The 57671-nt window shown below is 64.8% G+C and carries 50 protein-coding genes and 2 pseudogenes (2 of these 52 cut by a window edge); 29 read left to right on the forward strand and 23 right to left on the reverse strand.

What is annotated here, in order from left to right; all coding sequences use genetic code 11:
* Window positions 1-555: the 3' portion of a MinD/ParA family ATP-binding protein gene (locus CCUG20998_RS27165; RefSeq protein WP_231389799.1), read on the forward strand. Its footprint begins 759 nt before the window's first position; 555 of the gene's 1314 nt are visible here — the last part of the coding sequence; its start codon lies off the left edge, out of view; its stop codon occupies window positions 553-555.
* Between the two features lie 135 nt (window positions 556-690).
* On the opposite strand, the gene CCUG20998_RS27170 is transcribed toward CCUG20998_RS27165, so the two are convergent.
* The gene (locus CCUG20998_RS27170; protein WP_012396937.1) at window positions 691-978 is read right to left on the reverse strand and encodes a WhiB family transcriptional regulator; all 288 of its coding nucleotides are present in this window, start codon (window positions 976-978) and stop codon (window positions 691-693) included.
* A gap of 454 nt (window positions 979-1432) precedes the next feature.
* Between CCUG20998_RS27170 and espM the strand changes: the two genes are divergently transcribed.
* From espM to CCUG20998_RS27250, 16 genes are all read left to right on the forward strand, one after another.
* Window positions 1433-2479: an ESX-1 type VII secretion system transcriptional regulator EspM gene (gene espM, locus CCUG20998_RS27175; protein WP_020731130.1), complete on the forward strand. Its 1047-nt coding sequence runs from the start codon at window positions 1433-1435 to the stop codon at window positions 2477-2479.
* 237 nt (window positions 2480-2716) lie between these two features.
* Complete coding sequence (gene espE, locus CCUG20998_RS27180) at window positions 2717-3970, forward strand: type VII secretion system ESX-1 associated protein EspE (RefSeq protein ID WP_099052736.1); 1254 nt, start codon at window positions 2717-2719, stop codon at window positions 3968-3970.
* A gap of 97 nt (window positions 3971-4067) precedes the next feature.
* Window positions 4068-4379 carry an ESX-1 secretion-associated protein gene (locus CCUG20998_RS27185; protein WP_020731132.1) on the forward strand — a complete coding sequence of 104 codons (312 nt, stop codon included), beginning with the start codon at window positions 4068-4070 and terminating at the stop codon, window positions 4377-4379.
* A 1-nt stretch (window position 4380) separates the two neighbouring features.
* Entirely contained in the window at window positions 4381-5220 is an 840-nt protein-coding gene (locus tag CCUG20998_RS27190) for an ESX secretion-associated protein EspG (RefSeq protein ID WP_020731133.1), read from the forward strand.
* A 40-nt stretch (window positions 5221-5260) separates the two neighbouring features.
* Entirely contained in the window at window positions 5261-5818 is a 558-nt protein-coding gene (locus CCUG20998_RS27195) for a hypothetical protein (protein ID WP_020731134.1), read from the forward strand.
* A gap of 3 nt (window positions 5819-5821) precedes the next feature.
* The gene (gene eccA1, locus CCUG20998_RS27200; protein WP_020731135.1) at window positions 5822-7543 is read left to right on the forward strand and encodes a type VII secretion system ESX-1 AAA family ATPase EccA1; all 1722 of its coding nucleotides are present in this window, start codon (window positions 5822-5824) and stop codon (window positions 7541-7543) included.
* A 3-nt stretch (window positions 7544-7546) separates the two neighbouring features.
* Window positions 7547-8992 carry a type VII secretion protein EccB gene (eccB, locus tag CCUG20998_RS27205; protein WP_020731136.1) on the forward strand — a complete coding sequence of 482 codons (1446 nt, stop codon included), beginning with the start codon at window positions 7547-7549 and terminating at the stop codon, window positions 8990-8992.
* Window positions 8989-11229, forward strand: a complete 2241-nt coding sequence (gene eccCa / locus CCUG20998_RS27210) for a type VII secretion protein EccCa (protein WP_020731137.1) — start codon at window positions 8989-8991, stop codon at window positions 11227-11229. The genes eccB and eccCa overlap by 4 nt, the downstream gene beginning before the upstream one ends.
* 49 nt (window positions 11230-11278) lie before the next feature.
* Window positions 11279-13054: a type VII secretion protein EccCb gene (gene eccCb, locus CCUG20998_RS27215; RefSeq protein ID WP_020731138.1), complete on the forward strand. Its 1776-nt coding sequence runs from the start codon at window positions 11279-11281 to the stop codon at window positions 13052-13054.
* A gap of 135 nt (window positions 13055-13189) precedes the next feature.
* Window positions 13190-13486 carry a PE domain-containing protein gene (locus tag CCUG20998_RS27220; RefSeq protein ID WP_020731139.1) on the forward strand — a complete coding sequence of 99 codons (297 nt, stop codon included), beginning with the start codon at window positions 13190-13192 and terminating at the stop codon, window positions 13484-13486.
* A 44-nt stretch (window positions 13487-13530) separates the two neighbouring features.
* A complete protein-coding gene (locus CCUG20998_RS27225; protein WP_020731140.1) occupies window positions 13531-14634 on the forward strand; it encodes a PPE family protein in 1104 nt (367 codons plus the stop codon).
* A 91-nt stretch (window positions 14635-14725) separates the two neighbouring features.
* On the forward strand, window positions 14726-15028 hold the full coding sequence (gene esxB / locus CCUG20998_RS27230) for a type VII secretion system ESX-1 WXG100 family target CFP-10 (RefSeq protein WP_012392185.1): 303 nt from the start codon (window positions 14726-14728) through the stop codon (window positions 15026-15028).
* A 36-nt stretch (window positions 15029-15064) separates the two neighbouring features.
* On the forward strand, window positions 15065-15352 hold the full coding sequence (locus CCUG20998_RS27235) for a WXG100 family type VII secretion target (protein WP_020731141.1): 288 nt from the start codon (window positions 15065-15067) through the stop codon (window positions 15350-15352).
* Between the two features lie 115 nt (window positions 15353-15467).
* Entirely contained in the window at window positions 15468-18146 is a 2679-nt protein-coding gene (locus tag CCUG20998_RS29400) for a MinD/ParA family ATP-binding protein (protein WP_020731142.1), read from the forward strand.
* Window positions 18143-19678, forward strand: coding sequence for a type VII secretion integral membrane protein EccD (eccD, locus tag CCUG20998_RS27245; RefSeq protein ID WP_036456805.1), 1536 nt, complete (start codon window positions 18143-18145; stop codon window positions 19676-19678). Before CCUG20998_RS29400 ends, eccD begins: the two co-directional genes overlap by 4 nt.
* A gap of 126 nt (window positions 19679-19804) precedes the next feature.
* Complete coding sequence (locus CCUG20998_RS27250) at window positions 19805-20632, forward strand: hypothetical protein (RefSeq protein ID WP_020731144.1); 828 nt, start codon at window positions 19805-19807, stop codon at window positions 20630-20632.
* Here the strand turns inward: CCUG20998_RS27250 and CCUG20998_RS27255 are convergent.
* From CCUG20998_RS27255 to CCUG20998_RS27305, 10 genes and pseudogenes are all read right to left on the reverse strand, one after another.
* Window positions 20618-21277 (reverse strand): EspA/EspE family type VII secretion system effector, encoded by a 660-nt coding sequence (locus tag CCUG20998_RS27255; protein WP_231389800.1) that lies wholly within the window; start codon window positions 21275-21277, stop codon window positions 20618-20620. The genes CCUG20998_RS27250 and CCUG20998_RS27255 overlap by 15 nt on opposite strands.
* A 660-nt stretch (window positions 21278-21937) precedes the next feature.
* Window positions 21938-24277 carry a secretion protein EspK gene (locus CCUG20998_RS28055; RefSeq protein WP_050674659.1) on the reverse strand — a complete coding sequence of 780 codons (2340 nt, stop codon included), beginning with the start codon at window positions 24275-24277 and terminating at the stop codon, window positions 21938-21940.
* 3 nt (window positions 24278-24280) lie between these two features.
* The gene (locus CCUG20998_RS28060; RefSeq protein ID WP_153234315.1) at window positions 24281-24427 is read right to left on the reverse strand and encodes a hypothetical protein; all 147 of its coding nucleotides are present in this window, start codon (window positions 24425-24427) and stop codon (window positions 24281-24283) included.
* Between the two features lie 257 nt (window positions 24428-24684).
* Window positions 24685-25023 carry a YbaB/EbfC family nucleoid-associated protein gene (locus CCUG20998_RS27280; RefSeq protein WP_036456807.1) on the reverse strand — a complete coding sequence of 113 codons (339 nt, stop codon included), beginning with the start codon at window positions 25021-25023 and terminating at the stop codon, window positions 24685-24687.
* A 45-nt stretch (window positions 25024-25068) separates the two neighbouring features.
* The gene (gene espB, locus CCUG20998_RS27285) at window positions 25069-26433 is read right to left on the reverse strand and encodes an EspB family ESX-1 secretion system-associated protein (protein WP_020731149.1); all 1365 of its coding nucleotides are present in this window, start codon (window positions 26431-26433) and stop codon (window positions 25069-25071) included.
* Window positions 26434-26532: 99 nt separating this feature from the next.
* Window positions 26533-27930: a type VII secretion protein EccE gene (gene eccE, locus CCUG20998_RS27290; protein ID WP_036456811.1), complete on the reverse strand. Its 1398-nt coding sequence runs from the start codon at window positions 27928-27930 to the stop codon at window positions 26533-26535.
* Window positions 27927-29267 carry a type VII secretion system ESX-1 serine protease mycosin MycP1 gene (gene mycP1 / locus CCUG20998_RS27295; RefSeq protein WP_020731151.1) on the reverse strand — a complete coding sequence of 447 codons (1341 nt, stop codon included), beginning with the start codon at window positions 29265-29267 and terminating at the stop codon, window positions 27927-27929. Before mycP1 ends, eccE begins: the two co-directional genes overlap by 4 nt.
* A 256-nt stretch (window positions 29268-29523) precedes the next feature.
* A pseudogene (locus CCUG20998_RS27300) lies at window positions 29524-30075 on the reverse strand (type VII secretion AAA-ATPase EccA); the annotation flags it as partial.
* A pseudogene (locus CCUG20998_RS28250) lies at window positions 30073-30177 on the reverse strand (hypothetical protein); the annotation flags it as partial. The pseudogenes CCUG20998_RS27300 and CCUG20998_RS28250, both read right to left, overlap by 3 nt.
* A 3-nt stretch (window positions 30178-30180) precedes the next feature.
* Window positions 30181-31056 carry a transglycosylase SLT domain-containing protein gene (locus CCUG20998_RS27305; RefSeq protein ID WP_020731153.1) on the reverse strand — a complete coding sequence of 292 codons (876 nt, stop codon included), beginning with the start codon at window positions 31054-31056 and terminating at the stop codon, window positions 30181-30183.
* Window positions 31057-31937: 881 nt separating this feature from the next.
* On the opposite strand from CCUG20998_RS27305, the gene CCUG20998_RS27310 reads away from it, so the two are divergent.
* From CCUG20998_RS27310 to CCUG20998_RS27325, 4 genes are all read left to right on the forward strand, one after another.
* Entirely contained in the window at window positions 31938-34277 is a 2340-nt protein-coding gene (locus tag CCUG20998_RS27310) for a putative alpha/beta hydrolase (protein WP_020731154.1), read from the forward strand.
* 10 nt (window positions 34278-34287) lie between these two features.
* Window positions 34288-35136: a hypothetical protein gene (locus tag CCUG20998_RS27315; protein WP_231389801.1), complete on the forward strand. Its 849-nt coding sequence runs from the start codon at window positions 34288-34290 to the stop codon at window positions 35134-35136.
* 317 nt (window positions 35137-35453) lie between these two features.
* Window positions 35454-35648, forward strand: coding sequence for a hypothetical protein (locus CCUG20998_RS27320; RefSeq protein ID WP_240642833.1), 195 nt, complete (start codon window positions 35454-35456; stop codon window positions 35646-35648).
* A gap of 341 nt (window positions 35649-35989) precedes the next feature.
* A complete protein-coding gene (locus tag CCUG20998_RS27325) occupies window positions 35990-36217 on the forward strand; it encodes a hypothetical protein (protein ID WP_240642834.1) in 228 nt (75 codons plus the stop codon).
* Between the two features lie 99 nt (window positions 36218-36316).
* Here CCUG20998_RS27325 and CCUG20998_RS27330 read toward each other — a convergent pair whose 3' ends face one another.
* From CCUG20998_RS27330 to CCUG20998_RS27370, 10 genes are all read right to left on the reverse strand, one after another.
* Window positions 36317-36514 carry a hypothetical protein gene (locus CCUG20998_RS27330; RefSeq protein ID WP_081651126.1) on the reverse strand — a complete coding sequence of 66 codons (198 nt, stop codon included), beginning with the start codon at window positions 36512-36514 and terminating at the stop codon, window positions 36317-36319.
* A 38-nt stretch (window positions 36515-36552) separates the two neighbouring features.
* A complete protein-coding gene (locus tag CCUG20998_RS28865; protein WP_051173409.1) occupies window positions 36553-36771 on the reverse strand; it encodes an ADP-ribosyltransferase domain-containing protein in 219 nt (72 codons plus the stop codon).
* A gap of 947 nt (window positions 36772-37718) precedes the next feature.
* The gene (locus tag CCUG20998_RS29135; protein WP_020731159.1) at window positions 37719-38606 is read right to left on the reverse strand and encodes a hypothetical protein; all 888 of its coding nucleotides are present in this window, start codon (window positions 38604-38606) and stop codon (window positions 37719-37721) included.
* 4 nt (window positions 38607-38610) lie between these two features.
* Window positions 38611-38901, reverse strand: coding sequence for a WXG100 family type VII secretion target (locus tag CCUG20998_RS27340; RefSeq protein ID WP_020731160.1), 291 nt, complete (start codon window positions 38899-38901; stop codon window positions 38611-38613).
* Window positions 38894-39205: a WXG100 family type VII secretion target gene (locus tag CCUG20998_RS27345; protein ID WP_012396964.1), complete on the reverse strand. Its 312-nt coding sequence runs from the start codon at window positions 39203-39205 to the stop codon at window positions 38894-38896. Before CCUG20998_RS27345 ends, CCUG20998_RS27340 begins: the two co-directional genes overlap by 8 nt.
* A 110-nt stretch (window positions 39206-39315) precedes the next feature.
* Window positions 39316-39804 carry a hypothetical protein gene (locus CCUG20998_RS27350; RefSeq protein ID WP_020731161.1) on the reverse strand — a complete coding sequence of 163 codons (489 nt, stop codon included), beginning with the start codon at window positions 39802-39804 and terminating at the stop codon, window positions 39316-39318.
* A gap of 79 nt (window positions 39805-39883) precedes the next feature.
* The gene (locus CCUG20998_RS27355) at window positions 39884-41839 is read right to left on the reverse strand and encodes a putative alpha/beta hydrolase (protein ID WP_172607248.1); all 1956 of its coding nucleotides are present in this window, start codon (window positions 41837-41839) and stop codon (window positions 39884-39886) included.
* A 427-nt stretch (window positions 41840-42266) separates the two neighbouring features.
* A complete protein-coding gene (locus tag CCUG20998_RS27360; RefSeq protein WP_020731163.1) occupies window positions 42267-42581 on the reverse strand; it encodes a DUF2563 family protein in 315 nt (104 codons plus the stop codon).
* A gap of 131 nt (window positions 42582-42712) precedes the next feature.
* On the reverse strand, window positions 42713-43222 hold the full coding sequence (locus CCUG20998_RS27365) for a pullulanase (RefSeq protein ID WP_012396968.1): 510 nt from the start codon (window positions 43220-43222) through the stop codon (window positions 42713-42715).
* A gap of 24 nt (window positions 43223-43246) precedes the next feature.
* The gene (locus CCUG20998_RS27370; protein WP_020731164.1) at window positions 43247-44692 is read right to left on the reverse strand and encodes a CCA tRNA nucleotidyltransferase; all 1446 of its coding nucleotides are present in this window, start codon (window positions 44690-44692) and stop codon (window positions 43247-43249) included.
* A gap of 165 nt (window positions 44693-44857) precedes the next feature.
* Between CCUG20998_RS27370 and CCUG20998_RS27375 the strand changes: the two genes are divergently transcribed.
* The 8 genes from CCUG20998_RS27375 (at window position 44858) to CCUG20998_RS27410 (ending at window position 55905) form a co-directional block, all read left to right on the forward strand.
* Window positions 44858-45604, forward strand: coding sequence for an NUDIX hydrolase (locus CCUG20998_RS27375; protein ID WP_036456816.1), 747 nt, complete (start codon window positions 44858-44860; stop codon window positions 45602-45604).
* Complete coding sequence (locus tag CCUG20998_RS27380) at window positions 45601-47982, forward strand: hypothetical protein (protein ID WP_094361225.1); 2382 nt, start codon at window positions 45601-45603, stop codon at window positions 47980-47982. The genes CCUG20998_RS27375 and CCUG20998_RS27380 overlap by 4 nt, the downstream gene beginning before the upstream one ends.
* A complete protein-coding gene (murJ, locus tag CCUG20998_RS27385) occupies window positions 47979-51641 on the forward strand; it encodes a murein biosynthesis integral membrane protein MurJ (protein ID WP_406682446.1) in 3663 nt (1220 codons plus the stop codon). The genes CCUG20998_RS27380 and murJ overlap by 4 nt, the downstream gene beginning before the upstream one ends.
* A gap of 61 nt (window positions 51642-51702) precedes the next feature.
* Window positions 51703-52290 carry an RNA polymerase sigma factor SigM gene (sigM, locus tag CCUG20998_RS27390; protein WP_020731167.1) on the forward strand — a complete coding sequence of 196 codons (588 nt, stop codon included), beginning with the start codon at window positions 51703-51705 and terminating at the stop codon, window positions 52288-52290.
* Window positions 52291-52365: 75 nt separating this feature from the next.
* The gene (locus CCUG20998_RS27395) at window positions 52366-53115 is read left to right on the forward strand and encodes a hypothetical protein (protein WP_020731168.1); all 750 of its coding nucleotides are present in this window, start codon (window positions 52366-52368) and stop codon (window positions 53113-53115) included.
* 89 nt (window positions 53116-53204) lie between these two features.
* Window positions 53205-54203, forward strand: a complete 999-nt coding sequence (gene trxB / locus CCUG20998_RS27400) for a thioredoxin-disulfide reductase (protein ID WP_020731169.1) — start codon at window positions 53205-53207, stop codon at window positions 54201-54203.
* Window positions 54200-54553: a thioredoxin gene (gene trxA, locus CCUG20998_RS27405; protein ID WP_015357726.1), complete on the forward strand. Its 354-nt coding sequence runs from the start codon at window positions 54200-54202 to the stop codon at window positions 54551-54553. Before trxB ends, trxA begins: the two co-directional genes overlap by 4 nt.
* 131 nt (window positions 54554-54684) lie before the next feature.
* Complete coding sequence (locus CCUG20998_RS27410; RefSeq protein WP_020731170.1) at window positions 54685-55905, forward strand: N-acetylmuramoyl-L-alanine amidase; 1221 nt, start codon at window positions 54685-54687, stop codon at window positions 55903-55905.
* Window positions 55906-55944: 39 nt separating this feature from the next.
* Here the strand turns inward: CCUG20998_RS27410 and CCUG20998_RS27415 are convergent, their stop codons facing one another.
* On the reverse strand, window positions 55945-56676 hold the full coding sequence (locus tag CCUG20998_RS27415; protein ID WP_020731171.1) for a hypothetical protein: 732 nt from the start codon (window positions 56674-56676) through the stop codon (window positions 55945-55947).
* A 470-nt stretch (window positions 56677-57146) separates the two neighbouring features.
* Window positions 57147-57671, reverse strand: the 3' portion of a protein-coding gene (locus CCUG20998_RS27420; RefSeq protein ID WP_020731172.1) for a ParB/RepB/Spo0J family partition protein. It continues 459 nt past the right edge of the window; the window shows 525 of its 984 coding nt (coding positions 460-984); its start codon lies off the right edge, out of view — the gene reads right to left on this strand; its stop codon occupies window positions 57147-57149.

A 57671-nucleotide genomic window follows, 5' to 3' on the forward strand; every position in this document is an offset into this window, starting at 1 on the left:
GCTGCGGGCCTGCACGTTTTGCCCGGCGAGGCGGCCGTCGGTGGTCGCCGGTTACTTGACCCTGCGATTTATCGCGAAGCGGCGCTACGACTCGACCGCCATTTCGCCATCTCGATCATCGACTGCGGCTCCACGATGGACGCGCCCCTAACTCAGGAAGTGTTGCGCGACCTCGATGCGCTTATCGTGGTGTCCTCCCCCTGGGCGGACGGTGCCTCGGCGGCCGCCAAGACAATGGAATGGCTCGCAGACCGCAAACTCAGCGGCTTGCTGCGGCGCAGCGTCGTGGTGCTCAACGATTCGGACGGGCATTCCGACAAGCGCACGCGTTCAGTGCTTGCGCGCGAGTTCGTCGACCATGGACAGCAGGTTGTCGAGGTGCCTTTTGATCCGCATCTGCGCCCCGGCGGTGTTATCGATGTGAGCCATGAGTTGGAGCCGGGAACGCGACTGAAGTTTCTGCAAATCGCCGCAACGATTACCGGGCACTTCGCCGCGCGGTCCGCTGCCGACGAAGACCCCCGTCCCACCGAAAACGTAGCGTCTGAGACCTAGAGCGTCTGGTCCGCTGGATGCTCGAATGCAAAACAGCGCGAGAAATCGTTGAATTTCTCGCGCTGTTTGCCTACGTGGCAATTCACCCCGGCGTCGCCGCAGACCCCTCGCAGCAGCGGCGGACGCGGCCGGGCATCATGCCGATTGGGCGGTGATCCGCTCGCGCGCCGGGAAACCGTTGCGCTCTGCCAGCGACCGAAGTTGGCCCAACGCGAACGCCCGCGCCCGGCCTGCTTCCGGAATCACAACACCCGCCCAAAGTCCCTCCGCACCCGGCGACTCAACCGCGTCCCGCGCACACGCCCACCGACGCGGGCATGCGCGACACAGCGTCTTGGCCTCCTCGTCGGGCGTTGTCGTCCAACGATCGGGGTCCTGTGTGCAAACGCCCAGCGGAATCTCGTACAGAGCAGTTGCAGTCATATCTAAGCGTTCCTCCATAAAGCAAAAGCGTTGCAGGTTTGTAACCTCTGCCTGAGGATCGTATAGCACTAACCGTTGCAGTGCAACAGTTCCTGATGCGGGGCTACGCACCCACCTGCTACAACTTCGCTGCGAGCTGGGCCATGATAAGCATCCAAGCTGGCATAACCAGCGGTAATTACCTGTCAATCGGCTGGGCGACACGGCGCTCCACCAGCCCAGAAGCCCACCCTTCCGGACAGAAACTGTTCCACTGCGCAATGCTTCGGGGTAGGATCAAACGTAGCGGTGGTCCGGTTTAACCAGACTACGGTCGCCTCAGAACCCCGCTGGCTGTCGTTCAAGAAACGTAGCGAAGGCATACCAATGGAAGGGTGCAACGGTTAGGATGTTGGTCAGCGGAACGCGCGCCTTGCCACCCGCCTCAGTAGCCGCGAGCGAGGAATCGACGTACATGCCCGACGCCGAATCGACTGCTCGGCCGGCCCGTCAACGACCCGTCGGCCGCGGCACGCTGACCAACGCACGACTGGATGATCCCGTGTTATCGCAGACACATGTGCGAGCGGTTTCCGATGGTGGGCAGCGGCGGATCGTCACCAACAGCCCAAACGGTATGTTCGTCGACGGAACACGGAAAAGTTCTGTGGCTGTCAACGACAAGACCATTGTCCGGTTCGGCGATCCCACTGGAGGCAAGGCGTTGACGTTCGAAGTCGTCAGGCCCTCGAATTCGCCTGAAGAAGACAGCCGTGAACAGCGACCGGCCGAGCAATCGGACTCTCAGACCAACGATTCTGATCCCGGTGTGGCTCGCGCCGGGGCCGCCGCCGCGGCACGACGCCGAGAGCTCGACATCAGTCAGCGCAGCCTGGCAGCCGACGGGATCATCAACGCCGGCGCACTGATCGCGTTCGAGAAGGGCCGCAGCTGGCCACGCGAACGCACCCGCGCCAAGCTGGAAGAAGTCCTGCAGTGGCCCGCGGGAACCATCGCGCGGATACGCCAGGGCGAGCCCGTTACGCCAGAGCCCGCTCCCGAAGCCAGCGTGGAGGCGCCGACCTCCGACGGCCCAGCGTCGCTGATTGCGCAGGCGGTTGCCGCCGCGGTCGACACCTGCAGCCTCGCGATCGCGGCATTGCCCGCACCCGAGGAACCTGACTTCACCGAGCGGGCCGCACCGATCCTTGCTGATTTGCGCCAGCTCGAGGGCATCGCCGTCCAGGCGACCCGCATCAGCCGCATCACACCGGAGCTGATCAAGGCGCTTGGTGCTGTTCGGCGATATCACGACAAATTGATGACGCTCAGCGCAACCGCACCAGGAGCCACACTGGCGCAGCGTTTGTATGCCGCCCGGCGGCGGGCGAATCTGTCCACTTCGGAAACCGCGCAAGCCGCCGGAGTGACCGAAGAATTGATCGTCCGCGCGGAAGCCGAGGAAGCTTTGCATGCCGAAGCCGCCGAGGCTATTGAAGCGCTCATCCGTCAAATCAATTGAGGTTGGTGCCCAGTGGCAACTCACCTTGAATCGCTCGAGTCCGAACGACCGGGGACCTTCGCGTTACCCCGGTATTCGAGCATGCGGATCTTGGTGCTGTGCGCGCGAAAATGCCCGCACTACCAAGAAATTCGTGCGTCGACCACGGTCGGAGCACTGCTAAGCTCAATGTACAGACCAAAGGTGCACACAAAAAGACAGTGCACGAAACAGCGAGTGTAAGGAATTCCGCGAATGGTGCCAAAGGGAAGCGGTCTTTGCAAGACAACAAGCAATTTCATTTGGGGTCAGTTGCTTTTACTTGGAGAAGGCATCCCCGACCCGGGCGATATCTTCAACACCGGTTCGACGCTCTTCAAAGGAATCGCCGACAAGATGGGTCTGGCAATTCCGGGCACCAACTGGCTCGGCCAGGCGGCGGACGCCTATTTGAACCAGAACATCGCTCAAGAACTTCGCGCGAAGGTGATGGGTGACGTCGACTATCTGACCGGCAACCTGATTTCGAATCAGGCCGAGTATGTGTCGAACACCCGCGACGTGCTGCGCGCGATGAAGAAGATGATCGACGGCGTCTACAAGGTCTGCAAAGGCCTCGAAAAGGTGCCGATACTCGGCTGGTTGTGGTCGTGGGAGCTCGCCCTGCCGATGTCGGGCATTGCGATGGCCACCGTCGGCGGCGCGCTGCTTTACCTGACCATCATGACGTTGATGAACCTGACCAACCTGAAGGGCCTGCTCGGCAGGTTGGTCGAAATGTTGGCCAGCCTGCCATCGCTGATAGGCGGCCTGCTCCCGAACATCCCGGGCATCATCGACGGCCTGTGGCCGCCCAAGTTGCCCGACCTTCCCATCCCGGGTCTGCCGAACATCCCGGGCCTGCCCGAGTTCACCTGGCCTCCCAAGATCGACATTCCGAACTGGAACTTGCCGATCCCGGGGCTCCCCGGTTTCGAGTTCCCGCCGACCTCGGGTATCCCCGGTATCGACTTCCCGTTCCCCAACATCCCGGGCTTGCCCAGCTTCCCCAGCCTTCCTGGGTTGCCGAGCATCCCGGACCTGTTCCCCGGCTTGCCCGGCCTGGGTGACCTGTTCTCCGGGATCGGCAATTGGGGCAAGTTGCCCACCTGGACAGATTTGGCGGCCCTACCCGACTTCTTGGGTGGCTTTGCCGGGCTGCCCACCCTGAGCTTCTCCAACCTGCTCGGCTTCGCCCAATTGCCCAACGTCAGTTCGCTGACCGCGACGATGGGCCAGCTGCAACACCTGGTCTCGGCCGCTGGCGGACCTGGCCAACTGGGCAGCATGGCGGGCCAGCAGGCCAGCATGATCTCGTCGCAGGCTTCCCAAGGCGGTCAACAGGCCACCCTAGTGAGCGACAAGAAGGAAGACGACGAAGACGGTGCGGCCGCGGGCAGCGCCGGTGCGGAACGTGCTCCCATCGACGGGGGAAACAACACCAGGCAAGGCAACGAGGGGACCCTCCTCTAGTCCGGGTAACCGGTGGCGGCTCACTGGCCTACCAAAGCCATAGCGAGCCAAAGCCATAGCGAGTAGAAAGTTAGACGTAGAGGAAAGGTCTACCCCCATGACAGGACTACTGAACGTCGTACCTTCATTCTTGAAGGTGCTGGCGGGCATGCACAACGAGATCGTCGGCGAACTCAAATCGGCGACCAACGTCGTGAGTGGAATCGGCTCGCGGGTGCAGGTGACCCACGGCTCATTCACCTCGAATTTCAACGACACGCTGGTCGAGTTCGAAACCACCCGCAACAGCGCCGGGACAGGCCTGCAGGGCGTCACGGGCAAGTTGGCCAACAATCTGATCTCGGCCGCTGGCGCCTATCTGAACTCCGACGAAGGGCTCGCTGGCATCATCGACAAGATTTTTGGCTGATATGGCCGGTCCGCTCGCTACCGGTCGCGCGGGCACCGGTGACGATGTCGTCGGAGTCGAGGTAACCATCGACGGCATGCTGGTGATCGCGGACCGGTTACACCTGGTCGATTTCCCTGTCACGCTTGGGATCCGGCCGAACATCCCGCAAGAGGATCTGCGAGAGATCGTCTGGGACCAGGTGGCGCGCGACCTTACTGCGCAGGGCGTGTTGGATCACAATGGCCAACCGCATCCGGCGGTTGCGGCGATGGTCGACACGCTCAGCAGGGCGGACCGCACCTTGGAAGGCCGCTGGTGGCGCCGCGACGTTGGCGGTGTGATGGTGCGGTTCGTGGTATGCCGCAAGGGCGAAAGACATGTCATCGCAGCTCGCGATGGCGACATGTTGGTACTGCAGCTGGTGGCTCCGCGGGTCGGCCTGGCAGGCATGGTGACTGCCGTGCTGGGCACCGCGGAACCCGCCAATGTCGAACCGCTGACCGGCATTGCCAGCGAACTGGGTGAGTGCACCAACGCCGCACAGCTGACCCGATATGGGCTCACGCCGACCACCGCCCGCCTCTACACCGAGATCGTCACCAACCCGAAGAGCTGGGTGGAAATCGTCGCCAGCGAACGCCATCCGGGCGGCACTACCACCCACACCAAGGCCGCCGCGGGGGTCCTGGATTCAGCACATGGCAGGCTTGTCTCGCTTCCCCGTCAAGTCGGCGGGGAACTGTACGGCAGCTTCCTCCCCGGTACCGCGCAGAATCTCCAGCGGGCGCTTGACAGCCTGCTCGAACTGCTTCCGTCAGGCTCGTGGTTGGATCGCGCCGACGCCACCACCCGAGGTTGACTTAATCCTCTCCGTTACGAGTTCAGAAAGGGACGCCACAGTGGACCTGCCCGGGAACGACGACTACAACCAAGATCTCGGCGCCCTAGATTTCTCCGGCGGCGGTACGTCTGAGGACTCTGGACTCGGTGCACTCGACGAGTACGCGCCCCCCGAGCCCCAGGAAACCGAGCAAGCCGGAGCCGACCTGGATGCACTTCACGGGCTGACCGAGAAGGAGGAAGAGCCCGACATCGCGATGTTCACCGTGACCAACCCGCAAGGGAGCGTGTCGGTCACGACCATGATGGGTGGCATCGTCCAGCGAGTTACGGTGACCGACAAGGCTGCGAACATGTCGGAATCCGCTCTGGCCGAAGAGATCTTTGTCATCGCTGATCTGGCCCGCCAAAAGGCGCGCGCCGCACAACACACGTTCATGGTGGAAGCCATGGCCAGCGAACTGAGCGACGAGACCGAAGAAGAAGGTGCGCTGTTGCGCGAGTTCGTCGGTATGACACTCAACTTGCCGACGCCGGAAGAAGCAGAAGCGGCCGAAGCCGAGGTATTCGCCACCCGCTACGAGGTCGACTACACCTCTCGTTACAACGAACGGTGATACATGACTGATCGCCTGGCCGGTTTGTTCGAAAGTGCCGTCAGCATGCTTCCGCTGTCGGAGTCAAGGTCCATGGACCTATTCACCGAGATCACAAACTATGACGAATCAGCGTGCGATGCTTGGGTCGGCCGGATCCGGTGTGGCGATGTCGACCGGGTGACTTTGTTCCGTGCCTGGTACTCGCGGCGCAACTTCGGTCAGCTGGCTGGCACGGCGCAGATCTCGATGAGCACCCTCAACGCAAGGGTCCCCATAGGTGGTTTGTACGGAGACATCACCTACCCCGTTACCTCGCCCCTGGCCATCACCATGGGCTTCGCCGCATCCGAAGCGGCGCAGGGCAACTACGCGGACGCGATGGAGGCCATCGAGGCTGGCGCGGTCACCGGTTCGGAGCATCTGGTGTCGTGGCTCAAGGCGGTCATCTTCGGCGCGGCCGAGCGCTGGACCGACGTTATCGATGAAGTCAAGGGTGCCGGGAAGTGGCCGGACAAGTTCTTGGCGGGGGCCGCCAGCGTCGCCCATGGGGTTGCGGCGGCCAGCCTTGGCCTGTTCACCGAAGCCGAGCGCAGACTGACCGAAGCCAATGACTCACCGGCCGGCGAAGCCTGCGCGCAGGCCATCGCGTGGTATCTGGCCATGGCGCGGCGCGGCGCGGGCAACGAGGAAGCCGCGGTGGCACTGCTGGAGTGGTTGCAGACCACGCATCCGGCTCCGAAAGTCTCTGCTGCGTTGAAGGATCCGTCCTACCGGCTCAAGACAACCAACGCCGAGCAGATTGCGTCCCGCTCGGATCCATGGGATCCGACCAGCGTCGTGACCGACAATTCCGGTCGCGAAAAGCTGTTGGCCGAAGCCCAAGAAGAACTCGACCGCCAAATCGGATTGTCCCGGGTAAAAAGCCAGCTCGAGCGGTACCGCGCGGCAACCATGATGGCTCGCATCCGCGAAGCTAAAGGCATGAAAGTTGCACAGCCCAGCAAGCACATGATCTTTACCGGGCCCCCTGGCACCGGGAAGACCACGATCGCGCGGGTGGTCGCCAACATGCTGGCCGGGCTCGGCGTCATCACTGAACCCAAGCTGGTCGAGACGTCGCGTAAAGACTTCGTTGCCGAGTACGAGGGCCAGTCAGCAGTCAAGACCGCCAAGACGATCGATCAGGCTCTAGGTGGCGTGCTGTTCATCGACGAGGCCTATGCGCTCGTGCAGGAGCGCGACGGACGCACCGACCCGTTCGGCCAGGAAGCGATGGATACTCTGCTAGCCCGGATGGAGAACGACCGCGATCGCTTGGTGGTCATCATCGCCGGTTACAGCTCCGACATCGATCGGCTGCTGGAAACCAACGAGGGGCTACGCTCGCGATTTGCCACCCGTATCGAATTCGACACCTACAGCCCGGAAGAGCTCCTCGAGATCGCGAAAGTCATTGCGGCTGGCAATGACTCGACGCTGAGCACGGCTGCCGCGGATGAACTCCTGCAGGCGGCCAAAACGCTGCACGAACGCACGTTGCGCGGCCGTCCCGCTCTCGACATCGCCGGCAACGGCCGATATGCGCGACAATTGGTTGAGGCCTCTGAGCAGTACCGTGACATGCGGCTGGCACAGGGCCTCGACATCGAGGCCCTCGATGTGGACAGACTGCAAGAGATCGACGGCGCGGACATGGCCGAGGCAATCGCCACGGTGCATGCACACCTCAATATGAGAGAGTGAAACATGGGGCTTCGCCTGACCACCAAGGTTCAGGTAAGCGGCTGGCGCTTCCTGCTTCGCCGAGTCGAGCATGCCATCGTGCGGCGCGACACCCGCATGTTCGATGATCCGCTGCAGTTCTACAGCCGCTCGATAGCGCTGGGCATCGTTGTCGCCGTGTTGATCCTGGCCGGTGCCGGCCTGCTGGCCTACTTCAAACCAGCTGGAAAACTCGGTGGCAGCAACCTGCTGACCGACCGCGCGACCAACCAGCTCTATGTACTGCTGTCCGGGCAGTTGCACCCTGTCTACAACCTGACCTCGGCGCGCCTCGTGTTGGGCAGCCCTGCCACCCCCGTCACCGTCAAGTCCTCCGAATTGAGCCAGTTGCCCTTGGGCCAAACCATCGGAATCCCCGGCGCCCCCTACGCCACCCCGGTTTCCGGGGACACTACTTCAACCTGGACCCTTTGCGACACCGTCAGCCGGGCGGGTACCGCTTCCGCCTCGGTCGAGACATCGCTGCTCGTGATGCCGCTGCGGATCGATGCGGCGATCGATCCGATCGAGCCCAACGAGGCGATGCTGGCGGACTATCACGGCCAGACCTGGATCGTCACTTCAAAGGGACGCCACTCGATCGACCTCAACGATCGTGCGCTCACATCGGCGGTGGGCATCCCCATCACCGCCCAGACGGTCCCCATTTCCGAGGGAATGTTTAATGCGCTTCCGGCCAGGGGCCCCTGGCAATTGCCACCCATCCCCGCCGCCGGAGAGCCAAACACCCTCGGGCTTCCGGAAGATTTGGTAATCGGATCGGTGTTTCAAATCCACACCGACAAGGGACCGCAATATTACGTAGTGCTGACCGACGGCATCGCCGCGGTAAATGGCACCACTGCCGCGGCACTGCGCGCCACTCAGTCTCATGGGCTGGTGGCGCCGCCCGCGGTGGTGCCCAGCCTGGTCGTCAGGATCCCCGAACGGGTTTACGCATCACCGCTGCCCGACGAGACCCTCAACCTCATGTCCCGGCCCGACGACCCAGTCTTGTGCTGGGAATGGGAACGTAGCGCTGGGGACCAGGCCCCCAACACAACGGTTCTCACCGGACGCCACTTGCCCATCCCGCCCTCGGCCATGAAGACCGGCCTCAAACAGATCCAGGGCAGGTCAACCGTCTATATCGACGGCGGGAAATTTATTCAGTTGCAGTCACCCGATCCCCGATACGGCGAATCGATGTACTACATCGACCCGGAAGGGGTGCGCTACGGGGTGCCCGACGCCGACGCGGCCAAGGCGCTGGGCCTGGGCATGCCGAAGACCGCACCGTGGGAGATCGTTCGCCTCCTGGTGGACGGTCCGGTGTTATCAAAAGACGCCGCTCTGCTCGAGCACGAAACGTTGCCCTCCGACCCCAATCCCCGAAAAGTTCCAGCTGGGACACCCGGAGCACCTCAATGACGACAAAGAAATTCACCCCAACCATCACCCGTGGCCCCCGACTCACCCCGGGCGAGATCAGCCTCACCCCACCCGAGGATCTCGGCATCGACATCCCGCCGTCGGGCGTGCAGAAAATCCTGCCCTACGTCATGGGCGGCGCGATGCTGGGCATGATCGTGATCATGGTGGCCGGCGGCACCAGACAGCTATCGCCATACATGCTGATGATGCCCCTGATGATGATCGTGATGATGGTGGGCACACTCGCCGGGGGCAGCGGCGGCGGCAGCAAGAAGGTGCCCGAGATCAATGCCGACCGCAAGGAGTACTTGCGGTATCTCGCCGGCCTGCGCGGCCGCGTAACGACGTCGGCCACCTCCCAGGTTTCGTTCTTCGGCTACCACGCGCCCCATCCCGACGATCTTCTCTCCATCGTCGGCACCCAGCGGCAGTGGTCAAGGCCGGCCAACAGCGACTTCTATGCGGCAGCCCGCATCGGGATCGGCGACCAGCCGGCGGTGGACCGGCTATTGAAGCCGGCGGTCGGCGGCGAGCTGGCGGCCAGCACCGCGGCCCCCCAGCCCTATCTCGAGCCGGTAAGCCACATGTGGGTGGTCAAGTTCCTGCGTACCCACGGGCTGATCCACGACTGTCCGAAACTCGTGCAGCTGCGCAGTTTCCCAACGATCGCGATCGGTGGTGATCGACCGGGAGCCGATCGACTGCTGACCGCGATGATCTGCCACCTGGCGGTCTTCCATCCGCCCGACCTGTTGCAGATCCGCGTCCTCACCGAGGACCCCGAGGATCCCGACTGGTCCTGGTTGAAATGGCTGCCACACGTCCAGCACCAGACCGAAACCGACGGGGCCGGGCCGGTCCGGATGATCTCCACGCGCCCGGACGGCCTCGCCGACCTGGCCGCCCGGGGACCCCACGCGCCCGACACCCTCCCCACCGGTCCCTACGTCGTGGTCCTCGATCTGACCGGCGGCAAGGCGGGCTTCCCGCCAGACGGCAGGGCCGGGGTAACGGTAATCACGCTGGGCAACCATCGCGGGTCTGCCTACCGCATCAGAGTGGCCGAGAACGGCACCGCTGACGACCGGCTGCCTGGGCAGCAGTTCCGGCTGGTGACCTCGGCCGCCGACGGCATGACGCCGCAGGAGGCCACCCGCCTCGCCCGCAAGCTGGCCGGATGGTCGATCACCGGAACCATCCTCGACAAGACCCAACGCATCCAGAAGAAGGTAGCGACCGAATTCCATCAGTTGGTCAACGCCAAGAGCGTTGAGGACATCACCCCGGGCCGTTGGCGGATGTACACCGACACTGATCGAGACCGGCTCAAGATTCCGTTCGGTCACGAACTCAAGACCGGCAATGTCATGTACCTGGACATCAAGGAGGGTGCGGAGTTCGGCGGCGGGCCGCACGGCATGCTCATCGGCACCACCGGTTCAGGCAAGTCCGAGTTCCTGCGCACCATGATCTTGTCGTTGGTGGCGATGACCCACCCCGATCAGGTGAACCTGCTGCTCACCGACTTCAAGGGTGGCTCGACATTTCTTGGGATGGAGAAGCTCCCGCACACCGCGGCTGTCATCACCAACATGGCCGAGGAAGCCGAACTCGTCAGCCGGATGGGTGAGGTGCTGACCGGCGAACTGGACCGCCGCCAGTCGATCCTGCGTCAGGCGGGGATGAAGGTCGGCGCGGCCGGCGCGCTGTCCGGCGTGGCCGAGTACGAGAAGTACCGCGAACGCGGCGCCGACCTTCCGCCGCTGCCGACACTTTTCGTTGTGGTGGACGAGTTTGCCGAACTACTGCAGAGTCACCCGGATTTCATCGGCCTGTTCGACCGAATTTGCCGAGTCGGGCGATCATTGCGGGTGCACCTGCTACTGGCCACCCAGTCACTACAAACCGGCGGTGTCCGCATCGACAAGCTCGAACCCAACCTGACGTATCGCATCGCGTTGCGTACCACGAGCTCTCATGAATCCAAAGCGGTGATCGGAACGCCGGAAGCCCAGTACATCACCAACAAGGAAAGCGGTGTCGGCTTTCTCCGGGTCGGTATGGAGGACCCCATCAAGTTCAGCACGCTCTATATCAGTGGGCCATACGTTCCGCCGGCGACCGCTGAAACCAACGGCGATGGCAGCGGACCCAGCACCCAATTCGCCAAGCGAGCCTTGCAGATCCGTGAGTTCACCGCTGCTCCGGTCCTCGAGGAAGCGCTGACACCATGATCCACGCCGGCGGTGCTGCAGCACGAAGCAACGAAAGGGAGCGGCGCTCATGACTGCCGAACCTGAAGTACGGACGTTGCGTGAGGTCATCCTTGACCAGCTCAGTACCGTCGAGTCACGCGCCTACAAGATGTGGTTGCCACCACTGGTTGATCCGACCCCGCTCGACGAGCTGATCGCCCGCGATCGGCGACAACCCCTTCGCTTCGCGCTGGGAATCATGGACGAACCACGCCGTCACCTGCAGGACGTCTGGGGCGTCGATGTATCGGGCGCCGGCGGAAACATCGGTATTGGCGGTGCACCCCAGACCGGCAAGTCGACACTGCTGCAGACGATGGTCATGTCGGCCGCCGCCACGCACTCGCCGCGCAAGGTCCAGTTCTATTGCATCGACCTCGGTGGTGGCGGCCTGATCTATCTGGAGAACCTGCCCCACGTGGGCGGAGTCGCGGGCCGGTCCGAACCCGACAAAGTCCACCGGGTGGTCGCGGAGATGCAGGCCGTGATGCGACAACGGGAAGCCACCTTCAAGGAACACCGGGTCGGCTCGATCGCGATGTATCGCCAGCTGCGTGACGACCCCAACCAGCCTGTCGCCTCCGACCCCTATGGCGATGTATTCCTGATCATCGATGGATGGCCCGCCTTCGTCAGTGAGTTTCCCGACCTCGAAGGGCAGGTCCAAGATCTGGCCGCACAGGGACTGTCCTTTGGTGTGCACACGATCCTGTCCACACCGCGTTGGACGGAGTTGAAATCACGTGTCCGCGACTACCTGGGCACCAAGATCGAATTCCGGCTCGGCGACGTCAACGAAACCCAGATCGACCGCATCACCCGGGAGATCCCGGCGAACCGCCCGGGTCGGGCGGTGTCGATGGAAAAGCATCACCTGATGATCGGGGTGCCCCGGCTCGACGGCGTACACAGCGCCGACAATCTGGTGGAGGCGATTACGGCGGGCGTAGCGCAGATCGCAGCCCAGCACACGGACCAGGCACCTCCGGTGCGAACCCTGCCGGAACGCATCCACCTCCACGAACTGGACCCCAACCCTCCCGGGCCCGAATCCGACTACCGCACCCGCTGGGAGATTCCGATCGGATTGCGCGAATCCGACATGGAAGTGGCCTACAGCCATATGCACTCCAACCCGCACCTGCTCATCTTCGGTGCCGCCAAGTCGGGCAAGACCACCATTGCCCACGCGATCGCACGCGCCATCTGCGCTCGAAACAGTCCCGACCAGGTGCGGTTCATGCTCGCCGACTATCGCTCTGGACTCCTCGATGCGGTGCCCGACACACACCTGCTCTCGGCCGGCGCCATCAACCGCAACAGCGCGACGCTGGACGAGGCCGTCAAAGCCCTGGCCGCCAACTTGAAGAATCGGCTGCCTCCAGCCGATCTCACGACGTCTCAACTGCGCTCGCGTTCGTGGTGGAGCGGATTCGATGTTGTGCTGCTCGTCGACGACTGGCACATGATTGTCGGTGCTGCCGGGGGCATGCCCCCGATGGCGCCACTTGCGCCCTTATTGCCGGCGGCGACCGATATCGGCTTGCACATCATTGTGACCTGCCAGATGAGCCAGGCCTACAAGGCGACCATGGACAAGTTCGTCGGTGCCGCATTCGGTTCGGGCGCTCCAACAATGTTCCTTTCCGGCGACAAGCAGGAATTCCCCTCCAGCGAGTTCAAGGTCAAGCGGCGCCCCCCCGGCCAGGCGTTTCTGGTCTCGCCCGATGGCAAAGAGGTCATCCAGGCCCCTTACATCGAGCCGCCAGAAGAAGTGTTCGCAGCACCCCCAAGCCCCGGTTAGGATTATTTCATTGCCAGCGACGCATCACCCGAGCTGATGGAAATCAAGCCCAGGAGGCGATCACCGGCAGGCCGTTTCGGCGACAACCAAATGAGGATTTGTCCGAAGCGCAAATAAGGGAGAAGAAGCAGGCAAATGGAACAAAAGTCACACGGCGCGGCGATCGCCGACATCGGCACACTATTGAGCGGCAACGCTCGCATTGGTGTGACCTCCGATGCGGCAGCGTTGGCGTCGGTGACCGGGGTGGTTCCAGCTGGAGCAGACGAGGTGTCGACGCAAGCGGCGGCAGCCTTCGCCGCCGAGGGCGCCCAGTTGCTGGCTTCGAGCTCGGCGGCTCAGTGGGAGATCCACCGAGCCGGCGAATCGCCCCACCGTATCGCCCCTAACCCTGCAGAAGTCAGCGACGGCGCAGCCAGCGTCATCGTGTAGAAAATCAGTCACCAGACACGGCGCAACAAGAAGGAGTGATCACCATGCTGTGGCACGCAATGCCACCGGAGCTGAATACCGCTCGCCTGATGGCCGGAGCGGGCCCGGCCCCGATGCTGGCCGCGGCCGCCGGATGGGAGGCTCTGGCAGCCGCCTTGGACGCTCAGGCCGTCGAATTGACCGCGCGCTTGAACTCGCTCGGCGAAGCGTGGACCGGAGGCGGCAGCGAGAAAGCCCTGGCGGCCGCCCTGCCGATGGTGACCTGGTTGCAGACCGCCTCGACCCAGGCCAAGACGCGCGGCCTACAAGCCGGTGCGCAGGCCGCCGCATACATGCAGGCCATGGCCACAACGCCTTCGCTACCCGAGATCTTTGCCAACCACATCACCAACGTGATCCTCAACGCGACCAACTTCTTCGGCATCAACACGGTTCCCATCGCCTTCAACGAGATGGATTACTTCGTCCGCATGTGGAACCAGGCGGCGCTGGCGATGGATGTCTACCAGGCCGAGACGACGGCCAACACGCTGTTCGAACAGCTCGAGCCGATGACGTCGATCCTCGATCCCGCCACTGCACAGAGCATGCCGACTTCGTCGACTCCGCTGCTGGACATGGCGTCACAGGTCACCGGCATACCGAGCAGTGAGCTTCAGCAGACCGCCACGCAGGTCGCCGAGGCGAGTGGCCCCATGCAGCAGCTGGCACAACCGGCGCAGCAGATGACGTCGGCGTTCAGCAACACCGGCAGCTCGGGCAACGGCGCGGACGAAGAAGGCTTCCGGATGGGCCTGCTCGGGGCCGGCGCGCTGTCCAATCACCCGCTGGCGGGTGGGTCAGGCCCGAGCACCGGCGCGGGCCTGCTGCGCGGTGAATCGCTACCCGGCGCCGGCGGGACCCTAACCCGCACGCCACTGATCAGCGAACTCGTCGAAAAGCCGATGGGTCCGTCAGTGCAGCCGGCTGCGGCTGCCGGATCGTCGGCAAGCAGTGGCGCCGCCCCGGTGGGCGCCGGCGGAATGGGGGCAGGAGCTGGCGCCGGTGCTGGCGGTTCGTCGCGGCCAGGCATGGCCGCCCCGGCGACGCTGACCCAGGAGCGGGACGAGGCCGACGAAGACGACTGGGATGACGAGGACGACTGGTGAGCGTCGTCAACACGAACAGACTTCCCGGCCACCCGGGCCGGAAGACTTGCCAACAATTTGGCGAGGAAAGAAAGAGAGAAAGTAGTCCAGCATGGCAGAGATGAAGACCGATGCCGCTACCCTCGCGCAGGAGGCAGGTAATTTCGAGCGGATCTCCGGTGACCTGAAGACCCAGATCGACCAGGTTGAGTCGACCGCCGGTTCGCTGCAGGCCCAGTGGCGCGGTGCGGCTGGTACCGCCGCTCAGGCTGCGGTGGTCCGTTTCCAGGAAGCCGCCAACAAGCAGAAGGCCGAACTCGACGAGATTTCGACGAACATCCGTCAGGCCGGTGTCCAGTACTCCCGGGCCGACGACGAGCAGCAGCAGGCGCTGTCCTCGCAAATGGGCTTCTGATTCCCCTAAAACGACAAAGAAACGGAGCAATACGACATGACAGAACAGCAGTGGAATTTCGCCGGCATTGAGGCCGCATCCAGCGCAATTCAGGGAAATGTCACCAGCATTCATTCCCTTCTGGATGAGGGCAAGCAGTCGCTGACCAAGCTGTCCGCAGCCTGGGGCGGTAGCGGTTCGGAGGCCTACCGGGGTGTGCAGCAGAAGTGGGACTCCACCGCGCAGGAGCTCAACAACTCGCTGCAGAACCTGGCTCGCACCATCAGCGAGGCCGGTCAGGCAATGTCCTCCACCGAGGGCAACGTCACGGGGATGTTTGCTTAATCCCCCCTCTCGTTCGCGTAGAATACCGAAGCACGAGATCGGGGCGAGTTTCAACCTTTCGGAATCTCGCCCCTTCTCGTGCTTCGTTTTATTGGCGAACTTCTGAGAGGTTCCTATGCCGGCGGACTACGACGAGCTATTTCGGCCCGCCGAGGGTTCCGGACCTCCAGATGATGAAACTGGGCAAACATTCTTTGATCCTGGTACCGCGTATCCGCCGCCCGTAAAACCCAACGGCGACGGGAAGTCGGCGCCTAAGGACTGGCCGCGCGCATTTCCGCCGGCCGAAGAAGCGTCGCCGTCAGACTCGGCAGAGCCGACAGCTGGCCCCGCCAAGTCGCCGTTGCCCCCCATGCCCATCGGCGGGCCTGCGCCGACACCCCCAGAACCACCACCGGCCCCCCCGGAGCTACCACCGGCACCCCCGGAACCGCCACCGGCTCGTCCGGAGGCACCTCCGCAAGCGCCGACAGCCGAGGCTGAACCTCCGGACGAGGCAATACCCGTTAGCGGGCCCCCGCCTGGCAGCAAGTCGCCGCTGCCTCCGATGCCTATCGGTGGGCCGCCACCGGCATCTCCGGAGCTACCTGCGGCTCCACCGGAACCGACGGCGCCAGCAGTGCCACCGCAGCCGCCGGAGGCTGCTGCACAACCGCCGCAGGCCGTCGAGGAACAGGCCCACGCAACCGCCGAACCCCCAGCGGCACCAAAACCGCCGCGTCCCCCCATGCCCATCGGCGGGCCCCCACCCACACCCCCGGCCGCACCGGAACCACAACAGGGCGCGCCGCAACCACACCAGGACATAGAAGAAGAACCGAAACCGGCGGCCGCCGAAGCCCCAGCGGCACCACCGAAATCACCGCTACCGCCCATGCCGGTCAGCGGACCGCCACCGGAGCCGCCCGAACTGCCGCCGGCTCCACCGGAACCGACGGCCGCAGCAGTGCCACCGCAGCCGCCGGACGCTGCTGCACAACCGCCGCAGGCCGGCGAGGAACGGGCCCACGCAACCGCCGAACCCCCAGCGGCACCAAAACCGCCGCGTCCCCCCATGCCCATCGGCGGGCCCCCACCCACACCGGAACCACAGCATGGCGCGCCGCAACCACACCAGGACATAGAAGAAGAACCGAAACCGGCGGCCGCCGAAGCCCCAGCGGCACCACCGAAATCACCGCGGCCTCCCATGCCGGTCAACGGGCCGGCACCCACCCGGCCCGAGCCACCGCTACCACCGGGCCCCCCGCGTCGCCGCGCTCAACCGCCAGCGGCGCCACCGAACCAGCCCGGGCAACCGAAGCCCATCAGCGGACACCCGCCGCCCCCACCGAGGCCAGCGGCGTTCGCACCCCCAGCACGCGGCGCCACGCCAAACCGGCATGAATCGGCCGAACCTCCGCCACCGCGCCGGGTCCGGATCGGTGGCCCGCCTCAGCCTCCAGGGCCACCAGAGGCTGAATCCGAGGCTCCTCGGCACTCGCGGCATGCCCGAAGGACGCATCGCTATCGGCCCGAGCCCGAAACCGATGACCTCGACACGGCGGTACGACCGCTTCCGACACGCGAGCCGATGAGGCGAAACGGACCCGCGGCGGACGAAAGCTCAACCGCGTCCTTCGCGTGGCTGCAGCAGAGCCAACCGACGCTCGATCGGCCGTCCGGACCCATGCCCGCCGCCCCTGGGGCCCCCGTCGAATCCGCGCCGGGTCGCGCTGATGGTCGTAGGGCCAGGCGGCGCGCCGAATCCCGGACTTCGGCCGCTTCGACACCATCTCCGCTGGTACCAACCAGGGCACAACCGCCGGGCCCCACCAGGGCTCAGCCGCCGCGCACCGCCGCCCCGGCTCAACCCGCTACTGAGCCCCTGCCGGACGCCGGCGCCCCGGCCAAGCAGCCAGGGAAGCCGAATAAGCCGGTGCCACAACGGGGTTGGCGGCGGTGGGTTCACGCGGTCACGCGGATAAACTTCGGCCTTTCTCCCGATGAGAAGTATGAATTGGACCTGCGCACGCGGATCGGTCGAAAGCCCCGCGGCTCGTATCAGATCGCGATCTTGGGCCTCAAGGGCGGCGCCGGGAAGACGACCACGACGGTCACTCTTGGCACCACACTGACGCACGTGCGCGGGGATCGGATCCTGGTGCTCGACGCCGATCCGGGCGCCGGAAATCTCGCCGAACGTTCGGGACGTTCGTCGCCATCATCGATTGCCGATCTGCTGGCGGATCCGCGGCTGTCGCACTACAACGATGTCCGCGCACACACCAGCGTCAATGCCGCCAATCTCGAAATTCTCCCCACCGCGGAATACACCTCCGCGCAACGCGGGCTCAGCGGCGAAGACTTGCGATCGGCCGTCGATACCGTGTCGAAGTTCTACAACCTGGTCCTGGCCGATTGCGGGGCAGGGCTATTCGATCCGGTGACACTGGGTGTGCTCGATACCGCCTCAGCGATCGTGATCTTGACTAACGTTTCCATCGACAGTGCGCGCCAAGCCGCAATCGCACTGGACTGGTTGCGCAAACACGGTTACCAGGATTTGGCGAGCCGCGCATGCGTAGCGATAAACCATGTCGCCGTTGGCGAAACCAACGTGTCGGAACAGCAGTTGGTCCGGGACTTTGAACAGCAGCTCCAACCCGGGCGCGTAGTGGTCTTGCCATGGGACCGGCACATCGCGGCCGGCACCGAAATTCATCTCGACCAGCTTGGCCCCGTCTACCGACGACGGGTTCTCGAGCTGGCCGCGGCTCTGTCCGACGATTTTGAAAGGGCTGGACGTCGTTGAGCGCACCTGCAGTTGCCGCCCCCTCCGCCGCCACGGGAACCACCCCACCCAAGCCGGCAACCACTCGGGTCACCGTCCTTACCGGCAGACGGATGACAGATCTGGTGCTGCCCGCGGCGGCACCCATGGAGAGCTATGTCGACGAAACCGTCGCGATCTTGGCCGATCTGCTCGAAGACACTCCCGCGGATGTGCTGGCCGGCTTCGACTTCGAAGCTCAGGGCGTTTGGACGTTCGCTCGGCCCGGATTCCCGCCGCTGAAGCTCGACCAGTCCCTCGATGAGGCCGGCGTTGTCGACGGATCGCTACTGACCTTGGTCTTGGCCAGTCGCACGGAGCGGTATCGGCCCCTCGTCGAGGACGTTATCGACGCGATCGCGGTACTCGACGAGTCGCCCGAGTTCAACCGCACCGCTCTAGAACGCTTCATCGCCGTGGCGATCCCCGTCTTCGCCCTGCCCATCACGGCGGTTGCCATGCGGGCCTGGTGGCAAACCGGGCGCAGCGTGTTCTGGCCGCTGGTGATCGGCCTGATTGGGCTCGCCGCCTTGGCGAGTTCCTTCGTAGCAAAGCGGTTTTACCAAAACTCGCGGCTCGCCGAGAGCTTGCTGGTCACGTCGTACGGGGTCATCGCCGCGGCGGCAGCGATTGCCGTTCCGCTGCCACGCGGGTTCCATTCGCTGGGGGCGCCCCAGCTCGCCGCCGCCGCCACGGCGGTGTTGTTCGTCACCTTGATGACGCGCGGCGGGCCTTACAAGCGTCACGACATCGCGGCGTTTGTCGTGATTACATCGATCGCGGTCATTTCGGCGGCGGTCGCCTTCGGATACGGGTATCAGGAATGGGTGCCGGCCGGGGCGATTGCGTTCGGGTTGTTCGTCGTGACGAACGCGGCCAAGCTCACTGTCGCCGTCGCGCGGATCGCGCTACCGCCCATCCCCGTTCCCGGAGAGACCGTGGACAACGAGGAATTGCTCGATCCCATCACGGCCCAAGACGCGACCAACGAAGAGACACCAACCTGGCAAGCCATCATCGCCTCCGCGCCGGCGTCGGCAGCCCGGCTCACTGAGCGCAGCAAATTGGCTAAGCAGCTGCTCGTCGGCTACGTCACCGCGGGAACGCTGATTCTTGCGGTGGGTTCGATAGCCGTGGTGGTACACGGGCACTTCTTCATACACAGCCTGATTGTGGCGGGTCTGATCACGGTGATCTGTTCGTTCCGATCGCGGCTGTACGCGGATCCGTGGTGCGCATGGGCGCTGCTGGCGGCGACCGTCGCCATACCGACCGGGCTTGCCGTGAAGCTGAGCCTTTGGTACCCGCACTATGCCTGGCTGTTGTTGACCATCTACCTCGCCGCGGCCGTCATTACGCTCATCTCGGTCGGGGCGATGAACCAGGTACGTCGCGTTTCGCCGGTCATGAAACGGGCGCTGGAATTGTTCGATGGCGCGATGATCGCATCAATCGCCCCGCTGCTGCTCTGGATTACCGGTGTCTATGACCTGGTCCGCAATATCCGATTCTGAGTCACCGGCGGGCTACGTCCGGGCGGTCGTGGTAGCGGATCGGCCCGCACCGAAATTGGCGCAATCGGGCTTGTTCCAGGTCGGGTAAAATTTGCTGAATCCACTACGTACAGGAGGGATTCTGCGATGGCTGAGCCTCTGGCCGTCGATCCCGCCCGTCTGATTGCTGCGGGAAGCAAGCTCGCCGAGCTGGTTTTTCCGGCGCCACCAGCGCCGATAGCAGCAACTGGAGGGGATCCGGTTTCGGCTGCAATCAACGACACAATGCCTGGCATCGAGTCCTTGGTGTCCGATGGGATGCCCGGTGTAACCGCCGCCTTGAAACGAACCGCTTCCAGCATGTCGACTGCCGCGGACATCTACGCCAAAGCCGACCAAGCCCTTGGCGATGCACTGACGCAGTACCAATTCGGCGGCGACGGCCAAGCGCTGGGCGCAAGCGGTGCAAACGCTGTGGCACAGAGCCAGACCGTGCAGTCGTTGGCCGCGCCCGCCGCCGGGCTATTGGGCGCGCCCGTGGCGCAAGCATTGGCCGCGCCCGCGACCGGGCTGCTGGGTGCACCCGCGGCCGCGGCGACACAGATCGGCGAGGCGGTCAGCGCTCAGGCGGAAGCCCTCTCGCCCCGTGTGGCCGCCACAATTCCCCAGCTGGTGCAACTGGCCCCGCAGGCCGGTCAGATGGCGCAGCAGGCCTCACCGATCGCGCAGACCATCAGTCAGTCGGCCCAACAGGGGTCCTCGCAGGGCGGCGCAGCGCCGGCACAACTCGTCTCGGACACCAAACCCGACGAAGACGCGGAGCTGGCTGACGAGACCAAAGAGGGCGAAGAAGACGCCGCGGCAGCGGCCGGTGCAGAAGGCGCCGCGGCCGGCCACGCCACACTGGTGAGCGCTCCCGTCGAAAGCACCGGCGGTGGCGAGACGTCGACGGGTTCGGTCTCAGCTCCGATCTGATAATTCGGCGTAAGCCGCGCCCCGATCGGGTGTACGGCGGATACGCGCGGTGTCACCGGCGACATCCAACCTCGGCCGGGCGCCAAATGGGAGCGTGCCCACATCGGGCGCCGTCATACCGGCCAACCCGGGGATCGCGTCCGACCGTGCCGACCGTGCCGACCGTGCCGCCAACATTTCGGTCGCTCGCTGTGTCGCCGCCCGCAGGCTGCTGGCGTTCGAGGAGGTCTTGTTCGCCAACCCGATCAGGGTGGCGGCGGCGGCAACCTGCACAACACCGCATGCGGCGACCGCAATGTGGAAGGACGGGAGCTGGCCCTCGGGCCCCCCTAGTTCCAGGCCAGCACAAACCACCAGCACACCCAGGACTACCGCGATCAGTACCGACAGCCGCTCGCGGGCTTGCTTGACGGCATCGGCTTGGGCGGACACCAGCCCGGCGGTCAGCCGGTCCAGGTCGGCCATCAGCGTGGCGTGCCGCGACTGTGCGAGGTTCTGAACCCAATAGGCCTGCGCCGCATTGCCCCGCCAACCGCCGTCCGGATCAAGGGCGGCGACCTGGGCGCCGACGTCGTCGAACAACGACCCACTGCTCGCCAAGCGATCACCCTGCTCGGGTGGCGAATCTCCAAGCCATCCCCACATGACACCAAGGATGGTCAGGGTCGACGCGCAAACAACGGTTCCTCGGCATAGCTCGTGGGGATTATCGGCCGCCCCCGCTTCCGCTTCTCGCTCAATCTCCCCTACGTCCGATTCGAATCCGTCAAATTGGGTCTCCCATGCGTCCGATTCGAATCCGTCAGGTTCAAACAATCCTGCGTCCGGCTCTAAGTGGGCGAGCAAATCTTCAAAGATTCGGTTATAGGTCGCCGCTTCATCCGGGTGCATGAGACGAAGATTCCTTTCGAGCTATCGTTGTGCCGCCCAGCACGGCTGTCCCGCATCGTCATGTCGAAAACGCTGCTAGGTCGGCTGCACGCCTGTCCGCACGCCGACGCACTCGAGAGCGAACATCGGGTGTTCGCATCTGCTCTGCCGCGCCGAACCGCCCCGTAAGGCACCAGCAATTATCGCCACCGAATTCGCCGGATCTCACACGAAATTCAGGCCTGGATATTTCAGAATCAACTTCTGATATAAATCAGAACTAACTTCTGAAATTGATGGCAGAAGAATCGTGTATGAATTTCGGAATCAACTATAACTTACTTTCGAAAACGCACTGGCAGCGGCCTTGTTCAGGCACGCGCGCAGCGGTGTCGTCTCCACTCGGTCCTGGCGGGGGATCGGATCACTCCGAATTCAGGACGCGTCCGCCAAAGCGTTGGCAAGCAGCCCGGCGACATAACGCCAGTACAGCCAGTCGGCGACCGCGGGCCGCTGGGCTTCAGCGTCTGCCGCGCTGTATGCCTGGTGCAGCGCGATCTCCTGGCAATGTTCGGCATAGGCGCGGAATGCACGCAGGTGCGCGACCTCGCGTCCGGTGGCGTTACTCGTCATCGGCTTCATCAGGTCGAACCAGAACATGTGCCGCTCGTCGTCTGGCGGATTGGCGTCGGCCGGCGCCGGCGGCAGCAACTCCAGCAGCCGCAGATCTTCGGTCTCTGCCAGCTGGGCCGCCGCCGAGGGGTCTACCACCTCGAGCCGCGGACGTCCGGTCATCTTGCCGCTCTCCGGAATGTCGTCGGCTTCCAGGATGATCTTGGCCGCGCCCGCGTCCGAGTTGGCCAATTGTTCGGCCGTCCCGATCACCGCGCGCAGCTTCAAGTCGTGAAACGCCGCCCAACCCTGCACGGCCAACACCGGGTAGGTGGCGAACCGGGCCTGCTCATCGGCCGGGATCGCATGGTCAGCGCTGGCCATGTAGACCTTGTGCGGTAGCTCGACATTCTCGGGTATGTAGGCCAGCCCATAACTGTTGGCCACCACGATGTCGCCGTCGGTGGTCACCGCGGTGATCCAGAAGAACCCGTAGTCGCCCTTGTTGTAGGTGTCGGGCGCGTTCAACGCGGCCGCGATGCGTCGCGCCAACCGCAAGGGGTCCTTCTTTTGACTGCGACGAGACGCCGAAGCGATGGCATCGCGCGCGGCCCGCGCCGCCGAGACCGGAACCATCGGCGATGGCGTAACGGCATCGGGCGCTTCGGACTTTTCTTTTCCGTCCGGCTTGGGTCGCTCCGGAGCCGGACGGGTCGGCGATGCGGTGCGAGCCGCCGCCGGGCGCGGCGCGGCCGTATTGGGGCCCCGGCCGCCCGACTCCACCGGTGCGCGCCCCGAGGCGGCACGCGAGCCGGCACCCGAGGCCGCTGACTGGCTTGTGCTCGAACTCGCTCCGGCCGAGGACAGGCCCGAGCTTGATCCTGCGGACACTCCTCGACCGCCGCCCGGCATCGCGCTGGCGGCAGGTGCGGCCGCGGCCCCTCCCGACGAGTCGTCGCCGTGCGCAGGGCCCGAAGGTCCCGACGGCTGGGTTGACGGTGCCGTGGACGTCTCCGTTGCCGCTGCCGGCTTCACGTGAGCCGGGTCGGTTGACGGCTGCCCCGGCGTGGACGGCGACCCCGGCTGCGATGGCGCGGGCTGCGGACTCGCGCCCGGGTCGGTGGGCCCCGGCTGCGGACCGGGCCCCGGAGCTGGCGCGGGCTGCGGTGCCGGCGCTGGGGCAGGTCCCGGGGCGGGCGCAGGGGCCGGCGCTGGTGCCGGCGCTGGGGCCGGCGCTGGGGCAGGGGTTGGCTCGACCGGCAAGACCGGGGTGTCGGGCTTCCCTGGCTTCGGCTTGCCCGGGGTGACCGGCGTCACCGGCTTGCCCGGGGTGATCGGAGTACCTGGGGTGATCGGAGTACCCGGGATACCCGGGATACCCGGGGTCCCCGGGATACCCGGGATACCCGGGGTCCCCGGGGTAACCGGGTGCGTTGGCCCGCCGGGTGTCGGAACCACCGGAGCACCCGGCTTCGGGTTCACCGGCGTGCCCGGTCCGCCCGGGGTAACCGGCTTGTGCGGGTTGACCGGCGTGGGTTCGAACGGCTTCGGTCCCGGTGGCCTCGGGGCTGGCTGACCTGGCGTCGGCACGGTCACCGACGGAATGCCCGGGGCCGGAGGCGTCACCTGGTGCAGCAGATCCTTGAGCGCATTGTGCGGCGGCTTCCAGTTTCTGGATGCCAGAACCTGCTCAGCGGCTTCGGCCACCAGACCCGAGTTGGCCTCGTGAGCTGAGCGGATCAGGGATGCGATCGCCGCCTTGCGCTCCTCGGGGTCAAGGTCGGCGTTGCCCTCCAGAACCCGTATTTCGCGATGAGCACCGTCCACGTTGTTGTCAATGTTTGCCTTCGCCTCGGCGATCAACCCAGCCACATGCTGGTGCCAGGTAATAACCGTGGCGAGATAGTCCTGCAGCGTGCTCATTTGCTCGAGATTGCCGCCCAGCGCACCGTTGGCCGCACTGGCGGCACCACCGGACCAGACACCACCGTCGAAGACCTCGACCTGCTGGTGCCGGCAGGCGTCCATCACATCGGTAAACAGGTGCAGGACCCGGTTGTACTCGCGAGCCCGGTCGTAGTGGATGTCCTCGTCAGCGTCGGGCCACCCACCCGCCTCGAGCATCCGCCCGGCGTACTCCCCCGTCGGCCTCGGAATACCCATTGCCTACTCTCCTCCCCGCAGCATCCAGGCCGCAGCGACCAGACCTGTCAGGTAGGTACCCGCAGTGGATCGTTGGACCGGCGCGCACACCGCACCGCCGTTGCGCTGGCTTGCGGGCCGCGTCAGCTGGTCAGTGGTACCGGACGTCATGGTTAACCAGCCTAACCGAGGTTAAGACCAGCTAGATGCGCCAATTTGGGGATCGGGACGGGCCGACGGAAATAACACCACAGCACGGCAGACCGCCGTATCGGAGAGATTTCGCGCAGGGTTGAGCCGCGCGCAGAACGACGCAGACGCCGCGACACGAGGCACCACGGCGGTGGCGTCAATGGTCCGCTAGCGCGAACCAACAGCCGCTGACAGGCGCGCCGAGGGGACTGTTTCCACCCCGGCGCAGGGACGGATCAGACCATCCCGTTGTTCATTGTTTGAGACATTGAGGACAACACCGCGGTCAGCTTTTCTCCCGCCGCGTCGTTGTATTTGGATGCGGCGGCCTGGGCGTTCTTCAACGCCTGGTTGACCCGCGCACTAACGACCTCCGCACCAACTTCCTTCAGCAGGCCGTCGTCGATGCGCACAGCGGTGAGCCACTGGTGCCCATTGATCGTCACCTCGACCGTCTCGGTGTCGTCTTTGCCACGGAAATTGCCGGTATTCATTTGGTTCAGCGTTCCGTCCAAGGCCGACTGGAACCGTGCCGCCAACGCCAACACCTGCGCGACTTGGGGGTCCATCTCCATGCTGGTCACCTTGACTCCTTACTGTCCTGACGACTGTCCTGACGGCTACTTGTTGTCCTGACGGCGGCGGTTACCGATTACGGCCTCGGTCCACTCGCGGTCCTCGGTGTAGAGCGCTTCCTCGTCTTGTTGAGCGCCCTTGGACTTGGCGCCGCCCTGGCCCTGGCCAGCGCCGCCCATCGGCATTCCCATGCCGCCTCCGGCCATTCCGCGACCTGCGGCGCCACCACCCTGGCCGGCACCGGCGACGTCCCCTGCCGCGGCCGGTCGCACGGACTCGCCGCCGGCCAGGGCCGCATCACCCATCGGCATCCCGCCGAGACCACCACCGCCGCCGCCCAAAGACATCGGTTTGACACCGAGGCCCTTGGACAGGTTGGACGCCGCCTCGCGACCCGCCGAGGTGAGCTCGGCGGTGTTGACGTCGGGTGTGCCGCCCGCTCCACCGGTGGGCGGAATCATCGGGGGCGTCATTCCCGAGGCCAGCCCGGTGGAACCGTCGCCGGGCGGCATCAAGAAGCCCGGGATCAGGCCCTGCGGTTGCGCGGGTGGCGGCGGGTCGATCTTGATCGCCGCCGGAGGCTTCGGCGGATTCACCGGCTCCAGATCAGCCTTGGTGTTGTATTCGCTCAACACCTTCTCCGAGGTCTCTTGATACTCGGCGTAGAGCTTGATGGCTTGCTCTTGATAGTCCGGGTCTTTCGCCAGTCTCTCGAGTTCGACGATGTCGGCCAGGGTGGGGTGCCCCCGCCTGGCCCACAGCTGCAGTTGCGCCATGAAATTGGCCTGCTTGGCCAGCGATGCACTCAGCTTGGCCATGTGGAGTATCCACTCCTTCTGCTGGTCCATCGAGGCCTCGCAGGCGGTAGCGGCGTCACCCTCCCAGTTCTCGAAGATCCGGAACCGCTTGATGTCGCGTTGCAGGGCCAGGTTGAAGTTGTTCCACCCGTCGGCGAAGTTGACCAACGACGTGCCCTGGTCACCGGATTCGAGCTTCGTCGCCGCGGTCTTGAGGTCGGTGAAGTCTGATTCCCCCGCGGCCGCCACCTTCGGGGTTTCCTCCAGTGAATCGGTCTGGCCGGCGCCGGCGCCGCCCGCAGATTGGGCTTCGACCTCGCCATTGCCGTCGTTATCGAGCGCGGTTGCGGACTCGTCCTCGACCTCGCCATAAGCCGCGGCGGCGTTACGCAGCGACGTCGCCAGACGTTGCCGCTCCCGCTCGCCTGCCTGCAGATATAGGCGGACGTTGTCGGCGGAGACCGCCAGTTGTTCGGCCGCGTTGGTGGCTGCCGTGAGGCCGCACGGTGCCTGGGGCACATCAGTGGGCGGAGTCGCCATCGGCGCCTCCACCTCGTTGGCCCTGTTCAAGATTTCCTGCTGATCCACCGTGACGGTCTGCGGCTGGCTCATGTCGGATCGTCCTCCTTAGTGCTCCATGCCATTATCGTCGCTGAAACGACCGCTTGCTGCACCAAAAAATTTCGCCGCCCTCTTCCAGCCCACTTCGACCTACTTGGGCAGGGCCATCTGGAAGCGACTTTCCTCAGGTGGAGAGACCCGCCGGATCGGCAACTTGCGGTGTCGCGGGGTGCCGACCAAGTTGTGACGCAGGATCACCCGATCGATACCGGGGTGTGCGCCCAGATAGGTCGTCGCGTTCGGCCACACCACCTTGGCCTCCGCACCGACATGGGCACCGATAAGCCCGGCGAATTGTTCGAAGTGTGGTCCCACGGTGACGACGCCCCCCGCAGCCGCCGAACGCACCGCGAACTGGGTGAAGGTCTGGGCGTCCCCCAGGTTGACGGTCGCATCCACGTCATCGAACGGCATGTACACCGGGCAGCGGTTCACGGTCTCGCCGATTAACACGCCCGCTGATCCGATTGGCAGTTGGCAGTGGTGATTGGCAACCAGGGTCTGCCCTTCCAACGCCGGCCGCTGACCGCCGAACAGGCGCGAGAAGCCCCGGGGAGTCTTGGGCTTTCCCACTGTGGTCAGCAACACCGTGGACCGCGGCGGCATCCCGGGAGCGATCCGGACCCTGGTAATGGTGTGGTCCGCTCGTGCGGACCACCACAAATCCGGGCCGCCGGGTGCTGTGTAGGCGGCGGTGTAGCTGTCGTGGCCCTTGATCATCGACCATTTCTCCCGCACATAACCGATGTCGGTGGCGTGGTCGTAGTCGTCGAAGCTGCGCCCGCATACCGCGTCGACGCCGTTGCTGGCCAGGCCATCGGCGATGCGAGTCGCCGACGCCACCAGATACCGAGCCAAACCGGCGAGGCCGGCCTCGCGGCGCTGCGCAGACTTGCGGGTTTGTTCCGGGTCGGCTCGCAGCATGATCCAGGTCCGCCGGCTTGCGGGAGCCGGATCGGCGCCGATCACCCGCTGGTAAAGGCTCACCACCTCTTCGGAGGCAGTGTTGCCAACGCGGTAGCCCGCCGAGACCACATCTGCTTCCAGGTCCGGGCAATGCACCGACAGCAGGTCCTCGAGCAGCCGGGTGTCCAGCACGTCGTCGGTGTGGGCCTTGCCGTCGACGATGACCGTCGGGGTAAACGGGCGGGGTTTGAGTTCGATCACCGCAATCAACCGGTCGCGTCGCCAACGCACCGCGACGTGATCCCCCGGCTTCACGGTGGCACCAACCACCGGCTCGGACGGGACATCCGGCGGTCGCCGACGCCGACGCAACCAGGCGAACACGGTAGCCACCCACCCGGTGACCCGACGACCGGCGAAAGTCACCGTCGCCACGATGACGCCCAGCGCTACCAGGGCGATGCCCACCCACCAGTAGCGCAGGTGCAGGAACATCATGATGCAGGGCGGCGCCAGCACCGCAACGACAAGTGTGTGACCGGTGCTGACCCGGAACCGTATTGAACTGAAGGGGTTCCTCATCGGCGCCTCAACGCCCGGGCGGCCAACGTGCCCAATCCGAGCACCAGCGTCAGCCCCAGTAGCGACACCGCCACCATGGTGATCGGGCGGTGATCCGGGCCGGGTTCGATGCGTGGGGGCGGTAGTCGTCTGACGCTGGGGGGCACCGACGCCGGGCCCGGCGGGATGTCCCACGTCAGCGCCGCGACGGCATTGACCACCCCGGAGCCGACGAGATTGTCGATACCGCCTCCGGGATGTCTCGCGGTGGCCGTGATCCGGTTCATCACCTGCACCGGCGTCAGTTCCGGAAACCGTTGCCGGACCAGCGCGGCCAGACCCGAGACATAAGCCGCCGCAAACGAGGTGCCGGCGATCGGGACGGGTCCTTCTCGACCTTGCAGGGCGTTGACCGGTTCGCCGTGATCACCGAGCGCGATGATGTTCTCCGCGGGTGCCGCTACCCCCACCCACGGTCCGTGCATGGAAAACGAACTCGGTACCCCGTTCTGGCCGATGCCCCCGACAGTCAGCACCAAGGGCGCATACCAAGCCGGTGTGACCACGGTCTGCACCTTGTTCCAGCCCCGGGGATCATTGGGTGTCGACGCGTCGGGCATCGGATTCTGCGAGCAGTCGCCGCCGGTGTTACCCGCGGCGACCACGACCACGGCGTTCTTGGCGTTGACCGCATAGTCGATGGCCGCGCCCAGACTTATTTCGTCGATCGGCCTGCTCACCTTGTAACACGCCGCCTCGCTGATGTTGATCACTCCCGCCCCGAGGTTGGCCGCATGCACCACCGCACGGGCAAGACTGCGGATGGACCCGGCCGCCGGCGTCGCGTTGGGATCATTGGGGTTGGGTTGGGAGCCAACCGGTTCGAAGGCCTCCGATGTCTGGCGCAACGAAAGCAGTCGCACGTCGGGGGCAACCCCGACGAAACCGTCAGTCGGTGCGGGGCGCCCGCCGATAATCGAGGCCGTGAGCGTGCCGTGCGCATCACAGTCCGACAGTCCGTCGCCCGCCTGATCGACGAAGTCCCCGCCCGGCTCGGCCGGGACCCGTGGTGAGGCATCCACGCCGGTATCGATCACCGCCACCGTGACGCCGGCCCCGGTCGCAAACTTGTGGGCCTCTCCGACACCCATATAGGCGTTACTCCACGGCGGATCGTGAAAGCTGGAATCGGGCAGCGTCGTGGGGCTGGTACAGAGCACTCTCTGCTCGGTGGGTTGGTCGGGACCGGTTACATCCGGCGGTACCGCGCCGGGATCAATCGAGGGAGGATCGATTGCCAAAGCCGGCGGTGCGGTCAGCAACGCCAGCGCGACCATCGTCAGCAAGGTCCGGTGCACCCCGGAATCACTCCGTTCTCTAGCCGCAGTGAAGCTCTGGCACGCTCGTGTCAGTCGTGCCTGCATTTTAGACGTAACGGGCGCGTAAACGACGCTATTCAACCCGGTGCCAGCCTGTCCATCCTGAACTGTGACCAAGCGGCGTCGGCAACTGGCTCCGCACGCCGTGCCGTGCCGGCCTGGGCGTCGCTCAAAGCTGCACGAACACATGCCATTCCACGCGCCCGGGCTTACCCTCGCCAACCGGCGCGACCCGTCACCAAACGATGGCGGCCATGTCACGGTTGTCCGCGCACACGCTGCGCACCGCCGCTTCGACATCACCAGCGGCGATCATCTGAAGATCCTCGACGGACACCGCTCGCCCCGCTCGCTTCTGGGCGACCACTCGAGTGTCCCGATATCCCTCGGCGCGCTCGATGACGTTGCGCGCGAACCGCCCGTTCTGCATGGCATCGATCCCGTGTTGCCCACCCGGGGTGGTGTAGTTGCGGATGGTGGTGGCCGCATCCAAAAAGGTCTCGCGCGCCGCCTCATCGAGCAGGCTGGCGCGCGGCGCGGCATAGCGCTGCCCGATCTCGACGATTTCCGTGGGCGAATAGGACTCAAAGCGCAGCTTGCGATTGAATCGGCCGGCCAAACCCGGATTCACGCTGAGGAATTCGTCGACCTGATCCTCATAGCCCGCACCGATGAAACAGAAATCGAATCGGTGGGTCTCCAACTTGACCAGGAGCTGGTTGACCGCCTCCATGCCAATCATGTCCGGTGTTCCGTCCTGGTGACGTTCCACCAGTGAGTAAAACTCGTGTTTCATCCGCACCGAGAAGCGGGTGGTCGCCGCACGCAGCCTGCGGTTGTAGAAGAGGTGCCCGGAGTTTTGGTCCCGGTTGGACAAACTCAATGGCATTGCTCAGTACCCCCTTGGGGAACGACGTGGATCGGCTTGCTGGATCCGATCAGCCAGGTTCGATGCATCAGCGGCAACCCCGTAGCGGCCCTGCGCGTAGTTGATGAACGCGCATGCCTGGGCCACCAGGTTGGTGATGTTGGTCGAGGTGCCCGGCTGGTGGTAGGCCGCGAAGGTCGGTGCGATGAACTGCCACGCACCCCTACTCGGCGTGCCCTGAGACGCGTTAGCGTCCCAGTCGTTCACCGCGCTGGCGTTGTAGCCCGACTCTCGGCGGGCCACCAAATCCATCCCGCGTGTCCAGCGCGCTCGTGCTGCAGGGTCGTGAATACCCTTGATATCGAGGGCTTTACGGATCGCCGCCAACACAGCGGGCCGGCCGGTGGGTGGAACGTGATGATGCTGTCGCCTAGCGGCTGCCTGTAGGTACCGCAGCCGGCGCAGCCGCAACACCAGTTGTCGCGCCCGTGCACGCGACCGCACGATGTGGCGGCGCTGGGCTCGCAGTCTTGCCGCCATGCGGACCATCGCTTCGCGCCGGCCAAGCGGCGTATCGGCCGCGAGCGCGCTATCGGCGTGGGCTGCCTGCAGGATGGCGCGCGTGGCCCTTCTCGCATGCGCGTGATCGGCCTGGGCTATCGACATGATCTGTGCGAATTCCCGGTCGGTGTCGATGGACCGTCGTACGGCCTGGACGACGGCGTGCGATCGCGCTGCGGCCCGGTCGGGAAGCCGGTTCCCTCCTGTCTGCGATACGGAGTCGGCCAGTGCCTGAAGCTGCGGCTCGTGGCGGCTTCTTTCGTCGACTAAGCGACCGGCGAACAGCCCGTGCCCGCGGGACAAGGTCGCCAGCGTCTGAAGGATCAGCGGATCAGTCAAGAATTCCTCCGCCGCCGTGCCGAAACCGGCCCACGTCTGTCAGCAGACCACTCCGCCTGGAAACAAACACCCAAGCCACTACTCCCGTACCTCCGGGTCAGCGAAACGTGGCGCACCATGGGCGCGGACACCGTCGCCCGCCCATCGCAGGGTAGCTGCAGCGCATTTGCGCGCGCATTTCGATTGACCGGGCCACCATCGGTAATGGCGACACCCGTGACGAGATTACTTCGGCTCGGAGGAGCCGACTAGTCACCTAACCACACGGTTGTCGACGACTGACCAGGTTCCTAAGAGGTCGCCGGCGACACGTGAGAAAGGTCATTTCGCGGAACGCACGTCTTCCTGGGTGCGCTGCCGCGGGGTGGGGGGACCATCCCGCGCGTTGCTCCCAACTGGGCAAGCATGAACTCATGCCGGCACGCACCTTCCGATATCTGGGCGTAGTCGGCTTCATGAATCGGCCAGAAACGATGTCCGCCGAGCTACTGTCACTAGTCCTCGGCGGCTACCAACTAATGAATGCGTTCAACGTTGCGCGAATTCGCATCCGTCTATTTGGATGCTCTCGGATGCCCGGGGACGGACCTCATAAGGCAATGCACCCTGCCCTTCATCGGATGACCATCGCCACCGCGGTGCATCGAAGGCTCGACAAGTGGGGCGCAAACGGGCGGTCAGCGCTGAGAGTGAATTGACGCGCCGACGCACGGTAGTAATGTTGCCGCCGATCGACAAGGGGTGAAGGGCCGTTCGTAGCATGATGTCGTGCCAGGAAGCAGGTGCGCTTGGCTACAACGTCACATTGCAGGGACGTAGCTGCTGGAAAGCGCGTTGGACAACACCGCGAACGCAGCTGGTAGCACTCGTCGGATAGCCCAGTGCACCTTCGACATATAAGCCAGGCTGCGCTGATTACCTTCGCTGGCGGCGATCCGTGGAAGATCAACGCCACCCTGCAAAGCGGGCGACCGGCGCAGATTTCCGATCTTGCACAGGCGTTTCACGATGCGGGGCAATCCACGGCCGAGGCCGACACCGCCTTCCGTCAGGCCCGCGAGCGCTTCGAGAAATCCTGGACCCACGAAAACGGCGAGAATCCGATCAACGACTCGGCCGAGGTACGGCGCACCGTCACCACGCTGGGCGTGCAAGCGGCTCAGCTGCCGAAGATCGCCGCCGACCTGCAAAATGTCGCGGCCACCCTGGCCGAGGCGCAGCGCTCAGGCAAATCAGCTCTCGCCGCGCTCGAGGACGAACTACATCGTATTGACGATCAGCTCGACGAAGCCCTTCAGCTGGAGCGGGATCCGAACCTGACCCGAGTGGAACGTGACCTGCTCGAGGAGTACATCACCGGTTGTGAGCAAGAGGCCATCGACAAGACCAGAGCCGCGATAGGCGACCTCGAACGCATCCGTGACGATTACTCGGGCAAACTTCAGCAGGCCGAGTCCAACTTGCACACCGACGGCTACGACACCACATTGGTAGCCGGCCTCGACGGTCATACTCCCGAGACTCCGCAGCCGGCCGAAGAGGATGTGCACAAGGCCCTGGCCGGCGACAAAGCCGCTGCCGCCCGGGTAGCGGCGGTGCTGGATTCGATCACCGCCGACCAGCGAGCGGGCAATCTACCACTGACGCCAGAACAGGCGTCCGTGTTGAGTCAGATGCAGGCGCAGCAACACGGCATGTCGATCGACGATCTCAAGACGGCCGAAGAACGCCTCGACGACCAACGACATGTCATCGGCGATTCCTGGCAGTTGATGAGCACGCCGACGATCTCCTTCCCCAAGACGCCATTGAACCCTGGTGCCAAGGAAGGGTCGGAAACGGTGCAAGGTGGGTTCGCGCAACTGCCCGAAAGCGTGCAACGGACACTGACCGCACCTGAGATCCTGTTTGCCGACCAGACCAGGACGATCGCCGACATCGTCAAAGACGGCAACCCCATGCTGCAGCACAACACACCACTGGACCAGAACCTGCTGCACAAGGGCGCGCAAATCATGAGCTCGTTTGATTGGACCCGCAACACCTTCGACCCGACGGTCGAGGCCGTTTTCTGGGCAGCCGGGCGAGACCATGGTGCCGTCAACTGGATGGTCAACGACCTTGGCATGTGCGACGCCGCCAGCGGAGACTTCATGCTGAACATCACCCACCATCCGTGGGCAGACGACGGTGCCGCCGCAGGATCATTGTTCAGTTGGACACAAAACGCCACCGGGCCGGAAGCCCGAATCGCCGGCCAGACCGCCCAAACCTATGCCGCATACCTCGGGCAGAACTCCCACGAGTTGCTCGACCTGCCGGGACATCAAACTCTCGGTCAGATGAACCCGAATTTGGTGCAGGACTTCGCCAAAGGCCTGGCGCCCTACGTCGCCAACATCGCCGGTGACAGCAATGATGTGTCGCAGTACTTTCACACCCCGGACGCGAACCAGGACGTGGAGACGATACTGCCTGTTGCAAAAGGCATTTTCTCTGTCATTAGCACCGACAAGGATGCCTCCGATATCTTCAACGGGGCCGCGATGCGGCAGATCATGCAAGACCAAAACGACTACGCCGCAGCGGTTGCCAACCACACGCCGGGAGCAGTCGCCCACGATGCCGATTTGCAGCAGGCAGCGACCTTGAAGGCCCTGGTCGACTGCGGCGTCAACAACGCGGCCCACGCCCAGGGGCTCAACGGGGATCAGCTGGCAGCCGAGGCCTACGCGCGTAAGCAGTCGGCGTATGGCTCAGTCGTCAAAGGGCTCAGCACCGGAGCCGGGATCGCGGGCGGTGCGCTGCCACCGCCCTTCAACATCGTGGGCAAGCTTTCCGGTCCGGGTGTGTCCATGGCTGGGAATGCGTTGCAGCAGGACATTATCGGTGCCCCGCCGACAGCCATGACAACATCGGAGATCGTGGCGAACATGCCAGACAGCGTCGCCTATTCCCAAGTGCTCAACGGGCTGATCGCAAACCACGCCCCGATTAGCGGACTGGACAGCGACTTCTTTGTGCACACGGTTCCCGGCGACCCGAGTAGTCCGCTGCGGATAGCGACGTACGACGAATATCGGCGTATCAGTGGGGGCGGGAATACCTTCGAGTACAACCAGAAGCTGAGGGATGCGGTGCAGGGAGCGCTGGGTGATGGAACCGTGATTCCGCATATGCAGAACCACTACAACGACGTGGTCCAAATACCCAACCCCTAGGAACAGGCAGATGAAGCTCAGACGGTGGCGGCTCCGGCTCGCGATGGCGTGCGGGATGCTGCTGGTTGCATTGTTGGGCGGCTGCGGGCCGGCGCCCAGCCCCCAGCCATCCACACCGCCAGCGAAGCTGCCCTGGACGGGAATGCTGGCCGATGTGCGCTCGGTATGGAGTGCCGACCCGGGCATCGATCTACTCACCGCACCGGCCGTCACGGTCCGCGCCTACCTCGAGTCGATCTATCTGGCGGACTACGGCGGTGACATCGCCTATGCGTACCCGGGATTCGCCCAGGCGGTGCCACCGAATGCTCCGGAAGGCCACCCGCACAGCACCCGCGATCGCTGGCCGGACACCCAACACCCCATCGGTATCCCCGTCGTGGGTACCCGCGGCTATCACATCCTGCGGGTTGATGAGATAGATCGGCAGGTGACCGCGGTGGTGTGTGTGTGGGCCTACACCACAGCGCTCGATCTAGGCCACGGGAAGTATGGCTGGATGCACGAGACGGCATTCACGGCTCCTTCTAGCGGGATTGGGATGCAATGGGTGTCGATGACCGCCCCACAAGGTGGCACGGGATCACCCCTGCCGGTGCAGAAAGGAACCGCCCCAGCACCGGTCGATGATGTCTTCGGCGCCTGGCGAATCGACGGCGCCCTCATCATCGACGCCTCTCCAACCCGAATCACCGAGTTTCCGGAGTGGCCAACGAGGCCAGCCGACGCCCAGTCCTGTGTCGAAAAGGCACCAGATCCTCTAGAGCGCCGGCTATTTCTCAGCAACGGCGTACATCCCCGTTCAGACTTTCCCACCCTGCCACCATTTCCCGGCTGGCCCGCAGCAGGAGCACTGTGATCAGCAATGCAATTCCCAAGTGCTCAACTGGCTAGTCACCAACCACGCCCCGGCTCGCGGATTAGGGAAACGGTTCTATGCCACAGGGTTTCTTGGCTATCTGGGCAGTCCACTACAGATCCCCATATATGACAAATGCCATGGCATCAGAGGAGAGTGGAACTAGTTCTGAGTGATAGCTGAGGACACCACAACACAATAAGAGCAGCGGCGTGCTCTCCGGCAGGCAAATCTTCCGCAATCGAAGGGCCTCCGCACGCCCCTCGTACAACCCGCTCTCAGCGGCGCCCGACAGCACCTGAGAGGGACCCGCCGTGATGCTTGAGAATGCAGCGGTCAATCCGGCGCTCAACACCAGACATCGCGATGCTGCTCGCGAGCTAGCGAGTGCGTACCTAACGGACACTGCCAAGAGCAGTGATGACGTCGTCAGTCAGGCCGAGTTTCAGGCGGCGCTCGACGATGTCATCGCCAACGATGCTGTTATGAAAAAGGCATTCGGTGGTGACTGACCTCCCGCCCGGCAACTGGACGGCGGCACTCATCGGCGCATGGTGGCCGGCCTCATCGACGACCCTGCGTGTTGGCGCCCAACATTGGTCCGTGTGGATGATGCGGAAGCAAGAGCTGGCGCACCTTTCTCAAGTGTCGCCGGCGATCTCTTAGCTACCTGGGTCAGCCGTCGACAACCGTGGGGTTAGTGTGACTAGTCGGCTCTTCCGAGTCGAAGTAATCTCGTCACCGTGTCGTCATTACCGATGGTGGCCCGGTCAATCGAAATGCGCGCGCAAATTCGCTGCAGCTACCCTGCGATGGGCGGGCGACGGTGTTGGCAAGATGTATCAAGCGAGTGATGGAATCTGTAGTGAGTAGAAAAATCGCCGGAAAAATCTTCTCTACGCCGGAAGAGGCAGGTGTAACTCCACCGACAGAAGAGGAGTTGGCGCGCGCCAGAAAGATGCTCGACGACTTCCAGAAAAAGGTAAACGCGGCGGCACCTGAAGATCGGGTAACTGATGTTTCACCCAAGTTTTGGGACGATACTTCCGGTACCGAATATCAAAGCCCACAGCAGCGCTAGCTCGGGACTGCCCGGTTCTGGGGAGCGTGTCAAGCGATCGGCTCAGTCGTGAAGTGGGTATATGAAACCGAGATCGCGGCATTTCTTTCTGATGTCAATTTACGGACCAGAAGTACCGTCCCAAAACTTGGGCGATACTTCTGTCAGTTTATCCGGCGACACTTCATCCATTTTCGCCTGAAACTCATTGAAAATTTGTCGCGCGCGTGCAATCTCTTCCTCCGTCGGTGGGGTGAACCCCGACTGCTTTGCTTCCTCAGCTGTATAGAAGGTCTTGCCAGCAAATTCTCGACTCACCGATAACTCCATCCACCTGTCATCGTCCATGGAAATTTCTAACGCTCCAACATATCTATTATTGCCCTGCCCGTTAACGGATCGACCGTTTTATCGAGCACATAGAATACCGTGCCGGTGGGAAATAGGACTTCCCGTTCATTTGGGAACATCGAAAAAGCGGACACATCACGTCCCGTCTTCGACATGATTCTCATCTCTACCTTTCCCGCGAAAGCCGACGACTGCGCCACCTCGGGGTCGATTGTGGTACTCATGAACGCCTTCTCTTCGATGCTTAGCCACCGGAAGGGTTGGGTCGCGCGGCAGGTTCGGAGGCATCTCCTCCACAGCCGCTATGTGAAATGTCGCCTGCGCGGGTCTGCCTGCCGATGCATATGAGCTGCTTCGAGTCACCTCCATGACAAGTCCTTTCTCGACCGGCGTTGAGTGCGCCCGGGAAGGGACCTGTTCACCACGCTGGGCATCTGCCGGCAACTCCTTCTCGCCACGTGCAGCAGCAACAAGCGCCCGCGCTTCCCCTAGTTGAGCTCCTGCTGGTTTGACGGGTTCACCGGTAGCCGGCTTGTCGACTGGGGGTGCCTTAGATTCGGTCGGGCTGTGCGGCAGCCCGTGGCCATCTGATGGGCGGAGAGGTTTGGGCTGTGGTGCGGCTGCGGGCTGCTTCGCTTCTTGCTGCGGCATGGTTGATGGCGGTGTGTGTTCAGCGGCACTAGCGTCCGGCCGCTTCAGCGGGTTGGGTTCACCCATCTCGTTGGGTCGCAGCCGCGCCTTGAGGCCCTGTAGGCCATCGGCGAGATCACGGCCTTTGCTCGCGGCCTTGGAAATTGGTCCGCCAGGCAGAAATAGATTTGCCAGGTCGAACTCCGACTTCCCTAGCGCCTCACCGGGACTTCGGGACCAGTCATCCCAATGAGTTACCTCCTTACCGAGCTGCTTCCACGATTCCCAGACCGAAGGTGCGTGGTCGTCACCCAGACCAACCAACGGCGCCATCCCTTGGGCCATACTCCCGACATCGCGGGCATAGCCCAGAGGGTCCAGCAATGCCCGGATCTGGTTATAGGTCAGGGCGGTCTCTGCCAGGCCTCAGGCTGCCTCGCCAAGACCCTTCAAACGTTGACCACCGAAGTCGACGATCGCGCCTACCGGGTTGCCATGCAGAAACTGATCCAATTCCTTAGCCGCATGTCGGGCCATCGTGTCAAGCACGGTGTTCGGCCTGGACCAGTGCGGCGTTGAATTGTGCACTTAGCGCGTTTGCCTCGGCGGCGAAATGATCTACCACTGCGGCGATGTCATGGGCGATCCGCTCAATCTCGTCTTCGTCCTCGCCGGTCAGAACCTCCCACACTTCTTTTATCCCGGTCAGCGGGTCGCAGATGCGGGCCAGCAAGTCCAGGATCGCCGCGTGCACCTCGTCGATCTGGTCCGCATACCTGTCGAGTTGAGCGGCGATCGTCTGACATTGCCCCACAACGGAGATCGTGCTGACGTAGGCATCAGGAAACGCTCGCTCGATGAGTCCTGACTCTGGAAGCTGCTGCGAACGGATTGCGCCCAGTGGACCCGCCGTCAGCTGGGTCTCTACCAGCGCGAACTTGGTGCCCTCCGCTGTCCACTCCGAAGCTGCTGTGCGCAACTTGCTCGAGTTGCCCGTCGGCCAGATCCTTCCTATGTATGGGGCTACCCATCCCCAACCCGCCGGTGCGCTGTCAGCAGTCCCGACCGCCGACGGTGCGGAGGCCGCGACAATGCAGCTGGTCAACGTCGGCGCGGGGAGCGCGGCCGCCCGCCGCGTTACGTCCGACATCGCCTCAGCCAGCGAATAGTTGTGGGCCGACATGCGGACGCCGTCTCCGATGCTGCCCAACCCATTTCGGGTAGCCGCCATGGCCGAGAAGACCTTGGCCGCTGCCCTGTCATAGCCACGCCCAACCACCGCGCCGACCGGATCGTCCCCGGCCATCCCGGCACAACCCGCCAGCACAGCGGACAACGATGCGATCACCGGTTCCCGCCCCTCGCCGGCAGCGACCACCGCGGCGCCAGCGCCATCGAGGGCCGCGGGATCCACGGCCAGCGGCGCCATCAGCTCATGACCACATGCGCTGATTCGCTGACATGACCGCGGTGTAGTTGGTGTGCGCGCTGTGTCCCGCGGACCGCAACTGAGCAAGCGCTTCGCGCATCATCGCTTCGCCACCGGCCCAATGCCGATGCGCCTCGGCATGGGCTGCCGCGCCCTCGCCCGTCCATGTCACGTGCAATCTGGTTACCAGGGATTCGATTTCAGCAATCATGGCTTCCGCGTGACGACCAAACTCCGCCATCCGCGCTACCGCATCGGACAGCGAGGCGGGATCCACCCGGAAGGGATCAGCCATGGCCCAACTCACGTAGAGCCCGCGCCGACGCCGCCTCGTTGGCTTGATAGCCCGCGCCCGCTTGGCCTACCGACTCCGCCAGCATCGACAGCCCCAACTGCACCTCTCCGGCACCGCGGCGCCACAATTCCCATGCCGAGGCAAATGCACTCCCCGACGCGCCGCGCCACCCGCCCAACATGTCGCCAACCTGTCCTTCGAGCTCAGCCAGTTCGCCTTGAAGATGTTCGGCAGCACCACGCAGCGATTCCGCGAAGCCAAGCATCGCAGCGGCATTCGCACTTAGCGTGCCGTCAGCATCCATGTCGGCAACCTAGCCACCCGGAGGCGCGTCCGCAATTCACTTGGCCGCCCCGCCCTGGGCCCACCCAGCGCACCTGGACAGCCATGTCCAACTCAATGCCACATGGCTTGTTACTTTCCGCGGAGCTGCTCGTCAATGCGGGAGCCCATCGTCGTGCCCTCGAGGCGATGGTTGGTCATATTGCGGCATTCGCCGTAGAGCTGGATGCTGCCCTTCCCGCTAGCGGAGCTTTGGGTCAGCACCGCCACCACCCCGTTCTTGTTCAGGACGCGGCCAAAGGAGTGCCAATCAGGCGGAGGGCCATCACTCCAGCCGTGAGCAACCATGTCGGTCGCGATCTGTTGAAAGACCGTATTCGGTTCGGCTGCAGCGGGATAGCCCCCGATGTCGTCAGTGGGCCACGCGAAACTCATGGAGACCAGGCCGCGATATGGCGGATCGCCTTGGTCATTGCATGACGAGAAGTCGAAGCGTCCGGTTGGATCCTGCAGGCCTGCAAAGCTGGCGATCTGTTTGGCCGGTTCGATGACTTGATCGCGGGCCTGTTGGTCCGACAGCGGATGAGCCGGCTGATCGATCTCGGGACGGTGCGGTCTCATCAGTGAACATCCTCCCAAGACGAGCACAGCCATCGCCACCCCGATATGCCGCAGTGCAGTGCGGGATCGGGCGCGGTGATCAGCGCGGCGGTTGGTAAGCGGGATAGTGGTGGTCATCATGGACGGTGTCTCGTGGACGGTCGCTTTCTGGATCGATGTATGCCGGAACGCCGGGGACCCGGAACGGTCCGACGTGCGGCTGCCGCCGCCCCTCGGCAATCAGGTCGTCGCTCGCAAGTCGGTCTGGATGGCCGCTGGCGATATCGGTAATGCTGCGCAGCGACTCGCTGCCCATCACGTAGTAATGCGAATGGTCGTGTCGGTCCATCGTTGCTGAGCCAGGTACTTCCGCGTGAAAGCGGACTGATCCAAAGCCGTCGCCGGCCGGATCACGACCCAAGCCGGCATCCAACGGAATCGGCACCCCATACTCCCTGAGTTTGCCTTTGAGTAATTCGCCAGGTACACCGCTGGATTCGCCGATCCAGCTGACCGGGTCCGTAGAGGCCGACCCGACGTAGACCCGTCCTCCGTCGAGATGGAAGTCGGCTGCACTGCGCGCGAGATCGGTTCCAGGACATCCTATGAGGATTGCGTCGTTCGCGTGCATGCCGCTGCCGGCAAACGCATCGGCTACCGTGGTCGATCCGTAGGAGTGTCCAATTACGGTGACATGTTGGGGCGTCAGGCTGTTGTGGGTGACCCAAAGCCCGTTCACATCGTTGGCCAGCAGTGCACCGCCGCTGCGCGCGAGCCCCGGCTCTGTGACTCTCACGTCGGAAAATCCGTTGGGGGCGTCATATCCCATCCAGGCGATCACCGCTGTGTAGTGGTGCTCAGGGTCTGCGGCGAGGGCCTGATCATAAAGGTTGGTCGCATCGTCGTGGTCTGACATCCAGCCCTGCGCCACGCTGCTGCCGGTTCCCGGCACGATCACGGCGGTATTGCGTGCATAGTCCGGGTTGCCAATGGCGATCGCCGCTTTGCCCTCGCCGTTGAAGGCCAACGGGTCGTATGCCCACAGCATGACGGGCCTCGGGTCATCGGTCGCGTGCTCCCGGTCATAGATGAGACCGTCGCGGGTCCTGATGGCATTTCGATAGCGCGTGACATCCGAGCCCGAAAGCCCATACTTCTGCGGGTTGTTCACGATGTCGTCAGCCGAGACGCCGCGTTGCATTGCCACGCTTTCCACCCGGGTGATGTCGTCGTCCATCACGGCCTGGTTCACCAAATCACGAGTGATGGCGTTGATGCCGTTGAGATTGCCCAGTTCTGGTGGATGTTCGTCGATCAATCGCCCTCGCTGTTGCGGACTCAACGAATCCCACCACTTCTTGACCTCCTCGGCACTCGCGGTAGGCGCCGGGATCGCAATCACCTCAGCGGGTTCGGCCGGAGACTGCGGGGCGTCCAAGGCCTGGATAGCCGCCGGATCGAAGCCGTCGGCGCTCAGACTGGTCAGGGCTTGGTGCAGCAGGCCCGCGTATCCCGCTCGTATCGAATGCAATTGACTCACTGACGATTGCGTGTCGCCGACGGCTTGATCTTCAAGTGCGCAAACAAGCGCCTCGAGGGCCAGCCTGTCCGCGGTTGTCAGTTGGGCGCCGTGTTCCAGCGCCAGCACCTCGCCAATTTCACTGTCGATGTCGCACAGCTGCGCCTCCAGGCCCACAATCTGGCCAGTCGCTGACCGCTGCGCCCCGGCCAGACCGCCGGCAATGTTGTCCAATTGGAGCCCGATTTCCGGCAGCCTGGCAGCCTGCGATCTCAACGAAGTGGTCAGCCCCTGGACCTGGGGCGAATCGTTGATCGGGTGAGCGCCGTTCTCCCGATTCCAGGACGTCTCGAAACGGCGTCGTGCTTGCTCGAAGGCCGTGTCCGCCTCGGTGGTCGATCTGCCCGCATCGTGAAATGCCGTTGCTAGGTCTGATATCTGGGCCGGGCGACCAAGCTGCAGACTCTGATTGATCGCCCACGGGTCACCGCCGGCCTCGGCAATCAGAAGCGGGATGCTTATGTACCGGAGTTGCATCGCACCGTCCACAGCGTCGTGGCGTGACTCGAGCCTCTTGAGGTGGTTGATGCGCGCGGCGTGCGACGTGCGCTGAGTCGCGCCCGCTGCGACGGCAAATCGAGGACGATACCCGGCATCAGCGCTCGACACCCGAACTGAGGCGCACTACTTTGGATATGCCCGTGCGTCCGGCGGCATCCATCGCTCTCCAGCAAACCGGTGTCGATCAACATCGTGAACCCTCCCGCGCCGGCAGCAAGATTACTACCGAGAAATCGCCGGTCAAGTCACCTTGCAGACGCACCGGACTTTCGCTATTTCAGCGGCGGCCGACCCGCCCCCGGCCCTTACGCCACTCATTGCCATAGTCCGTAAAGGGTTTGTCCCAGAACGGATATCGTCCCTGGACGGCGGATCTGCAGGTCGTTCGCGATGCTCGGGATACTTATGTACCCGCACTCCACCGCACCGCTTGCAGCGCTTCGGCGTTGTGCTCATCCATGGCGGTGAATCCCTTGGCGGCCAAGTGTGCGTTGCTGCCGACCGCCGTCAGTGCTTCCTGATGGGCCTGCAGGTTCCGCACGTGTTGCGCATGCGCCGAGTGCACGGAGTTGTGAAACGCATCGGCGGCGGCGAAGTCGCCGAACATTCCTGACATGAGCGGCCCCAGCGCGAGACGATCGGCGCCTTCTTGGGCGTGTCCCCCGGCTCGGTGAGATTCGTTTCCCCCCAGGTGCAGCAGTCCGGTGTCAACAAACATGGCCAGCCTTGTCTCGTCCAAGTCGCCCGGCAACGCCCTGTCGCGGTCCCCGAAGCGTCGCCGTCCCTCTCATCCTGGCCGCCACGCTAGTGACGCCCACCTTTGGTGGTCAATTCACCTTGATCAAGGCCTCACAATGCGCTGGCACCATCGGCGGTCCCATCACCGTCGGAATCGGTGATCCGCACATCCCATTGGCCGTCGCCATCGGTATCGACGTATCCGGTGATCCCCTCCTCTTCCGGACACAGCGCCCGGTCGGCAACCCCGTTGCCGTCGGCATCTATCAGCTGATCGTCGGCTTGCCCGCGCCCGTCGAAGTCGACCAAGGGTCCACCGGTGTGCTCGACACCATCGAGACCGAACCAACGCAGTTGCCCGCCGCGCTCAGCGCCGACCGCCCACGTCCCCGAGCCGTCGTCGGTAAACACGGCTTCGGGGGTGCCGTCGTTGTCGAAGTCGAAGATGCCATGGTCGGCCATGCCGTCACCGTCGAAGTCCGCCAATGCGTCATCGCGCATGCCGTCGCCGTCGAGGTCCAGCCCGATGGCGTCAAGCCGCCCGTCACCGTCCAAGTCGAGATCGGGCGGGCGCTGCCAGATGGCCGCCGTTCCGTCCTCGCCACCGATGCAGTAGTCCACTCCTACTTGGACGCCACGCCTCCGCTAGGGGTTCCCCCGCGATTGCCACCAGGACAGCAGTTCGGCCTTGGCTTCCTCGATGGTCAACGGTCCACGCTCGAGCCGCAGCTCTTTGAGATAGCGCCACGCCTCACCGACTTGAGGGCCGGCCGGAATGTCGAGCAGCGTCATGATCTGGTTGCCATCCAGATCGGGTCGCACCCGGTCCAGGTCCTCCTGGGCGGCCAGTTCGGTGATCCGCTCCTCGAGCCGGTCATAGCTGGCTTGCAGCCGCGCGGCCCGACGCTTGTTGCGCGTGGTGCAGTCGGCGCGCACCAGCTTGTGTAGTCGCGCCAGCAGCGGTCCCGCATCGGTGACATAGCGCCGCACCGCCGAGTCCGTCCACTTCCCATCGCCGTAGCCGTGGAATCGCAGATGCAGATACACCAGCTGCGAGACGTCGTCGACCATCTGCTTGGAGTACTTGAGGGCGCGCATCCGTTTGCGCACCATCTTGGCGCCCACCACCTCGTGGTGGTGGAAACTCACACCGCCGTTGGCCTCGTGGCGTCGGGTGGTCGGCTTGCCGATGTCATGCAGCAGCGCCGCCCACCGCAGCACCAGGTCCGGTCCGTCGTCTTCCAGTTCGATCGCTTGGCGCAGCACGGTCAGCGAGTGCTGGTAGACGTCCTTGTGCTGGTGGTGTTCGTCGATGGCCATCTGCATGCCACCGATCTCGGGGAGCACCACCTCGCCCATTCCGGTGTGCACCATCAGGTCGATGCCGGCCACCGGATTCTCGCCCAGCAGTAGCTTGTCCAGCTCAGCGGCGACCCGTTCGGCGCTGATGCGTGCCAATTGCGGGGCCATTTCTTCGATCGCGTCCCGCACCCGCGGTGCCACGGCGAAGCCGAGCTGGGAGACGAACCTCGCGGCTCGCAGCATTCGCAGCGGGTCGTCACCGAAGGACACCGAAGGCGCGGCCGGCGTGTCGAGCACCTTGTCGCGCAGCACCGACAAACCGCTCAACGGATCGAGGAACTCGCCCGGGCCACTGGCCGTGATCCGCACGGCCATCGCATTCACGGTGAAATCGCGGCGCACCAGGTCGTCTTCGAGGCGCTCGCCGAAACGGACCTCGGGGTGCCGTGAAACCTGGTCGTAGCTGTCGGCCCGGAAGGTCGTGATCTCCAGGCGGTAGTCGTTCTTGGCGATGCCAATCGTCCCGAATTCGATGCCCGTGTCCCACACGGCATCGGCCCAGGGGCGCACGATCTTCAGTATCTGTTGCGGGCGGGCGTCGGTGGTGAAGTCCAGGTCGGGGGACTTCAACCGGCCCAGCAGGGCATCCCGAACCGAACCACCGACCAGATACAAGTCGTGACCCGCATCGGCGAACGCCGATCCGAGTTCACCAAGCACGGCGGCGTGCCGATTGAGGGCTACCGCGGCGGCGGTCAGCAGGTCGGCATCCTGGACGGTTTCAGGCACGTTCGATCAGCCTAGTCACCAGACTCCACCGCGCGACCAGACGGCCGGTAACGGGTGCCCACCGCCCCCGGATCCGGCACCGAAATCGGGCCGCGAGGCCGCCGATGCGGCCGGCGACGGCGAGTGCGTCCTGAAGACCCGCTCCCGCCAGCTAATATCGCTTGGGTGTCGGAGGGCGAACAAGCCAAACCACGTCGACGCCGAGGCCGGCGTCGCGGACGTGGCGCTGCACGCTCAGCCGAGAATCATACGGACAACGCCGAGTCCACCAACCCGAACCCGGCGCCCACCAAGGGCCGCAGACCCCGCCTCCCCCGTCGCGGCCGTCCGGACCGGTTGCGGACCGTGCACGAAACATCGGCCGGTGGCCTGGTCATCGACGGTATCGACGGACCGCGCGACGAGCAGGTCGCGGCGCTGATCGGCCGGATAGACCGGCGCGGACGCATGCTGTGGTCACTGCCCAAGGGCCACATCGAGATGGGTGAAACCGCCGAACAGACCGCGATCCGCGAGGTCGCCGAGGAAACCGGCATTAGCGGCGGCGTGCTCGCCGCGCTGGGTCGCATCGACTATTGGTTCGTCACCGACGGCCGGCGTGTGCACAAGACCGTGCACCACTACTTGATGCGGTTCTTGGGCGGAGAACTCTCCGACAATGATCTTGAGGTCACCGAGGTCGCGTGGGTGCCGATTCCGGAACTCCCGTCGCGGCTGGCCTACGCCGATGAACGGCGGCTGGCCGAAGTCGCCGACGAGTTGATCGACAAGCTGCAGACCGACGGTCCCACCGCGCTCCCGCCGTTGCCGCCCAGCGCGCCGCGCCGACGGCCCCAAACTCACTCACGCACTCGTCACGCAGCCGAAGGATCCCCACCCGGACGCAAGAACGGTCACGGACCGGGGCCGTGACCGCGTTGCGACTCCCTTGGTCCGGGATGTGGCGCCTCGCCGCCGTGATCGGCATCGTTGCCGGGTTCGCGGTAGTGCTTACTGCGCCCGCCGCGCCCCGCGCATCGGCGGGCGAGCCCGGTGCGACGCCGTTCGTGCAGGTCCGAATCGATCAAGTGACCCCAGACCTGGTCACCACCACAAGCGACCCGGTAATCACGGTCAGCGGCATGGTGACCAACATCGGCGACCGCCCGGTTCGCGATGTCATGGTCCGGCTAGAACACGCCGCCGCGGTCACGTCGTCGTCGGCGCTACGGACGTCGCTGGACGGCAGCACGGACCAGTACCAGCCGGCCGCGGACTTCCTCACGGTGTCCTCGGAACTGCGGCGGGGCCAACAAGTCGGCTTCACCCTGTCGGCGCCGTTGCGCTCGCTGACCAAACCATCGCTGTCCATCGATGGTCCCGGAATCTTCCCGGTGCTGGTCAACGTCAACGGGACGCCCGACTACGGTGCGCCGGCCCGTCTGGACAACGCGCGCTTCCTGCTGCCCGTCGTCGGGGTGCCCCCCGATCGTGACGCCGACTTCGACGCTCCCGTCACGCCCGAGACCGACAAGCCGGTTTGGATCACCATGCTGTGGCCATTGGCCGATCGGCCTCGATTGGCCCCCGGCGTTCCCGGCGGGACCATTCCGGTACGGCTGATCGATGACGACCTGGCCAACTCGCTGGCCAGCGGGGGCAGGCTGGATACCCTGCTCTCCGCCGCCGAACTGGCCACCAGCCGCGACGTCGACCCGGAGGGCACCGTCACCCGCTCTATCTGTCTGGCCGTGGACCCCGACCTGCTCGTCACCGTCAACGCGATGACCGCGGGCTACGTCGTATCCGATTCCCCTGACGGCCCCGCTCAATTGCCCGGCACCCCGACACATCCGGGGACCGGCCAGGCGGCCGCAAACATCTGGCTGGACCGCCTGCGCACGCTGGCCCGGCGGACATGCGTGGTGACACTGCCTTACGCCCAGGCCGACCTGGACGCCTTGCAGCGCGTCAACGATCCCCGGTTGAGCAACATTGCCGTCATCAGCGCCGCCGACATCGTCGATCGGATCCTCGACGTCAAGTCGGTACGGGGCGCGGCGGTACTGCCGGACGGACCGCTGACCAGCCGCGCGGTCGACCTCCTCAACGCCGACGGCGGAATGGTCACCATCGCGGCCGCCGACTTCTCCGCGCACGTCGCCGCCGAAGGCGGCCGGGCCACCGCCGATACCGCACCCCGACGGTTGTCGGCTGAGGTGGTCGCCGCCCCGTTCGACCCGGCCGTCGGCGCCGCCCTGGCGGCCGCGGGGAGTAACCCGACCGTTCCCACCTACCTGGACTCCTCGCTGTCGGTACACATCGCCCACGACTCGCCAACCGCACGCCGCCAAGACGCCCTGGGTGCCATGTTGTGGCGCAGCTTGTGGGGGGAGGCGGCACCACGCACCCAGATCCTGGTCCCGCCCACCACCTGGGACCTGCACAGCGATGACGCACAGCTGATCCTGACCGCATTGGCCACCACCATTCACTCCGGCCTGGCGGTGCCGCGGCCGCTGTCGGCCCTGATCTCCGAGGCGGCGGCGCACACCGAGCCGCCGGAGCCGCCCGGTCCCTACCCTTCGGCACGGGGCCGATTCGACGATGACGTCACCGCCCAGATCTCCGATCAGAGTGGTCGCCTGTGGAAACTGACGTCGGCCATGACCACCGACGACCGCACCGGACTGACCGGGGCGCAGTACACCGCACCACTTCGCGAGGACATGCTGCGCGCTTTGAGCCAGTCGGTACCGCCCGATACCCGCAACGGCTTGGCTCAGCAACGGCTGGCGGTGGTCGGCAACACGATCAACGACTTCTTTGGTGCGGTCACCATCGTCAATCCGGGTGGCTCCTACACCCTGGCCACCGAACACAGCCCCCTGCCCCTGGCCCTGCACAACGGCTTGGCGGTGCCCATCCGAGTCAGGCTTCAGGTCGACGCGCCGCCCGGCATGACGGTCACCGATCTCGGTGAGATCGAGCTGCCGCCGGGGTACCTGCCCATTCGGGTACCGATCGAAGTGAATTTCACCCAGCGCGTCGCTATCGACGTGACGCTCAAGACTCCCGACGGCATGGCGCTCGGCGAACCCGTGCGGTTGTCCGTGCATTCCAACGCCTACGGCAAGGTGCTGTTCGCGATCACGCTGACGGCCGCCGCTGTGCTGGTGGCGCTGGCGGGACGGCGGCTTTGGCATCGCTTCCGCGGTCAGCCCGACCGTGCCGACCTGGACCGGCCCGATCCTCCCGCCGCCCGGCACGCCGCGTCCGACCATCGGGTCGATGAAGAGCACCGAGTATGAAACCGGCTCCGCGGCGAATCCCACCAGCGCCGCAGGAAAGCCCTCCGGCGCGACCGCCCGCACCACGGGGTCCGGTTTCAGCGCCGGACCCTCGACGGCTTCCCGAGCGGCTCCCGGTGCCCTACGGCCAGGCGGCTGCGGGGCCACCGAAGCGCGCTGAACTCTCCGATGCCGCGCTGGTATCGCGGTCGTGGGGCATGGCCTTGGCGACGTTGGTCAGCCGGATCACGGGTTTCGCCAGGATTGTGCTGCTGGCCGCCATTTTGGGCGCGGCGCTGTCGAGTTCCTTCTCGGTGGCCAATCAGCTGCCGAACCTGGTCGCCGCGCTAGTGCTGGAGGCGACGTTCACCGCGATCTTCGTGCCGGTCCTGGCTCGCGCCGAGCAGGACGATCCCGACGGTGGGGCCGCCTTCGTGCGCCGGCTCGTGACGTTGACAACCACGCTGCTGATCGTGGCAACCACGCTGTCGGTGCTGGCCGCGCCACTGCTGGTGCGGTTGATGCTGGGCCGCGACCCACAGGTCAACGAGCCGTTGACCACCGCCTTTGCCTACCTGCTGCTGCCTCAGGTGCTGGTCTATGGGCTGTCGTCGGTGTTCATGGCGATCCTGAACACTCGAAACGTGTTCGGGCCGCCGGCCTGGGCGCCCGTCATCAACAACGTCGTCGCCATCGCGACCTTGTTGGTGTACCTGGCAGTCCCCGGCGAGCTGGCCGTCGATCCGGTCAAGATGGGCAATGCCAAGCTGCTCGTGCTTGGTGTCGGCACCACGCTAGGCGTGTTCGCGCAGGCCGCGGTGCTGCTGGTCGCGATTGGGCGCCAGCACATCAGCCTGCGGCCGCTGTGGGGAATCGATGACCGGCTCAAGCGGTTCGGCGCCATGGCCGCCGCCATGGTGCTGTATGTGCTGGTCAGCCAGCTCGGGCTGATTGTCGGCAACCAGATCGCCAGCGGGGCCGCGGCTTCGGGGCCGGCCATCTACAACTACACCTGGCTGGTGCTAATGCTGCCGTTCGGCATGATCGGGGTAACCGTGCTGACGGTGGTGATGCCGCGGCTGAGTCGCAACGCCGCCGCCGAGGACATCCCGGCCGTGCTCGCCGACCTGTCGCTGGCCACCCGTCTGACGATGATCACCCTCATCCCCACGGTCGCATTCATGACCGTGGGCGGGTCGGCAATGGGAAGCGCGCTGTTCGCCTACGGAAACTTCGGCAAGGTCGACGCCGGATATCTGGGCGCGGCGATCGCACTGTCGGCCTTCACGCTGATCCCCTATGCGCTGGTGCTGCTGGGACTGCGGGTGTTCTACGCCCGCGAGCAACCCTGGACTCCGATCCTGATCATCATCATCATCACCAGCGTCAAGATCGGCGCCTCGGTGTTGGCGCCGCACCTCACCAATGACCCCGACATGGTCGCCGGTTATCTGGGACTGGCCAACGGGCTCGGATTCCTGGCCGGCGCGATCGTCGGCTACTACCTGCTGCGACGTGCGCTGCGCCCCGGTGGCGGCCAACTGGTCGGCACCCGTGAGGTGCACACCATCCTGGTGACCATCGCCGCGTCGCTGCTGGCCGGACTGCTGGCCTATGTGGTGGATCGGCTTGCCGGGCTAGGCCAGTTGACCGTGTTCGATGGCGGAATCGGTTCGCTGCTGCGGCTACTCATCCTGGGCGTGATCATGGCGCCCATCGTGATTGCGGTGCTGCTCGCCGGGCAGGTGCCCGAGGCACAGGCGGCTCTCAACGTGGTCCGCAACCGGATCGGAACGCGCCTTGGCAAACCGGGTCCACGCAGCGTAGCTGTGCTGGATCCATCGTCTGGCGATCACGACGTCACGTACCCTGAGCAAAGGAAGTCGTCCCTGCCGGGGGAAAATGTGGTCCAGGAGCCGATCCGGCGCAAACCCCCGGTGATCAGGGCCGGGATAGCGAAAGGACCGTCGGTGACCGACCGCCCATCGGATAGCACCGCCTCATCGAGTTCCGCGTCGGATATCGATCTGCCGCGGCCAGTCGCCGACGATTTTCAACCCGACATTCCGGCCGGCCCAGACCGGGGCCGTGGCGCGAGTCAACGCCCCTCGGATCAGTCCAACGGCGATTCCGTCGGATACACCCGCGGACCCATTCCGTTCGACGCTCCACGCGAGCGCAGTGCGGAACCCTCGACGCCGCAAGACGATGTCAATCTGGTCCCGGGTGCCCGCATCGCCAACGGCCGCTACCGGCTGCTCGTCTTCCACGGCGGTATCCCGCCGTTGCAGTTCTGGCAGGCACTCGATACCGCCCTGGATCGACAGGTGGCGCTGACCTTCGTCGACCCGGATGGCACCCTGCCCGAAGATGTCCTGCAGGAGATTCTGGCCCGCACCCTGCGACTGAGCCGGATCGACAAGCCGGGCGTCGCCCGGGTGCTTGACGTACTGCACACCGCCTCCGGCGGGCTGGTGGTGTCGGAGTGGATTCGCGGCGGCTCGCTACAGGAAGTCGCCGACACGGCACCCTCGCCGGTCGGGGCGATCCGGGCCATGCAGTCGCTCGCGGCGGCCGCCGACGCCGCCCATCGGGCCGGCGTCGCCCTGTCGCTGGACCACCCGGGCCGGGTCCGGGTCAGCATCGAAGGTGATGTGGTGCTCGCCTACCCGGCGACCATGCCCGACGCCAATCCGCAGGACGACATCCGAGGCATCGGCGCCGCGCTGTATGCCTTGCTGGTCAACCGGTGGCCGCTGCCGGAGGCTGGGGCAGACAGTGGGTTTGCGCCGGCCGAACGCGATGCGTCCGGCAATCCCGTTGAGCCCGCCGCCGTCGATCGCGACATCCCGTTCCAGATCTCGGCGGTCACCGTCCGATCGGTTCAAGAGGACGGCGGGATACGCAGCGCCTCAACACTTTTGAACCTGCTACAGCAGGCGACCGCGGTGGCCGACCGGACCGAGGTGCTGGGCCCGATCGAACCACCCGCGCCGCCCGCACCCGCCCGCTCCCCCGCACCCACGGGTGCAACCTTTGGGCGCCGCCGCCGCAACCTGCTGATCGGGATCGGCGCGGGCGCCGCGATTCTGCTAGTAGCGCTGCTGGTGTTGGCCTCGGTGCTCAACAAGATGTTCGGAAACGTCGGCGGCGGCCTCGACCGGGACCAGCTCGGCCTCAACGCCCCCACCGCGTCCACCTCTGCGGCCGCCAGTTCGGCGCCGGCGGGCAGCGTCGTTAAACCCACCAAGGCCACCGTCTTCTCACCGGCTGGCGAAGCCGATAACCCGGGCCAAGCCGACATGGCCATCAATGGCGATTCCACCACGTCCTGGGAGACCGACACCTACAACGACCCGGTTCCGTTCCCGGGCTTCAAGAATGGTGTCGGGTTGATGCTGCAACTTCCGCAGCCCACCGTGGTCGGCTCGGTCACCCTCGACGTTCCCAGCACCGGCACCAAGGTGGAGATTCGTTCGTCACCAACTCCCAACCCGTCGAAGCTGGATGACACCACCGTGCTCACCTCGGCTACCGCACTCAAGCCGGGTTCGAACACCATCGCGGTCAATGCCTCCTCCCCCACCTCCAACCTGCTGGTGTGGATTTCAACGCTGGGCACCACGGACGGCAAGAGCCGCTCCGCCATCTCCGGGCTCACGATCCGGGCCGCCTCCTAACGCAGCGCACCGCGCGTCGGGGTGAAGTGCTCGACGGCCCGGCATTGGTTAATGTCCGCCCGTGGCTTTCGGGGGCAAGCGGCAACGCAGGGACACCGCGCGACAGCGCACCGATGCCGAGCTGTTGGCGGCTTTCGTCGCCGGGGAACAGCTCGCGTTCGAGGAGCTGTTTCGCCGCCATCATCGGCAGCTCTACCACCTGGCGCGGCTCACCAGTCAAACCCCGGAGGACGCCGAGGACGCGCTTCAGGAAGCGATGATCTCGGTGCACAACTGTGCCGGCTCGTTTCGCCAGGACGCGGCGGTCACCAGTTGGCTGCACCGCATCGTCGTCAATGCCTGTCTGGACCGGCTGCGCCGGGCCAAGTCCAGGCCAACCGTGCCACTCGAAGATGTCTACCCGGTGCCCGATGCGACGACCCGTGTCGAGACAGCGATCCTGGTGCGCCGCGCCCTGATGCGCCTTCCCGTCGAGCAACGTGCCGCGGTGGTCGCCGTCGATATGCAGGGGTATTCGATCGCCGACACGGCATTGCTTTTGGGCGTGGCCCAAGGCACCGTCAAGAGCCGTTGTGCCCGCGGTCGGGCCCGGCTCGCGCGGCTGCTGGGCTACCTCGACGCCGACATCAACGCCGTGGACATGAGCTAGCCCGACCGGCCGGGATACCCGCCGGGCGGGGACTGCCCGTAGCCAGCGAGCCCGCCATGGCGGACACTGGGGCGGATGAATGAGGCCGAGGACGAAACTGACACGGACCCGGCGCTGACCGTCGAGCTCCTCGCCGACCTGCAGGCCGGTCTGCTCGACGATGAAACCGCCGCCCAAGTCCGGCGCCGAATCCGCACCGACCCGCAGGCGGCGGCAACCCTGGAAGCGTTACAACGCGTGCGCCGCGACGTCGCCCAGGCGGGCACCGACACGTCCGGGTTGGGCGATCCTCCCCCGCGCCTCCCCACCAGGATCACCGATGCGGTCCGGTCCGCGACGTCGGGTGGCCCCACCGCCGCCCACGCCGCGCGCCCCCGCCCCAACTCGAACAAGATCCTGGCCGGCATCGCCGGGCTGATCGCGCTCATCGCCGCGATTGGACTCGGTACCGCCGCACTGATCACCGCACCCGAGCCGACCCCAAGCGGCCCGCCCACCGCGATGCACATCACAGTTTCCACGCCGCCTCCAGTGATTCCGCTCTCACACGACCAGGTCCTCGACCTGCTCCAGCGCGCCCCCGACTACGGTCCGTTTGCCGATCCCTCGCGACGCGCCTCCTGCCTCAGCGGCCTCGGCTACCCGGCATCCACTCCGATCCTGGGCGCGCAGCCCGTCGACATCAATGCCCGTCCAGGCGTATTACTGGTGCTGGCCGGCGATGCCCCCGCCGATCTGGCGGTCTATGCGGTCGCGCTCAATTGCAGCGCGGCTGACACCGGTCTGCTCGCCAGCACCACGCTGCCCCGACTCCCCGACTCCTAGCGGCATGCCGGTGCGACGCAGCGGGCGGGAACAGCAGTGCTTACGCTTGCGTTCATAGTCGTGATCGCCTCCGTACCCGAAAGGCCCGTATGACTACCGACTCTTCTGCTGACGCCACCATCCACGACGTGATCGTCATCGGCTCCGGTCCCGCCGGATACACCGCGGCGCTCTACACCGCCCGTGCTCAGCTGGCTCCGCTGGTATTCGAGGGCACCTCGTTCGGTGGCGCGCTGATGACCACGACGGAAGTGGAGAACTATCCCGGTTTTCGCGAAGGGATCACCGGCCCGGAGTTGATGGACGAGATGCGCGAGCAGGCGCTCCGTTTCGGCGCCGACCTCCGCATGGAAGACGTCGAGTCGGTGTCGCTGGATGGACCGATCAAATCTGTTGTCACCTCTGACGGAGAGACCCATCGGGCGCGCGCGGTGATCTTGGCGATGGGCGCGGCCGCGCGTTACCTGCACGTGCCCGGCGAACAGGAGCTGCTGGGGCGCGGAGTGAGTTCCTGTGCCACCTGTGACGGATTTTTCTTCCGCGACCAGGACATCGCGGTGATCGGCGGCGGCGACTCCGCGATGGAGGAGGCAACCTTCCTCACTCGGTTCGCCCGCAGCGTGACCCTGGTGCACCGTCGTGACGAGTTCCGGGCCTCCAAGATCATGATCAATCGGGCCCAGGCCAACGACAAGATCCGCATCCTGACCAACAAGATCGTCCACGCAGTGGACGGGGAGACGACCGTCACCGGACTGCAGTTGCGCGACACCGTCACCGGGGAAGAAACCACCCTGCCGGTAACCGGCGTGTTCGTCGCGATCGGGCACGAACCGCGATCGAGCCTGGTGCGCGACGCCGTCGACGTCGACCCCGATGGCTACGTGCTGGTGAACGGGCGCACCACCGGCACCTCGCTGGAAGGTGTTTTCGCCGCCGGCGACCTGGTGGACCGCACCTACCGGCAGGCGGTCACCGCCGCCGGCAGCGGGTGCGCCGCGGCCATAGACGCCGAGCGTTGGCTGGCCGAACATGAAGCAACTGGAGACGCCGACAGTACCGACACGCTGATTGGAGCACAGCAATGACCGATTCCGAAAAGTCCAGCGCCACCATCGAGGTGTCAGACGCCTCCTTCTCCACCGAGGTGCTTTCCAGCAACAAGCCTGTGCTGGTGGACTTTTGGGCAACGTGGTGCGGGCCGTGCAAGATGGTGGCGCCGGTGCTCGAAGAGATCGCTACCGAGCGTGCGGACAATTTGACCGTGGCCAAGCTCGACGTGGACGCCAACCCGGAAACGGCCCGCAATTTTCAGGTCGTCTCCATCCCGACGATGATCCTGTTCAAAGACGGCGAGCCGGTGAAACGCATCGTTGGGGCCAAGGGCAAAGCGGCGCTGTTGCGTGAGCTATCCGACGCGGTTCCCAACCTGGGCTAACTGTCGTTCGCACCACCGAAACGGCTCCCCGACTGGCTTGGGGTTTCCCGAAATCGGCGAGGATCTGCGACAATGCCAATTAATTGTCGTGCACTTGTCAGCGATGTCCGCTAGTCCCGGAGGGCCCTTGTATGCCGAGTCCGCGCCGCGAAGACGGCGACACGTTGCGCTGTGGTGACCGCAGCGCCGCCGTCGCGGAGATCCGGGCTGCACTGGCCGCATTGGGCATGCTGGACAATCCCGACGAAGACCTGAGCACCGGGCGCCACATCGCGCTCGAGCTGTTCGACCCCGAGCTCGACCACGCGGTGCGCGCCTTCCAGCAACATCGGGGACTGCTTGTCGACGGCATCGTCGGTGAGGCAACCTATCGAGCGCTCAGAGAGGCCTCCTATCGCCTCGGTGCACGCACGCTCTATCACCAGTTCGGTGCGCCGCTCTACGGTGATGACGTCGCGACGCTGCAGGCCCGCCTACAGGACCTGGGTTTCTACACCGGGCTGGTCGATGGATATTTCGGGCTCCAAACCCACAATGCGCTGATGTCCTACCAGCGCGAGTACGGGATGTCCGCCGACGGTATCTGCGGTCCAGAGACGTTGCGGTCGTTGTACTTTCTGAGTTCACGCGTCAGCGGTGGCTCACCGCATGCGATTCGGGAAGAGGAACTGGTCCGCCGGTCAGGTCCCAAGCTGTCGGGCAAGCGCATCATCATTGATCCGGGCCGCGGAGGTAGCGACCGTGGCCTGATCGCGCACGGTGAAGCCGGACCGGTCAGCGAAGCGGACGTGCTGTGGGACTTGGCAAGTCGACTTGAAGGCCGGATGTCGGCAATCGGCATGGAGACCTTCTTGTCCCGGCCGGCGAACACCAGCCCGTCGGATGCCGAGCGGGCCGCTACCGCTAATGCCGTTGGTGCAGACCTGATGATCAGTCTGCGCTGCGAAACTCAGACCAGCGTTTCGGCCAACGGTGTCGCATCCTTTCACTTCGGTAATTCGCACGGTTCGGTATCGACCATCGGCCGCAACCTCGCCGACTTCATTCAGCGAGAAGTGGTGGCACGCACGGGCTTACAGGACTGCCGCACACACGGACGCACCTGGGATCTATTGCGATTGACCCGGATGCCTACCGTTCAGGTCGACATCGGTTACATCACCAACCCGCTCGATCGCGAGCTGCTGGTCTCGACACAAACCCGCGATGCCATCGCCGAAGGTATTCTCGCCGCGGTCAAGCGGCTCTACTTGCTCGGCAAGAATGACCGGCCCACGGGCACATTCACATTCGCCGAGCTGCTGGCCCACGAACTGTCCGTGGAGCGAGCCAGCCGCCTCAGCGGTTCCTAAACCAGCCCATACCGCCAGAACCGTTGGCGTGCTGTCTACTTACGGACTGCAACTCGCAGCGCCGGCTCCCACCGGCTGCTGCAATTGAGCATTCTCCAAGAGCCGTTCCAGCGCGGCCTCGACTTCGGCCTTCCACCCCAGGCCCTTGTCCAACTCGAGGCGCAAGCGAGGGAAGTACGGATGCGGCCCCACCACAACGAAACCCACGTCGATCAAGAAGTCGGCGTCCAGCATGCAGTGCTCCACCGAACAGTCACCGAGAGCCGCCAGCACCGGTTGCAGCTCAGGGGTGACGGCATTCGAGTCTTGTAGCTCGGCGGCGGCGGTGGTGCGACCGAACGCCTCCACGGCACGCACGCCGCGGCGCACCAGTTCGTCGATGACTCCGGCGATCAGACTGTGCGACAAGTCCTCGGTGTCCTCGCCGGCCTCGATGCCCATCGAGGTCAGCAGGATCGCGTCGGCGGACACCGGCCCGGACGGAAAGCGGTGGGCCCGCGGTACCGCTCGTGGCGGCGCATAAAACACATAGCCCAGACAGGCCGGTTCAGCGTCGCTACGCTCGTCCGGGATTGCCGTGGCGATCTGGCCGCACGAGCCCCATTCCAACATGACCATCGACAGCCAGGCTTCCTTTTCGAATTCCGGGTCGGCGAGGTGGTCGTTGTTGCCCAGGGTCGCGGGATCCACTTCCCAGAAGACGCACCGGCGCGCATGCTTGGGAAGCTGCTCGAAGGCTTCGAGCCGCAGCGCTGTAATACGAGCAGACACTAGTCTCCTGGCCTCCGTGCGGTACTGCAGCAATCGTTTCTTGCACCTCTGCTAAGCCGCCCGGCCCGCGTCGTTGCAACGCGATGTCGGCAGCCCCGCTCCTCCACGAACCGCCCCGCGGCTCGCGTTGTCACACGGCGATAGCAACAGCCAGTTGTCTCCCGGCTGATGTGCCAACGGCAACCTCTCCAGAATAAGAGAGTGGGCCGGGATGGGGCCAGTGTTGGCCTAGCCACTCCAGACCGCCCGGGGTTTGTGTCGGGCCAGTCCGACGTCAGATCCCCCCGAACCACGCCGGCCGCTCGGGCGGGACTCGGCTGTGGTTCCGCCGCGCTGGTCTGAAAGCCGGTCCAATCACGAATTCGACTGAGCCACAGCAGTTCTCCATCCGGTTTGGATTCCGAGGGTGGATTTTTCTGCGGTCGGCACCGACGCAGTGTCACAGTGACGTAATTACCGCTTGTGGCTGGTCACGCCTCGGCATCGGTCATTATTCCAATGATTCGTTGCAAGTCGTCCACCGAGCCGAACTCGACCACGATCTTGCCCTTACGTTTGCCAAGACTGACTGTCACCCGGGTATCGAAGGCGTTCGACAGCCGGTCAGCAACGTCTTGCAGTCCCGGCATCTGGATCGGCTTGCGCCGCGGCGGTGTCGGGGTACTTGCGTCGTTGCGGTTGGCCAGGGTCACCGCCTCCTCGGTGGCCCGCACCGAGAGTCCTTCCGCAACGATCCGGCTTGCCAGTTCTTCCTGAGCCTCCGGGCCGGCTTCCAGCGATAGCAGTGCACGTGCATGCCCCGCGGACAGCACGCCCGCAGCCACTCGCCGCTGGACCGGGATCGGCAGTTTCAGCAACCGGATCATGTTGGTGATCAACGGCCGAGAGCGGCCGATCCGGGCGGCCAGCTCATCGTGGGTAACGCCAAACTCATCGAGAAGTTGTTGATATGCGGCGGCTTCTTCCAAGGGATTCAGCTGTACCCGGTGGATGTT

Origin of the sequence: Mycobacterium marinum (assembly GCF_003391395.1) — a bacterium.
In the GTDB taxonomy this organism is placed as follows: Bacteria; Actinomycetota; Actinomycetes; order Mycobacteriales; family Mycobacteriaceae; genus Mycobacterium; species Mycobacterium marinum.

Coding starts and splice junctions, on each gene's coding strand:
- CCUG20998_RS27220 (WP_020731139.1), top strand. CDS start 13,190: ATGGAACAAAAGTCACACGGCGCGGCGATCGCCGACATCGGCACACTA.
- murJ (WP_406682446.1), top strand. CDS start 47,979: ATGAAACCGGCTCCGCGGCGAATCCCACCAGCGCCGCAGGAAAGCCCT.
- trxB (WP_020731169.1), top strand. CDS start 53,205: ATGACTACCGACTCTTCTGCTGACGCCACCATCCACGACGTGATCGTC.
- CCUG20998_RS29400 (WP_020731142.1), top strand. CDS start 15,468: ATGCCGGCGGACTACGACGAGCTATTTCGGCCCGCCGAGGGTTCCGGA.
- CCUG20998_RS27340 (WP_020731160.1), bottom strand. CDS start 38,901: ATGGCTGATCCCTTCCGGGTGGATCCCGCCTCGCTGTCCGATGCGGTA.
- CCUG20998_RS27315 (WP_231389801.1), top strand. CDS start 34,288: ATGAAGCTCAGACGGTGGCGGCTCCGGCTCGCGATGGCGTGCGGGATG.
- eccCb (WP_020731138.1), top strand. CDS start 11,279: ATGACTGCCGAACCTGAAGTACGGACGTTGCGTGAGGTCATCCTTGAC.
- espM (WP_020731130.1), top strand. CDS start 1,433: ATGCCCGACGCCGAATCGACTGCTCGGCCGGCCCGTCAACGACCCGTC.
- CCUG20998_RS28865 (WP_051173409.1), bottom strand. CDS start 36,771: ATGAGTACCACAATCGACCCCGAGGTGGCGCAGTCGTCGGCTTTCGCG.
- CCUG20998_RS27325 (WP_240642834.1), top strand. CDS start 35,990: ATGGAATCTGTAGTGAGTAGAAAAATCGCCGGAAAAATCTTCTCTACG.
- espB (WP_020731149.1), bottom strand. CDS start 26,433: ATGAGCCAGCCGCAGACCGTCACGGTGGATCAGCAGGAAATCTTGAAC.
- CCUG20998_RS27185 (WP_020731132.1), top strand. CDS start 4,068: ATGACAGGACTACTGAACGTCGTACCTTCATTCTTGAAGGTGCTGGCG.
- CCUG20998_RS27360 (WP_020731163.1), bottom strand. CDS start 42,581: ATGTTTGTTGACACCGGACTGCTGCACCTGGGGGGAAACGAATCTCAC.
- CCUG20998_RS27280 (WP_036456807.1), bottom strand. CDS start 25,023: ATGGAGATGGACCCCCAAGTCGCGCAGGTGTTGGCGTTGGCGGCACGG.
- CCUG20998_RS28055 (WP_050674659.1), bottom strand. CDS start 24,277: ATGGGTATTCCGAGGCCGACGGGGGAGTACGCCGGGCGGATGCTCGAG.
- CCUG20998_RS27350 (WP_020731161.1), bottom strand. CDS start 39,804: ATGAGACCGCACCGTCCCGAGATCGATCAGCCGGCTCATCCGCTGTCG.
- CCUG20998_RS27320 (WP_240642833.1), top strand. CDS start 35,454: ATGCTTGAGAATGCAGCGGTCAATCCGGCGCTCAACACCAGACATCGC.
- CCUG20998_RS27355 (WP_172607248.1), bottom strand. CDS start 41,839: ATGCAACTCCGGTACATAAGCATCCCGCTTCTGATTGCCGAGGCCGGC.
- CCUG20998_RS27170 (WP_012396937.1), bottom strand. CDS start 978: ATGACTGCAACTGCTCTGTACGAGATTCCGCTGGGCGTTTGCACACAG.
- esxB (WP_012392185.1), top strand. CDS start 14,726: ATGGCAGAGATGAAGACCGATGCCGCTACCCTCGCGCAGGAGGCAGGT.
- eccB (WP_020731136.1), top strand. CDS start 7,547: ATGGGGCTTCGCCTGACCACCAAGGTTCAGGTAAGCGGCTGGCGCTTC.
- CCUG20998_RS28060 (WP_153234315.1), bottom strand. CDS start 24,427: ATGACGTCCGGTACCACTGACCAGCTGACGCGGCCCGCAAGCCAGCGC.
- CCUG20998_RS27225 (WP_020731140.1), top strand. CDS start 13,531: ATGCTGTGGCACGCAATGCCACCGGAGCTGAATACCGCTCGCCTGATG.
- CCUG20998_RS27190 (WP_020731133.1), top strand. CDS start 4,381: ATGGCCGGTCCGCTCGCTACCGGTCGCGCGGGCACCGGTGACGATGTC.
- CCUG20998_RS27235 (WP_020731141.1), top strand. CDS start 15,065: ATGACAGAACAGCAGTGGAATTTCGCCGGCATTGAGGCCGCATCCAGC.
- CCUG20998_RS27250 (WP_020731144.1), top strand. CDS start 19,805: ATGGCTGAGCCTCTGGCCGTCGATCCCGCCCGTCTGATTGCTGCGGGA.
- eccA1 (WP_020731135.1), top strand. CDS start 5,822: ATGACTGATCGCCTGGCCGGTTTGTTCGAAAGTGCCGTCAGCATGCTT.
- CCUG20998_RS27345 (WP_012396964.1), bottom strand. CDS start 39,205: ATGGATGCTGACGGCACGCTAAGTGCGAATGCCGCTGCGATGCTTGGC.
- CCUG20998_RS27410 (WP_020731170.1), top strand. CDS start 54,685: ATGCCGAGTCCGCGCCGCGAAGACGGCGACACGTTGCGCTGTGGTGAC.
- eccE (WP_036456811.1), bottom strand. CDS start 27,930: ATGAGGAACCCCTTCAGTTCAATACGGTTCCGGGTCAGCACCGGTCAC.
- CCUG20998_RS27395 (WP_020731168.1), top strand. CDS start 52,366: ATGAATGAGGCCGAGGACGAAACTGACACGGACCCGGCGCTGACCGTC.
- eccCa (WP_020731137.1), top strand. CDS start 8,989: ATGACGACAAAGAAATTCACCCCAACCATCACCCGTGGCCCCCGACTC.
- CCUG20998_RS27255 (WP_231389800.1), bottom strand. CDS start 21,277: ATGTGGGGATGGCTTGGAGATTCGCCACCCGAGCAGGGTGATCGCTTG.
- CCUG20998_RS29135 (WP_020731159.1), bottom strand. CDS start 38,606: ATGGCGCCGCTGGCCGTGGATCCCGCGGCCCTCGATGGCGCTGGCGCC.
- trxA (WP_015357726.1), top strand. CDS start 54,200: ATGACCGATTCCGAAAAGTCCAGCGCCACCATCGAGGTGTCAGACGCC.